Raw genomic sequence first — 57,671 nt, 5'->3', positions numbered from 1 at the left:
GGAAGTGCATTTAATCATGACCCCAGTGCCGCAGAATTAGCAATTTTATGAACTTGGTATAATACTGTTGAGGATAGCTTACCTGAAGAACTACAACCACTTGCTAAATAATGGCAACAGGAAGAAACAGGAAATAGAATTAAGGCTTTTTTAAGAGGTTGGGCAGAAGCGATAAATCGTCCTTTAATATTATTTATAGATGAAATTGATTCTTTACAAGACCAAACATTAATTTCAGTTTTACGACAATTAAGAGATGGTTTTCCTAAACGTCCCGAAAATTTTCCCTCATCTGTAGGATTAATTGGTTTACGAGATGTCAAAGATTATAAAGTAGCATCGGGAGGTAGTGAACGAATAAATAATTCCATTCCTTTTAATATTAAAGCTAGTTCTATTACCTTGAGAAATTTTTATATTGAAGAAGTGGGAGAATTATATCAACAACATACAGCAGCAACAGGACAAATTTTCACACCAGAAGCTATAGAAACAGCTTATGATTTAACCCAAGGACAACCTTGGTTAGTGAATGCTTTAGCTAAAGAAGTTGTCGAACAAATGGTGAAAGATAGAAATCTTGCTATTACCAAAGAACACATTTTAAAAGCAAAGGAAATATTAATTACTCGTCAAGATACTCATTTAGATAGTTTAGCTGAACGCTTACGAGAACCAAGAATAAAAGCAATTATTGAACCGATGTTAGCAGGTTTAGAATTAGGAAATATACCAAACGATGATATTCAATTTGTCATTGATTTGGGATTATGTAAAATGCACCCCTACGGAGGTTTAACTATTGCTAATCCCATTTATCGAGAAGTGTTACCGAGAGTATTAACAGTGACACCAATGGCTTCTTTACCCATGATTGCACCGACTTGGTTAACCCCGGAGGGAGAGTTAAATATAGATGCTTTATTAACAGCATTTCTCAAGTTTTGGCGACAACATGGAGAACCATTATTAGGTAGCACGGGATATCATGAAATCGCACCGCATATTGTATTAATGGCTTTTTTACATCGTGTTATTAATGGTGGGGGACTTTTAGAAAGAGAATATGCCATTGGTAGCGATCGCATGGATTTATGTCTGCGTTATAAAGATGTTATTTTAGGAATTGAATTAAAGGTGTGGAGGGATAAAAAACGCGATCCTCAAGCTGATGGAATTGAACAATTAGAATCCTATTTAGGGCGTTTAGGGTTAGATTTTGGTTGGTTATTTGTGTTTGATAGGCGGAAAAATGCCTTACCAATGGAGGAAAGGTTATCAACTGAGGTGGTGGTGACGGAAAATCAACGTCGAATTACTGTGATTCGGGCGTGAGTATTTTTAACAGGAGGATATCAAGGTTAAGAGATGGGAATTTAAACCAGAACTCGTGCCATTTCCCTAATTCGATTTGCCCAGGTTTGAGACAACGTGGAAATTTCCAGACGACTAGAATCACTTGCCCAAATTGATAACCAATGAATATGCCATTTGGATAATTGACGTTGTATTTGAGCTAATTCAAAGGCATTCTCTACATCTAAATCAATTGCTGTCAGTTCTAAAAACACTTTACTTTCTCTAATAATCTCAAGTACCGCTTCCCCATTAAATTCATCTAAACTGAGAGATGCCATTTGCAGAAAGTTCTGTGCTAATTTTTCCAGACGTACAGAAAGACGCTCACAACGAAAGGTAATTTGTTCTACAGTCCAGTTATTCATAAACCTCCTAATAATTTGTGGATGATTTGTTTGACTTGTTCACGAATTGTCGGATCTAAAATTTCCATTGATCTATTTTGACGTGGCCGGAGATTTACCATTGATTCATAGAAAATTTCTTGAGAAATAAGATTCCAACTCGCGCCCCAAATATCCTGCTGTTGACTTCCATTTTCAAGTAAAATAGTTTCGCAGTCGGAGTGCATTTCACCTCCACCTGCCAAAATTTGATGACGTATATCTACGGCTGTTTTAATATAGAAACGATTGGCTTGAAGCATCTCGTTGATTATAGTTTAGCGAGAAATGTTTTTACTAAACCAATGAGATAAGGTGCATTACATTTGATTAACGCACCCTACAGGATTGGCGATCGCACTTGTGGTATTCCTCTATTGTTAGATAATTCAGTCAATATTCGTTTATTTTTGATTATAATCCTAAAATATGGACATTTTCCATTTATTGACAAATCTTTTCCATCATTCCCTTTTCTAAATTTAATTATTTCAAACTGATCGGGATTGAATTTATGTAGAAATGTTATAGGTACACCCATAAATCCTTTGTAGTCTAATGGTATGTCTTGTGTTTTATTAACATTAATACCATCATAGTTGTCATAATGGGGGTATTCAATTTCGTTTCCAAAATATCTCTTTGTGAGAGTAATATATTCGTGTCGTTTAAAAGTGTCTAAATTAGTTAACCATAGACAATTGTTTGGAGAAACTATTCTATTTCCAGAGCTATCAATCCTAGTCTCTGTGCCATAGAGTTCATAGTATTCGGGGACAATAAAACCTGAAATACCTCTACCAAGGTTTATTCCTAACCACGCCTTGTTTTCCTTAATTAACTTAAATATTTCTTTATAGGTGATAGCATTAATATTGCCAATTATTAAGAATTTTTTATCGTATTTAACTAATTGAGCCACATACTCCCTAAATAATGAAAATGGAGGATTAGTAACAACAATATCGGATTGCTTTAATAGTTCGATACTTTCAGCACTACGAAAATCGCCATCACCTTTAAAATGAACGATGTCAGTTGAACTTGGTTTAATTCTTTCTCCCTCTAGACCTGTATATTCAAAGAAAAAACCATTTTCAACTTCTTCGGTATCAAACAAATCCCTTTCTTGTTTTCTATAACAAGCAGTTATTAATTTTTTAATACCCAATTCTGCGAAATTTGATGCGAAGTAATTAAAAAAATTGCTAATCCGAGCATCATCGCAATTACAAAAAACTACTTTATTTTTAAAATGACTTTTATAATGTTTTAACTCATTTTCTATATCTGAAAGTTGTGTATAAAACTCGTCATTTTTGTTTTGTTTTGCTTTTTTCAACAAAGAGTGCTGTACTTTTCTTGCCATTATCAACCCGTATTATTCGTTATTGGTAATTTGGTTAAATATTTCACTACCTAATGCCTTAAGAGAGGACTTAGACACTTCAACCATAATATCAAACATTTTTTGTTCATCCCATTTTTCTCCATTTCCTTGTGTATAAATTGAAGCTGCTTGAAGCATAATTGTTTTATCATGATGCTTAACAAATTTATTTTTACATAGATTAGTGTTAATTGGCATTCCATAATTTGCAGCGGTCAATCTATCTAATCTACTTAGCTTCCTATAATCAAGAGTTACCACCCTTCCATCAGGTCTTTTAATTGAAATAGTTTCAGTTAGAAAATTTGACCCTTCCAGAAATAAGATGTAGGGAAAATGGGATTCAGACAGCATAAAATTAGCAATTTCTGATATGTTTTTATGCGCTCTTTCTATTGCGTTACCAGCAGCCATCAAGTCTTGATTCTTCTTTTTACCAACTAGTTCTCCTTTTTGGATATTTTCAATGTCTTTCCCTTGATGTTTAGCTTCTGTTACAAGCACCACCCTCCAATTACCGTTATCGTCTTTTACTTGAATTATTCCACCATCAGGTTTAATATGTGAATTTGGCACAAAAAGTGTTTGCCCTAATTCTGAATCAAGTTTCTGTAACGCTTCGTTTATTTCTTTTTTACTTATGCTTGTTTTGTATCTAAAAGATAATTGAGGAAATTCCTTTTCAAGCTGTTTAATTACAAGGCGTGAAATTTGTCCAACTGCTATATCGTGGGACTTTGCTTCATTTCCAAATATACCAACTACACCTTGAGACTCTTTATGTTGATTCGTTAATCTTTTTGATTGATTTTTTTTAGACATATTGTTTCTTTACTATTACCTCATTTTTACTTAAAACTTTTGGTACTTTGTTCTTTTTATGTATAACTATGTATTATACAAAAATTTTCTGTATAATACTTTTGAATACAGGTATATAGTAAATATTAGAGGCGATTCTTGTCAAGTTATGCAGAATTTTTCTGTATAACATCCTATGGAACAACGTCCTAAAAAACTGCTCTGGTACAAGATGTGATCAGGCTTAAGCACTATTGGATTGTTAGACATTCTCCAACAATCTCAACCAACAATCTCAACTTTTCCACCTCCAACCTTAACCTTTCATTCTCCATCCTCAACGCCAAAATTTCATTCTTCTGCAATTCAATTAACGACTTTTGACTAATTACCTCACCAAAGGCTTTTTTCCTATCTATTTTCAATCCCAAACCATCTTTGATAAGTCTTTGTATGTTCATCAACAGTATGACCTAAATTATCTGCTGCTGCTTTAATTGGTATTCCCTGAAAATGCGCTCGAATTGCACAAGCATGGCGTAAATCATCAGGTTGAAATTCAATTCCCACTTTTCTAAACCATCTCGATATATCTCTTCGCATCCAATTAATATTTTCCAGTCAAACACCTTAATCCCAAAATCATCTACAATCAAAATGTCCACTACATAATAAAATCCTATGACTCGCTGGTTTAATAGCGAAGTGAACCGTAGGAATCGCTGTTTTTAGTGATGTGGAGATATGCGATCGCACTATTATTTTTACTGATCACTAAGCTGAAATATTATCAACCAAAACCTGATTCATAATTTGCTGCTTTAAACAATCCGCCGCCACTGAAGCAATACTTTCCCAATCTTTTTCTGTCAACATCACCCCAAGCAATTCGCGCAACACCTGATGATTGGAAATAAACTCCTCCCCAAAAAGTTCATCCTTTTGTAACACAGCTTGAATATGTTCTTTAACAGTAGATGTAGGTAGCCTGAATCTTTCCAATAACTTCTCTCTCGCGGTAGCAAATGCTATAGAAGTCGCAGTTCCCAAATTCCAATCTTTGAGTAACAAACGCACTTCTCGATTCAAAGAAATCCGCAAAGTTTTTAAACGATAAAACAATTCAGGATTCAACAACAGTTGTTCAAAACCAGAACCCCAATCTAAACCAGCACCAATATTACCACCTACTTCTTCCTCAGCTAAAATGCTTTTTCTCAACCATTCTTCATTTAGCAATAAATCCATCGGGTTTGCTAATTCTTGATTAGAGGTAAACGGAATATAATTAGATTCTTGCTGACTCATTACTTACCCTCACTGTTTTTGTTATGAGAACGCCATACACCATACTCAAAATAAACTAAATCATCGTAATCTTCATCTTGCCCTAAATCTAGCATTCTTTGATTATCATAGAATTTTTCTGTCCCTGGTAAAGAATGTAAACCTACCCTACCTTCATAACCTAATTCTAAACTACGGGTGCGGGCAAATAGCAGAAATACACTCCCAACACCCTTGTATCGTGGTGGACGTTGCACATCCTGACGATTCCAAGGTGCTGTAGCAATTCCATCAAGATATACTAAGCGTTTACCCTCTGTAATGCGTGAACCGTGCATCTGAGTTTCCATCAGCATCAATCCTTGGGTTTCACCTTCACACTCAATAGCATAACCTTCACGGTTGGAACTGCTGGCAATAAATCTCAGTTTAAACTCCCAATCCCAAAATTTATCAGCTTGTATATATAAATTTAGTTGGCTTTTCCACAGCAATAGATAATCGTCAACGTGCTTTTGTGCCAGTTCCACTAAATAAGCATTTACAAGGGTGCTATCTTCACCACGAATTAGTTGAACTTGCAGTTGCACTCATTACTCCTTGTTGGTGAAAATGACTGTGATAACAAACTAAAATACTATCATTTATTACTCGGATAATTAGAACCTCCCTTAATGTTTGGTTTAACGATTACCAAAACCATGAATTTACCTCCCGCAAATGTGAAAACCATACAACTACCCTTAATCATACCACAGCCGCAACCAGTAAATCTTTTTATAATGCCAGATCATAATTTTCCTAAATAAATGTGTAAACTTAAAGAGTTCACTAAATAATAAAATGATCATGACTCGCTGGTTTAATATTGCAGGTCCCTGTAACCCTAAAAAAAACTATACACTCTCAACCACCAGTCGTTTACCCGACTTATCAATGTTAATTGAACAAGAAAGTTATTTTGTCCTTCATGCACCACGACAAACAGGGAAAACCACCGCCATGTTATCCCTAGCACAGCAACTTACTGATACAGGAAATTATCTAGCAGTAATGGTATCAGTAGAAGTAGGAAGTGCATTTAATCATGATCCCAGTGCAGCAGAATTAGCGATTTTGGGAACTTGGTATGATACTATTTCCATACGTTTACCCAAAGAATTTCAACCACCTGTTAAACAATGGCAACAGGAAGAACCAGGAAGTAGAATTAAAACTTTTTTATCAGGTTGGGCAAAAGCTATAAATCGTCCTTTAATATTATTTATAGATGAAATTGATTCTTTACAAGACCAAACATTAATTTCAGTTTTACGACAATTAAGAGATGGTTTTCCTAACCGTCCCGAAAATTTTCCCTCATCTGTAGGATTAATTGGTTTACGAGATGTGCGAGATTATAAAGTTGCATCTGGTGGTAGTGATAGACTAAATACATCTAGTCCTTTTAATATTAAAGTTGCTTCTCTGACTATGAGAAATTTTAATATTGAAGAAGTGGGAGAATTATATCAACAACATACAGCAGCAACAGGACAAATTTTCACACCAGAAGCTATAGAAACAGCATTTGATTTAACCCAAGGACAACCTTGGTTAGTGAATGCTTTAGCTAAAGAAATTGTAGAAAAAATGGTTAAAGATAGAAGTATTGCTATTACAAAAGAAGATATTTTAAAAGCTAAGGAAATATTAATTACTCGTCAAGATACTCATTTAGATAGTTTAGCTGAAAAACTCAGGGAAAAACGAGTTAAAAACATTATTGAACCAATTTTAGCAGGGCAAACCTTACCCGATACTCTAGCAGATGATCGCCAATATTTAATAGATTTAGGATTATTGCGACGTGATCCAATGGGGGGATTGGTTATTTCTAATCCGATTTATCGTGAAGTTATTCCCCGTGTTTTAGTACAAGGAACTCAGGATAGTTTACCTCTGATTAGTCCTAGTTGGTTGACTCCCAAAGGTGAATTAAATCCTGATGCTTTATTAACTGCATTTCTCAAGTTTTGGCGACAACATGGAGAACCTTTATTAAGTAGTGCTGCTTATCATGAAATTGCACCACATATTGTATTAATGGCTTTTTTACATCGTGTGGTTAATGGTGGTGGAATGTTAGAAAGGGAATATGCAATTGGTAGTGATAGAATGGATTTATGTCTGCGTTATAAAGATGTAATTTTAGGTATTGAGTTAAAGGTATGGCGGGATAAAAAACGCGATCCGCAAGCTGATGGTATTGAACAATTAGAATCCTATTTAGGGCGTTTGGGGTTGGATTTTGGTTGGTTATTTGTGTTTGATAGGAGGAAAAATGCCCTACCAATGGAAGAGCGTTTATCAACTGAGGTGGTGGTGACAGAAAATCAACGTAGAATTACTGTGATTAGGGCGTGAGTATTATATTCAGGACTTACGCAACTGGCACATTGGTGGGGTGTGGTTCGACAAGCTCACCAACCACGTCAGACAGTATAAATCATGTAAATAACCAAATTGTTGATATCTGACGCACCCACTCAACAGATTTTTTAGTGTGATGCTGGATTAGAGTATGAAATGGAAAAGTTACAAAAATGAAAATCTTACTCTTGTGTACCTGGAGTGCCTCTGCGTGAAACTTTCATCATACCCCAACTCAGCAACACCGTTTTTTTTTAAATTAAGAAGTTATTTTAAATCCAACAAACCCAAATCTTTCAATTTAGGATTAAACTTAATTTCAGTATGGACACCTCTAGCTTTTAAAACTTGACAAATTTCCTCCTCTACTCGTCTAGCCACATTTTTTAAAACCTTACTTTTGGCTAAATCATCAATTGCTATCTCATAGTTGTTTCTTTCGGTTTCTGTCATTAATAGAGTGACATTAATAGGATCATGCCATTTTTCTTTATCCTGAGCATTACCTTGAGGAATTGTACCATTTTCCTCGATCCACATTTTGGTAATATCTTCTAAAATGCTACGATTAGGACGTTCAATAACGACAAATTTCAACCAGTAACACTTTTCAGGTAAACGAACTAAATGCTGTTTTAAGCTGAGATAAACATCACGAGAATAACCAATAAATTCTAGATGTTTATCTTGATTGAAAATAGCATAAACACCAATTTTCTTTTCTAATTCTCTGAGTAAATTTCCTGAACTATCAATATAGGGGAAATATTCTAAACTTGCTAAGGTTGGTGGATTTGTTGTTATAGTAGTCATCAAAGTTGGTGATTGGTAATTGGTAATTGGTAATTGGTAATTGGTAATTGGTGAAAACAAATTACCAATTACCCATTGTCCATTTTATTTACTCATCCTCTTCAAAATCATCATCACCTTCATCATCACCCTCATCATCCACATCATCATCAAAATCTTCATCAGCCAGATCAGCAATTTCATCAGCAATCAAATCATCATCATCAATTACTGCACGTTGATTTTGAATACCATAACCATCACCTATCTTGCCAAATCCTGATTCTGCTAAATCATTTTCTAAACTATATAACTTAGCAGTACGGTCATCCAAAACCATATCTAAAGGATCATCGGCCTCATCCAACACACCAGCGCCCATATCTAACGCATAATCTTCCATTGCTCCCGGTTCCTCAAAGGTATTGTAACCCGTACCAGCTGGTATTAACCGTCCAATAATCACATTCTCCTTCAAACCACGCAACCAGTCAGACTTACCTTCTATTGCTGCTTCTGTCAATACCCTAGTTGTTTCTTGGAAAGAAGCTGCTGAGATGAAACTGTCGGTATTTAATGATGCTTTGGTAATTCCTAATAACATTGGTGTATATTGCGCTCTTGCACCACCAGTAATGGACATTGCCTCATTTACCTGTTCCACTTGGCGTAATTCTACCAACTCCCCAGGTAACATTGTTGTATCGCCACCATCATCAATACGTACCTTATTCGTCATCTGACGCACAATTACTTCAATGTGTTTATCAGAAATATCAATCCCTTGAGACTGATAGACCATTTGTACCTCATTGACTAAGAAAGTTTGTACTTTCTGTAAAGCGTAACTAGCACAGGCGTAAACACCATCATCTCCTGTTTCATCATTAGGTACAGCACCTAAACTAAAGAATATCTCCAGTATCTCGTGGGGGTTACAAGGTCCATCTGTTAAAGGTTGGCCTACAGCTACCGTACTACCATCAGGTACAATTAAATTTTGTCCTGGACCTAATGGATAATCGCTCACCGCGCCATTACTTTCAATTACCTTCACAGAATAGGCTTCACGTAGTACTGATGTTACATCATCTCCATCACCATATACCACCTTCACTTCTCCGCCCCGTCTAGCTAATATACAGGCTTCTTTGGGTTTACGTGCTTCTAATAGTTCTTCAATTCGTGGTAAACCTTGAATAATATCTCCAGTTTTCGCCCGTTCAAATACCAATAGCACCAAGTTATCGCCTCGTTGTACCAAATCCCCATCTTCTACCTGCAATACTGCACCAGGGCTAACTCGATATGGACGGCCAACACGCAAGGTTACTGTATATTGGTGATTCGTAATTTGTGATTCGTAATTGGTAACTCCTAACTCCTGACTCTTAACCTCAATTACCTGTCCTGACTCTATGGCAACAACACCCTCAGCTATTTCGCCACCTTCGACTACCAAATCTCCCACCTTGACTCTAGGAACAACAGGAGATTCTACCCTTACCAAATCATCATCACGCAGAATCAAACAACGTCTAACCGTTTCTGCACCCTTTTGAATACCCTGCACTACCCCAGCTTCTTTACATAAAATCTGAGTTCTCGCTACCACCGCACCAGCACCAATTTGATCCCCATCCTGCACTTCTAAGTTAGTTTGGGTACTTCCTTGAGTCGCATCCGCAGCAATATCTCGACGCATCACCAAAGACTCTAAAATCACCAATTGCAATCTTTGAATCTCTGGACTCTCAGGATCATTAATTAACTCAATATCTGCTGCTAAAGGTGAAGCACCATGTTCTTCAGCATCTTGCCCAATCTCTAATATCAACTGCGTCCGTAATAACTCCACCCCTTCCACAGATTTAACCCGTTCTGAATCTTTATAGGGAATGCGTTGTACTGCCCGTAATTCAATAGAACGACTGGTATTTTGACTCACAGCAGTAGTAGAAGGTACATCAGGAATGGTCGGAACCGCAAACTCTACCACTGGCCGACTTAATAATGCCGGTCCTTCTGGTGTATCTACATATTGGATATACCGCAATTCTGTCACTGTTGTTCCCTGTAAATCTTCCCCAGGTTGGACAAAGGTATCATTCCTTTCCATCGCTGTCTCAGGATCATCCACCATCAACAATTCCCCAGGTTTAATCACAATCTCCCTAAGAATATCGTTCTTTTGGGTAATCTCTATCACTCCTCCAGATTGACAGAAAATATCTTTAACTACTTCTGTACCTGACTCCACGTATTGTCCATCTTCCACTAACAATAAAGATATATCTTTATTGACTTCATGGGTTTCCTCTGGTATCCACAGTAAGGTTCCTCCCTGTACCACTTCATAACCCAGTTTTGCCTTACCTTTTTTCTGTACCTCTACTCCAGCAAATTTCAAAAATCCCCCAGTGGTGGTGCGATAACGATCATCTATCAATTCCGCTACTACCTGACCATTTTGTACTTTAGATCCTGGAGTTGCGCGTAAATGAAACTCTTGGTTATTAGTAGTAGTAATTAAATAGCTATTGCGTCCTTGACTACCTTGTACTGTCACCGTAGCCTCTTCTAAAACTACTGAAGCAGTAATAATGTAAATTTCTCTAGTAGCCTTACCTGGAATTACTTCAGGACAACGCACTATACCACCATGCACAGAAGTCAGCTTAGTTTCTGCTAAAACTCCATTAGCAGCTACATGGTCCCCATTTCCTACTACTAATTCTGCACCCGGTGGTAAATTATACACATCCCCTGACAAAATCCAAATTAGACCGCCTCTGGAAGCTGTGGTAGTGGTATTGCCCTGTCTATCTGTTTTCTGTTCGGCTACTACTTCTGCAAATTTTACCTCACCTGCCAAATCAGAAGCTACATCTTTAACTGCTTTTTCTGTGTTTGCTTTGGCTGTTCTACCTCCTAATGCTACTTCGGCAATTAACTCTCCTGCTATCACTTTCTGTCCATCACCTACATACAGCGTAGAACCTTGGGTAACTTGAATCTCTTGACTCAAAAGTTTAGTTTCCCCGGCTACGGTTAAACTACCATTAGCTTCTACATAAAAAGCATCTTCACCATGACGAGTACGGAAGGGACGAATACGCAATTTGCGCGGTATATTCACGATACCAGCCACTTGCGATCGCACCTGCTGTGCTACCTCCCCGGTAAACACACCCCCAGTGTGGAAAGTCCGCATGGTTAACTGTGTCCCTGGTTCACCAATACTTTGAGCAGCGATAATTCCCACTGCTTCGCCTAAGTCTACCATCTTGGCGTGGGCTAAACTCCAACCATAGCAATGCTGACATACAGAACGCGCTGCTTCACAGGTTAAGGGAGAACGTACTATTACCTCCTTAACTCCTGCCTTTTGAATAGCGATCGCCAAATCATCATCTATGGGAGTATTACGCAAAGCAATAACTTCCTTAGTCTCAGGATGCAGCACATCTTCTGCCACTACCCGCCCCATCAAACGAGTAGCCAACTTAATCAAAGTTTTATTACCCTCGGTCATTGCCCGCATACTAATCCCTCTATTAGTACCGCAGTCAAACTCCCGAATAATCACATCTTGGGATACATCAACCAAACGACGGGTTAAATATCCTGAGTCTGCGGTGCGTAATGCCGTATCTACTAAGCCCTTTCTCGCACCATAACTAGAGATAATATATTCTGTTACCGTCAGACCCTCGCGGAAATTAGTTTTAATAGGTAGATCAATAATTTCCCCTTGAGGATCTGCCATCAAACCGCGCATACCCACCAACTGACGCACCTGGGAAATATTACCTCGTGCACCAGAAAAAGCCATCATGTATACAGAGTTAAGAGGATTAGTTTTTTTGAAATGCGCCACCACCTCATCTTTAAGCGATTCAGAAGTACTATTCCAGGTATCAATTACCTTTTGGAAGCGTTCAACCTCCGTAATTTCCCCACGTTGATATTTTTCTTCAGTGGCACGAATTTCCTCTTCTGCTGCTTCTAGCAGTTCTTTTTTAGATGGTGGAACCATCAAATCATCCACACTAATAGATACACCTGCCCTAGTAGCATAACGGAAACCCAGATCCTTGAGTTTATCTGCCATAATAGCAGTTCTAGCAGTTCCATAGTGGGTAAAAGACCAAGCAATTAAGTCTCTAAGTTTACCTTTGTTAACAACGAGATTACGAAAAACTGGTTTAGTCATATATATTGGTAATTGGTAATTGGTAATTAGTGAAATATAATTCTCCCTGCTGTCTACTTACGCTTCGATCGCTTCCTGAATAGCCTTGTTATAAATTGCTCTACCAGGAGTAGTGTAGATATACTGAGAAATTAAATTGCCATTAGCATCTTCTCGCACACGACGATACTTATAAATCAATGTCCGACTAATTAACTTCCCTTGAGCATCTTTATCTTCTATTACCTCTAGCGGTTCTGTATCTGGTTCATTATTCTCCACATCACCATCAAACCGCACATAGACATAACTATGTAAATCAACCTGATCCTGTTGATATGCCATAATTACATCATCCAAAGATGAAAAATACTTTCCCTTACCCTTTGTTGCATTGGGATTATCAGCAGTTAAATAATATGCTCCTAGCACCATATCTTGACTAGGTGTCACAATAGGTCTGCCAGTAGCAGGACTGAGAATATTATTACAAGCTAACATTAATAATCGTGCTTCTGCTTGACTTTCTAAAGATAAAGGAACGTGAACCGCCATTTGATCCCCGTCAAAATCTGCATTAAATGCTGGACATACTAAAGGATGTAATTGAATAGCTCTACCCTCCACTAAAATCGGTTCAAAAGCTTGAATACCCAATCTATGCAAAGTTGGAGCGCGGTTTAACATCACCGGATGTCCGTCTATTACTTCTTCCAAAACATCCCAAATAGACGCATCATTGCGAGAAATCAGCTTCTTAGCGGCTTTGATATTATTGACCATTCCCGAACGAATTAACTTATTAATCACAAAAGGTTGGAATAACTCAATAGCCATTTCTCTGGGTAATCCACATTGGTGAATTTGCAACTTTGGACCCACCACAATTACAGAACGTCCAGAATAGTCTACCCGCTTACCTAAGAGATTTTGTCGGAAGCGTCCCTGTTTACCCTCAATAATATCTGACAGAGACTTTAAAGGACGATTATTTGCCCCGACCACAGTACGTCCACGTCGACCATTATCAATTAAAGCATCCACCGCTTCTTGCAACATCCGTTTTTCATTACGGACAATAATTTCAGGAGCGAGAATTTCCTGCAACCTAGCTAAACGGTTATTGCGGTTAATTACCCGACGGTATAAATCATTCAAATCACTAGTAGCAAACCTACCGCCATCTAACTGTACCATTGGTCGCAAATCAGGTGGAATGACAGGAATCACTTCCATCACCATCCATTCTGGCTTAGAACCAGTGGCAATAAAATTATCTATCACCCGCAGACGTTTAATTAACTTTGCCCGTTTTTGTCCTTTAGCTCCGCCAATTTCTTCCCGGAGTTTTTCCGCTTCCTCTTCTAAGTTAATATCAGCCAAAAGTCGTAATAAAGCCTCCGCACCAATACCCACCTCCACACCAACTAGGTCTGAATCTTCACTATAAATCTGGTCTTCTAACTCTAGCCATTGATCTTCAGTCAATAACTGCTTGTAGGTAAGACTAGCAGCATTACCGGGAGCGAGGACGCAGTAGGCATTAAAATAAACAATTTGCTCCACATCTCGTAAAGGCATATCTAGGAGGATAGCGATATAACTAGGAATACCCTTGAGATACCATACATGGGCAACAGGAGCGGCCAATTTAATAAAACCCATTCTATGACGACGGACGCGGGACTCTGTAACTTCCACACCGCAGCGTTCACAGACAATACCTCTATGACGTACTCTTTTATATTTACCGCAGTGACATTCCCAGTCTTTAGCCGGTCCAAAAATGCGTTCACAGAATAAACCATCCATTTCCGGTTTGAGAGTGCGGTAATTGATAGTTTCTGGTTTAGTCACTTCGCCAACTACTTGGCCATTAGGTAAAGTACGTTCTCCCCATTGACGAATACGGGTAGGAGATGCTAAACCGATTTTTACGTAGTCAAACTGATTAGATTGGGGGGATCTCATAATAATTGGTGATTAGTGATTGGTGATTGGTGATTGGTAATTGGTATATCAATAACCAGTTACCAATTAAGTGTTTTACTCGTCCTCGTCGAGGGACTCACGAGAGAAAGACTCATAAGTAGGACGAGAGGGCGTACGCCTGGAAAGTTGATCAGCCATTAAATCAACTTCCACATCAAGAGAACTACCATCGCTTTGAGTTTCTACTTTATGCACGGCTATGTCTAAGCCTAATGATTGTAATTCTCGCATTAACACCTTGAAAGACTCCGGTGTACCAGGGCGAGGTATAGCTTTACCCTTAACAATGGCATTCAGTGCTTCATTTCTACCCTGCATATCATCAGACTTAACCGTGAGTAGTTCCTGCAACGTATAAGCTGCTCCGAAGGCTTCCAAAGCCCATACCTCCATTTCCCCAAACCTTTGACCACCTTGTTGTGCTTTACCGCCCAGAGGTTGCTGCGTCACTAGAGAATAGGGACCTGTGGAGCGGGCGTGAATTTTATCATCTACTAAATGCACTAGTTTCAACATATAGGCCACACCTACAGTTACAGGACGATCAAAAGGTTCTCCTGTACGCCCGTCATATACCATGACTTTACCAGGATCGTCGGGATTATATACCCAATCTTTACTTGTTTCATCCCTAGCTTCCTGCAACTTACCGTGGACAATGCGGCGAGACGATTCTTCTCCGTACATCTCATCAAAGGGTGTAATTTTAAACCGCACTCCTAAGTTATGACCTGCCCAACCTAATAAACATTCAAATACTTGTCCCACGTTCATACGACTGGGTACGCCCAAGGGGTTAAGCACGATATCCACTGGAGAGCCATCTGCTAAATAAGGCATATCTTCGGCGGGGAGGATACGGGAAATAATACCTTTGTTACCATGTCTTCCTGCCATTTTGTCGCCTACTTGGATTTTCCGCTTTTGGGCAACATATACCCGTACTACCATATTTGCACCAGGTGGTAATTCATCTCCCTGTTCTCTGGTAAATAAGCGTACATCCACAACCCGACCTTTTTCACCATTGGGAACACGTAGAGAGTTATCGCGCACATCGCGGGCTTTTTCACCGAATATCGCTCGCAGCAATTTCTCTTCTGGTGGTTGATCTGATTCTCCTTTGGGGGTAACTTTACCTACAAGAATATCACCTGCTTCTACCCACGCGCCAATACGGATAATACCTTGTTCATCTAAATGTCTGAGGGCATCTTCACCAACGTTGGGTATTTCTCTAGTAATTTCTTCTGGACCAAGTTTGGTTTGTCTAGCTTCGATTTCAAATTTTTCTACGTGGATGGATGTGTATATATCTTCTTGCACTAAGCGCTCGTTGATCAGGATAGCATCTTCATAGTTGTAGCCTTCCCAGGGCATATAGGCGACAATAATGTTTTGCCCTAAAGCTAATTCACCACCTTCTGTAGATGAACCATCGGCTAATACCTGTCCTGCTACCACTTTTTCACCAATTCTCACTAGGGGCTTTTGGTTTAAGCAGGTGTCTTGGTTAGAGCGTTGATATTTAGATAGGTAATATGTAATTTCTTCTGGTTTACTTCCTATTACCTCTTGTATGTCTTCTCCACTGTTACCTGTTCCTTGTAGTCTGTCACCTAGTTTATGACTCACTCTAACTCGGATCTCTGTAGCATCTACATATACTACATCACCATCGGTACGGGAAACAATAACCATTCCTGAGTCTCTAGCAGCTTGAGCTTCTAAACCTGTTCCTACTAAGGGTCTTTCAGGCTTGAGTAATGGTACTGCTTGCCGTTGCATATTTGATCCCATGAGGGCGCGGTTGGCATCATCATGTTCCAAGAAGGGAATCATGCTGGTAGCTACTGAGACAATTTGTACTGGGGATACAGCTACGTAGTCTACTTGTTCTGGGGAGGTGGTGGTCCAGTCTTGGCGATAGCGCACGGGTACGACTGGTCCTTTGATGTAGCCATTTTCATCTAGTGGTACGTCACCAGTGGCTGTTCTCAGATCGTCTTCTTCGTCGGCAGTCATGTAAACCGGAGGTACGTTAAAGAGAACTTTACCGTTTTCTACTGGTCTAAATGGTGTTTCTAGAAATCCATACTGGTTAACTCTGGCATGGGTAGCTAATGAACCAATTAACCCAGCATTTGGTCCTTCCGGTGTTTCAATGGGGCATATCCGTCCGTAATGACTAGGATGAATATCTCGCACGGCAAAACCCGCTCTCTCTCTGGTTAAACCACCAGGACCTAAAGCACTTAAACGGCGTTTATGGGTTAATTCGGCTAAGGGGTTGGTTTGATCCATGAACTGACTTAGCTGGCTTGAACCAAAAAACTCTTTGATGGCTGCTACTAAGGGTTTAGGGTTGACTAAGGATGCTGGTGTCAAAGATTCGGCATCAGATACTGTCATTCTTTCCCGAATGATTCTCTCTAAACGATTTAAGCCTACTCTGACTTGGTTTTGCAATAGTTCGCCTACGCTTCTCACTCGGCGATTTCCGAGGTGATCAATGTCATCAATACTACCTATGTCATATTCTAGGTTGATCAAATAATCAATGGCTGCAAGAATGTCTCCTGATGTCAGAACTCTTAAAGTATCAGGAGCGGACAGACGGAGCTTTTTATTGAGTTTATAACGCCCCACTTTGCCTAAGTCGTAACGCTTGGGATCGAAAAAGCGTGAGTCTAATAATTGTTGTCCACCTAATACGGTTGGTGGTTCACCCGGCCGTAATTTGCGGTATAATTCCATCAGTGCTTCTTCTTCAGAAAATTGCCCTTCTTTTTCGATGGTTTTCTGAAAGTACTCTGGATGTCTTAAGGCATCAAAAATTTCGTTGTCTGATAAACCTAGTGCTTTTAGTAGTACCTGGGCTGATAGTTTCCGGGTTTTATCTATTCTTACCCACACTAAGTCGTTACGATCTGTTTCAAATTTCAGCCAAGCCCCCCGATTAGGTATTAAGCTGGCGGAATAGGTACGTCTCCCGTTTTTGTCAATTTCTGATTTGTAATATACTCCTGGAGAACGCACGATTTGATTAACTATAACTCGTTCTGCTCCGTTAATAATAAACGTGCCTCTATCTGTCATTAAGGGCAGATCACCTATAAATACTTCGTTTTCTTTAATATCTCCTGTCTCTTTGTTCAATAGACGAGTAGGTACATACATCTGTACTGCATAGGTGCTATCTCTACGCTTTGCTTCTTCAACACTGTATTTAGGTTCTTTTAGTTTATAATTTTGTCCTAAAAAATGTAGTTCTAATTTGCCAGTGTAGTCTGTGATAGGACTAAATGAGTTAAGCTCTTCTATTAACCCTTCTTCTAAAAACCAGCGAAAGCTAGAACGCTGAATTTCAATTAAGTCGGGTAATAAAAAGGCGGATTCCATATATTTTTCGTTAGTCATGCCTGTACCTTTCTCAACCTGGTTAAACTTAATGTAATATGGGTGCGGAGTGCGAAGTAAACATTACCGATCTTGACTCCTTATGAAATATCTCACAGAACAATGAATTACAGTATGTAGAAGATATTTATTTCTTGATTTTTCGCTTGTTGTTAATTTTGGATTAGAAGTGACATCATCTAAAATCTAAGACTTAAACAAGATTCAAAATCGTTTAACACCTCACCTATACTGATAAAAAATTGCCAAAACTGGGTATTTTGCAGTTTGGCTTGGTGAAAATTTGCATTTTGATATGTTTATGGGTTTATTCACGGCTTAATTTCTTTTAATTCATTTAAGGAGTTTATATAGGTTTGATACAGATCCGTTACTGTTGTCAAAATCTGGAAAATGTTGTGAGAATAATTTTGAAAGTGTTGATTTAGCCAAGGTTGCCAAGGATGATGATCTATAGAGAGCATTTTTTTTGTAGAGTTTGAGGTAGGTTGGCAGACGGTTGGTATTCCAGTTTTTATGGAGGTTTTGATGTTTTGTTCCCTTATCATTATGGCGCAAGCTAAATGTTTTGCAGGGAACAATCTTAGCACATTTTTATTCTCCTGAGTTGTATTTCCCTAAACTGGTTATTTTACCACAATTTTTTGTTACTTTGTTAATTAATGAATAAATCTAAAATTTTAGATTTATTTTAGATTGATCATCAATCTGTAAGATTAAACAGTTGATAAGCATTTTGGGTAGTTTGTTGAGCGATGGTTTCTACACTTTCGCCTCTAATCTTGGCTATTTGTTGTGCAATGTAAAGCACGTTAGCTGGTTCGTTACGTTTTTCTCCTCTTTTCGGTACGGGTGATAAAAATGGGCAGTCTGTTTCTATGAGTAAGCGATCGCTCTTTACCATTGCTGCTGATGCTTGAATAGGTTTGGCACTTTTAAAGGTGACTGTACCACTAAAACTGATATAAAACCCCAAGTCCACAAACCACTGGGTTTCTTCTGGTGTTCCTCCCCAACAGTGCATCACCCCGCGCAGTTTTTCCCCATGTTTTTCCCGCCATTCTGTTAATATGTCTCTGACTGCTATAGCTGCATCACGACAATGAATGATCACGGGTAGGTTTAATTCACAAGCAATATCCAATTGCGCTGTAAATACTATTTGCTGTTGCTCATAGTTTTCTGCTTTGTAATAATCAAGCCCCATTTCACCTATAGCTACTACTTTAGGATCAGATTTAGCCAATTTTGTAATTTCTAATGCTGTATCTGGTTTCCATAAATGAGCATCCAAGGGATGCAGCCCCACAGCAAAACTAATTTCTGGAAACTGTTTAGCTATGGCTTGAATACTCACAAACTCTTGGGGATGAACACAGGAATGTACTAATTTAACCACTCCTACTTTTTGCCAACGCGATCGCACTGTGGCTAAGTCTTGTTGAAATGTGTCAAAATTTAGATGTACGTGGGTATCTATTAGCTGCATGATAGGAGTCAGGAGTTTGATGAGTCAGGAGTTCCAGGAGTCAGAATTAAAGTTAAAGAATGTAAACTTTTGACTTTTCTCTACTCCCTGGCAGACGATAAACTAGATATTGAGAGGTTTTAACTTACTAGCTAATCTTGCTTTTTTACGAGCACCATTGTTAGGATGGAGAACACCACGCTTAACAGCCTTATCAATTTTGCTGTAAGCCTCAGACATTTTCGCAGCCACATCATCCTTAAGTTCAGTGCTAGGGTTAGCCTTGTAAGCATCTACAGCACTCAGGTATTTTTTCATCAGCGTTTTCACGGCTGACTTATATGATTTGTTACGCAGCCTGTTGCGTTCAGCAATTTGGGCGCGTTTAAGAGCAGATTTGTTATTCGCCACAGTAATTCCAGAAAAGACTATTAATTATGTACACACACTACTAGATTTATTACTATAGCATTGTTCTTGTCAATGGTAAATTAAAAATTAAAAATTAAATTTGGCGATTGGTGATTGGTGATTGGTAAATTGGCTCAAATATAATTCTCCTGACTGCTGATAGCTGAGTGCTGACTCCCTTCTTGGATAATTGGATAAATTGATGTATCACAAAAATTCAGGTTAAGCTAGAAGAGAGAACTAGAGTCAGTTGTCTACCGCCAATCGGAAATACGCTTTCCTAAGTTCTCATACAGAAAACTACACATTTTGGCATTGTCTTTACTCCATGCTGCGAATTATTACTCAGCAATCAGATGTCAGGTCTGAAATCCAACGCATTTGCGAGCGTACTCAAGATGAACAGGTACTTCACAAAGAAGCAACAGTGCGAGAAGTGTTGCAAGCCGTGAAGCGCCAAGGTGATAAAGCTGTAATCCATTATACAGCAGAATTTGATCAACAGATATGGACACCGGAAGAATTGAGGGTAACAGGTTCGGAACTGGATGCGGCGTACCAACAGGTATCAAACGATTTACTCCAATCTATCCGCCTTGCTTGTGAAAAAATAGAGGCTTTTCATCGTCAAAGAGTGCCTAAAAGTTGGGTGCATTTTGCTGACGATGAGGTGGTGTTAGGGAAAAGGTATACTCCAGTGGACAGGGCTGGTTTATATATACCTGGTGGTAGGGCTTGTTATCCTAGCACTGTGCTAATGAATGCTATTCCAGCTAAGGTAGCAGGTGTACCACGCATTGTCATGGTAACTCCAGCCAGGGATGGTAAAATCAATCCTGCGGTGTTGGTGGCTGCCCAAGAGGCGGGAATAAACGAAATCTACCGTGTGGGAGGGGCGCAGGCGATCGCTGCTTTAGCCTATGGCACCGAAACTATTCCCAAGGTTAATGTAATTACAGGTCCTGGTAATATTTATGTCACTTTAGCAAAAAAACTAGTGTATGGGACAGTGGGTATTGATTCTTTGGCAGGTCCTAGTGAAGTGCTAGTAATTGCTGATGAATCAGCTAATCCTGTTTATGTGGCTACAGATTTGTTAGCTCAAGCTGAACATGATCCAATGGCTGCCGCTATTTTAATAACAACAGATGTAAGTTTAGCAAAGCAAGTACAAATTGCTGTAGATAAACAGTTGGCGGATCATCCTCGGAGAATTGATACCGAAAAAGCGATCGCTCACTATGGTTTAATTGTGGTGGTAGAATCTTTAGAAGCGGCAGCAGAACTGTCTAATCAATTTGCACCTGAACACTTAGAACTGGAAGTTAAAGATCCTTGGTCTTTAATAAACCATATTCGTCATGCGGGGGCAATATTTTTAGGTAGTTCCACTCCTGAAGCTGTGGGAGACTATTTAGCCGGTCCTAATCATACTTTACCCACTTCTGGTGCTGCTCGTTATGCTTCAGCTTTAGGTGTAGAAACTTTCTTAAAACATTCAAGCATTATTCAATATTCTCAAACTGCTTTAGAAAAAGTAGCTTATGCTATTGATGTTTTAGCAACTACAGAAGGCTTGCCTTCTCATGCTGATTCTGTTAAGCGTAGAGTTGAGAAGTATGATAATTAAATTGTAGACACATCGGAAGAAACTAAAATTTTAGGAAAATACGAAAATGTGAAAATTTGATATAATATATCTCCTAGTCTGTAAATGCAATTTCTCATGACTTGTGATCAATTACTAGTCATTGGTTTGATAATTGATAATTTACAGAGGAAAATCTCTTTGGAGACGAGAGCGGTGCTAAATACTATTTTGGTAGCCTTGGATGGCTCGGATATTGCAGAGCGAGTCATTCAGGCTTTAGATGATTTGGTGTTATCACCAAAGAGTAAAATTGTTCTTTGTCACGTAGTTTCTACAACCGCAAAAACAGAACAACCAGCAGATCGCCCTCTATCAGATTCCTCCACATTTTCTTATTTGCAGATTGAAAAACAACTAGTAGCATACCAGGCTAGTTTACCATATCAAAGTGAGTTAGAATTAGTTACGGGTGATCCCGCCCAAGAGATTATTCGTTTAGCAAATATTTATCAAGCTGATTTAATCTTAATGGGAAATAGAGGTTTAACAGGGATGAAACGCATTGTTGATGGTTCCGTAAGCAGTCAAGTGATGGAGGAAGCTCATTGTTCTGTTTTGGTGGTAAAACATAGTGGTTAGGAATTAGCGGTCAGCACATACCTGATTTTATCGTTGTGATAGTCAATTTTAAATTTCATTTCTGCCCATCATGCCCCTTAATGCCTATTTTCTAGTTTTGATTCCATAATTAGTAATTGGTAATATTATAAGTTTTTGTCAATGCTTGTTAACGCTTATGACTATTTGTTAATTAACATTAACAAATAGTCATAAAAATTGTAAAAATAATTATTCCGCTTGATAAAAAAATGCGTACAATTGCGGAGATAAATGAAAAGATCAGCCAAAACCGCGCTGTAGTATGGACAGCAGAAGAACTTAAAACACGAGTTTCAGAAATTGGTGTTGCTAAAGCTACTAAGCAAGTAGATATAATTACTACTGGTACATTTGAACCAATGGAATCTAGTGGTGCAATTATTAATTTAGGCCATACTGATCCCCCAATTAAAATTCGTCGTTGCTGGTTGGATGGTGTGCCTGCTTATGCTGGTTTTGGTGCGGTAGATTTATTCTTAGGTGCGAGTTGTCCGATAGAATCTGTAGATGGAGAGGAAGTAAAAGAACGCGGAGGTGGCCATGTAATTGAGGATCTAATTGCTGGTAAGTCTATTCAAGTAAAAGCTGTTGGACAAGTAACAGACTGTTATCCGAGAGCTACCTTTGAAACCTCTATTACCCGCGATACAATTAATCAGTTTTATTTATTTAATCCGCGTAATCTCTATCAAAACTTTATTGTAGGTGTGAATGGTGGCGATCGCCCACTTTATACTTATTTAGGAGTGTTACAACCCAGGTTAGGAAATGCAGTATATTCTAACCCTGGTGCTTTGTCACCACTTATGAATGATCCTGATTTACAATTAGTGGGTATTGGTACAAAAATTTTTCTAGGCGGTGGTATTGGTTATGTAAGTTGGGAAGGGACGCAACATTTTCCTTTACAAAAGAGATTAGACAATCATACACCTATTGGTCCATCAGCTACCTTAGCTTTAATTGGTGATGCTAAACAAATGGATCCTAAATGGGTTAGAGGATGTTATTTAAAGAATTATGGACCTTCTTTGATGTTAGGTGTGGGTGTACCATTACCTGTGTTAAATGAATCAGTGGTAGAATATTGTGCTGTAAAGGATCAAGACTTAGTAGCACCCATCGTAGATTTTTCTATTCCTCGTCGTGTACGGCCTACTTTTGGTTTAGTGACTTATGCTCAGTTGAAGTCTGGTAAAATCAGTATTGAAGGAAAATCTGTAAGAGTAGCATCTTTAGCAAGTTTATTTTTATCAAGACAGGTAGCGCAGGAGTTGAAAGAATGGATTATAACTCGTAAGTTTACTTTAACTGAACCAGTGGCTTCTATTCCAATGGAACGTTCGTTTTTACCCCAGGATAGGTGGACTGAGTTTTAAGGCGTTGCTGAATTGGGATATGATATTGATTTCGCGCATCAGCGAAGGAGTGATATGGTAGGGACAATTCATGAATTGTCTCTACAAGGATTTGGTAGTTATAATCAATTCCAATCTTGTTCTTCCTTTTTACCGCGACTGGTGTAAATACCGCCAATTTGGTGAATTTCGCGGGTTTTAGAGAAAAGTTCGGCTTCTGTTAAGTGCCATCGTTGTAATGCTTTATCTAGCCCTTGTTGAATCTCCCTAGCACCGGGAAAGCCTTGATAGCGGATTTTTAGTCTCGCTAATTCTGATAAATTGTGGTTTGTTGGCTCTTGAGTGAGTAAAATATCAATTAGAGAGCGATCGCGGTTTTCCAAAGGATGAGTTTGATCCTTATTATCTGCCATAAGTGATTTTTGATGGGTAATTAGTGATTGGTCATTGGTAAAGTATTCTTCTGACTCGGTGACTCTTGACGGCTACTACCCATAATCACATACGGCTCTCACTACTGTCATTGAATTTTAAACAAAGATACATTATCTTTAAGAAAATACAAGAAACTTAAGATAAGGGTGACTGTCTATCACGAGATAGAACCCAAAAGCCCAAAGTCACATACAAATTCCGACTTTTGACTTTTGAATGTTAACTTCTCTGACGGAAATTATACTCACCCACAGTCCAAGCAGCAAGGGAGCAAGGACCCGCTATGTTTGAACACTTCACGTCCGAAGCCATTAGGGTAATTATGTTAGCTCAGGAGGAAGCACGCCGCCTGGGACACAATTTTGTAGGTACAGAACAGATTCTCCTGGGTTTAATGGGAGAAGGAACGGGCATTGCTGCGAAAGTGCTGGCGGAGTTGGGTATTACGCTCAAAGATGCACGTCGAGAAGTCGAAAAAATCATTGGCCGCGGCTCTGGCTTTGTCCCCCCAGAAATTCCTTTTACACCCAAGGTAAAAAGTCTGTTTGAGCAGTCTTTTAGAGAAGCTCACAGTCTTGGACATAATTACATTAATACAGAACATTTGTTATTAGGTCTAACGGAAGCTGGTGAAGGAGTGGCCGCCAAAGTATTACAAAATTTAGGCGTAGACTTACACACCATCCGAGTATCTGTATTAAATCGTTTAGGAGAAGATACCCCCGTTTTCGCAGGTGGTGGTAATTCCCAACAACGTTATCAAAATCTATCTATAGAGGAATTTGGTCGAAATCTCACTAAATTAGCTAAAGAAGGTAAATTAGATCCGGTAGTTGGCCGTCATAAGGAAATTGAAAGGACAGTACAAATACTAGGTCGTCGTACTAAAAATAACCCTGTGCTAATCGGTGAACCAGGAGTAGGTAAAACAGCGATCGCTGAAGGTTTAGCACAGCGTATTATCAATCAAGATGTTCCAGAAGTATTACTCTATAAGCAAGTAATTAGTCTGGATATGGGTTTACTCATCGCTGGAACTCGTTTTAGAGGGGAATTTGAGGAACGCCTGAAAAAAATCATGGAGGAAATTCGCTCTGTAGGCAATATCATCCTGGTAATTGATGAAATTCATACCCTCATCGGTGCAGGTGGCACAGAAGGCGGTTTAGATGCCGCTAATATCCTCAAACCAGCCCTGGCTAGGGGCGAATTGCAGTGTATTGGTGCTACTACTTTAGATGAATACCGTAAACACATTGAACGGGATGCAGCCCTAGAAAGACGGTTTCAACCGATTTTAGTGGGTGAACCATCAGTGGAAGAAACTATTGATATTCTTCAAGGTTTACGGAGTGCCTATGAACAACATCATAGAGTAACTATATCTGATGCAGCTATAGTAGCGGCAGCACAATTATCTGATAGATATATTAGCGATCGCTTCTTACCCGATAAAGCAATAGACTTAATAGACGAAGCTGGTTCACGGGTACGTTTACATCACTCCCAAATCATCAAAAACAAAGAAATCAAATTTCAACTCAAAAACATTAGCAAAGATAAAGCCGAGGCTGTTCGCCTACAGGAATTTCGCAAGGCTAATAAACTGCGTCAAGAAGAACTAGAACTGCAAAGTAGACTAGATGAGGAAGAAAACCTGAAAACGCTGAATATTCCTATCGTTGATGAGGAGGATATCGCGCAAATAGTCGCTTCCTGGACAGGAGTACCCGTAAATAAACTTACGGAATCAGAATCAGAATTACTCCTGCATTTAGAAGATACTCTGCATAAACGTCTCATTGGCCAGGAACAAGCAGTAACAGCAGTTTCTCGTGCTATTCGTCGCGCTCGTGTGGGTTTAAAAAATCCTAACCGCCCCATTGCCAGCTTTATTTTCTCTGGTCCGACTGGAGTTGGTAAAACTGAATTAGCAAAAGCATTAGCAGCATACTTTTTCGGATCGGAAGATTCCATGATTCGTCTGGATATGTCAGAATACATGGAAAGTCACAACGTATCTAAATTAATTGGTTCACCTCCAGGTTATGTAGGCTATGACGAAGGTGGACAATTAACGGAAGCAGTAAGACGTAAACCATACACAGTGCTACTTTTTGATGAAATAGAAAAAGCGCATCCTGATGTATTTAATATGTTACTGCAAATTTTGGATGATGGACATCTTACCGACGCAAAAGGCCGGAAAGTAGACTTCAAAAACACCTTAATTATCCTCACTTCCAATATTGGTTCTAAGGTAATTGAAAAAGGCGGTATGAGTCTAGGCTTTGAATTTGATAATCAGTCTGAAGCTAGTTATCATCGCATTCGTAACTTAGTTAATGAGGAATTAAAGGCTTATTTCCGCCCTGAGTTCTTAAACCGTGTTGATGAGATTATCGTCTTCACTCAATTGAACAAAGAAGAAGTTAAGCAAATTGCTGAAATTATGTTACATGATGTGTCTAAACGCTTAACAGATAAAGGAATTAAACTGGAAATTACCGAAAGTTTCAAAGAGTTGGTAGTTAGACAAGGTTATGATCCTAGTTATGGTGCTAGACCATTAAGACGGGCAATTATGCGATTGTTAGAAGATTCTCTTGCTGAAGCAATATTATCTGCTCACATACTTGAAGGTGATACAGCCATTATTGATGTTGATGATGATGGACAAGTAAAAGTGAGAAAAGCGGAAAAGCGGGAATTGTTGTTAACTAATGTGGGTTAACTGTTAATTTTTAACAGTCCCTACGAGTATGAAAATACCAAATTTTCTAGATCCTCGATTTTTTGATCGGGGATTTTTTTTGTTAATTGAATGTTGCCTAAATTGTGTAAAATTAAGTTATGGCAGAAGTCAAAAGGGTGCGAAGTGAGAATAAATCACTAAATATATATTCTCTTGATTTTTGATCAATTGATCACAATTTTAATATAACTTTATCAAACTAATGAATCAAAAAAAACAGGAAAAAAGTAAAAGTGTCAAACCAAAATCTACCATTGTTGCTAATCTTGATGAATGGGTAGAAATTGGTAAAATTGTCTCCCCTCAAGGGTTAAATGGAGAATTAAGAGTATATCCAAATACTGATTTTCCCGAAAGATTTGAAGAACCTGGAAAACGCTGGTTATTACGTCCAGGATCACCAGAACCAGAACCAATTGAGTTATTATCAGGACGATATTTAGAGGGGAAAAATTTATATGTGATTAAAATAAAAGGAGTGAGCGATCGCACTACGGCAGAAAATATGAGAGAATGTAGATTATTTGTTCATATCAGCGATCGCCCCCAATTGGCAGAAGGCGAATTTCTGATGATAGACTTATTAGGATTACCAGTTTTCTTGCAATCTTCTGGTGAATTAGTGGGTAAAGTTGTAGATATACTACCATCAGGTCATGATTTATTAGAAGTTAAATTAGATCCTAATTTTATCACTAATCAAGAATCAAAAAATGTATTAATTCCCTTTGTGATGGAAATAGTTCCCATTGTAGATTTAGAAAATAAGCGTATAGAAATTAATCCTCCATTGGGACTATTTGAATTGTAAATATGGTTTATTATTCCAGAAGTAAAAGTTTTTTGATACTGTATTTACCTACAAGACAGTATATTTATGCAACTAATGAAAAATCAGAGAATAATATTTTAGGTTTAGGACTTCCGCAAGTGTCACGCTAAAAAATCTGTTGAGTGGGTGCGTCAGATAAGCTGTTGTGCTTTTAACTTGAATAATTAATACAAGCAAGATGCTTGTTCTACTGTAACTTTAGGTTTTTTAATTATACAGTGAGTGCTGCACATTAGCTTATCTCATTTTAATTGAGTAAGCCATTAAATTTATCTGTTAATCATGAAATCCCCACAATTTAACAGGAAATATAAAGATATTTAAAATAAATTTATCTATTTTCTAAAAATTTTGTTAGTTTATAAATAATTGGTTAAGTTACAAAGTTTTTCACTACCACACGCTACATCAACCAGGTAATTGATCGTCAGGCATTATTCACATTTCAGGGACTTTTATAATGGATATTACGACGCTGTTAATTGTTTGGTTAATTACGGCTGTTAGCTTATGGCTAATTAGTAAATTACCCATAGGAGTAGAAATTGATACTCCCGGTAATGCGATTATGTCCGCAGCAGTTCTTGGTATTATTACTGCATTAATTAAACCACTTCTGAAAGTTTCATTTGTGATACAAGATCCAGCTACTTTTGATTTTTTATCCGCTATATTTACTTTCATGATAGGAGTTGTTTGTTTTGCTATTGCTGCTTGGTTAGTTGATGGTTTTCGTCTCCGGTTTGGTATTTGGAGTGCTGTTTTAGGGGCTTTTGGACTCACTATTGTCAATAGCATTCTTTATAAGTTATTGGGTATTTAATTTGAGTTAAATATGGTATTCTTTTTTAGGGGATTAGGTAATTTTGGGGGAATGTACCTGTGTTTTTTTAATGATATTTTAATGATATTTTAATGATATTTTATGGATGTTGACAATTATCACAATGTCCACAGCGCCAATTAATAACATCATCCCCAAAACCAAAAGCATTTAGTAAAAACTGCCACCGACATTTTTTAGTATATAAATATTCTCTCATTTGTTTAGCACCTTGTAATTGTTGGTTTAACTGTTTTCCTGATGTGGATAAAATTGCATAATTAAAGGGATCTAACCATTGTAATTGTCCATTACTATGCAATAAAGAAAGGGTAATATTACTATCAGGAAATTCATGGGTTACTGCGCTAATTTCTCCCTGTTTTGGTAATTGCTTCATTAACTTTTGGGCTTTTTGTTGTTGTTTGATAATTTGTTCTTCAAAAAATTTCTGTCTTTGTTTGTCTTCATTATCTAAAAAACCGGTTGGTTCACTAATTAAAGTTAATGCTTTTGCTATTTTTCCATCTCTTCCTCCCCGGCCTATTTCCTGTACATATTCTGATAATAAATGTGGTGTCTGAAAATGAATTACCCAACGTACATCTGGTTTATTTATTCCCATACCAAAAGCGCAAGTACACACCACAAAAAGAATTTTTCCACTTAACCAATTTTCTTCTATTTTCCTTCTTTGTGCTGCACCTAAACCTCCATGATAACTAGCAGTAAGATAACCTAATTCTGATAACCATTTTACTAATTCTTCGCTATCTTTACGAGTTCTCACATAAATTAAACCTGTTTCGTTTTTATGACTTTTAATAAATTTTAATAGTTGTTGTTTTCTACCTCTAGGAGTCCACACAATACCCACTTGCAAATGTAAGTTTTGACGATAGGGATTAAGTTTATAAATATCAGGTTTTTCTAATTCTAAAACATCAGTAATAATTTTTTGACTCATAGCATCAGCCGTTGCTGTAAAAGCTGCTAAACTGATTTTTGTACCTGGTGGTTTGCATTTTAATAATGCTGGTCTTACAGTACCTAATCTGCGATAAGCTGGCCGAAAAGTATCACCCCATTGTACTAAACAATGTGCTTCATCAATAATTATACCATTAATTTCTAATTGGGGATCAATTAACTTTTCCCACACTGAAGGACTTAATAAGGTTTCGGGAGATAAATATAATAATCTTAATTGTTGTTTTTCTAATTTTTTTAATGTTAAATAACGTTGTTCTTTGGAAATTTCACTATGTAAAAGTGCCGCTTTCTGATTCAGTTTATATAATTCTTGAACTTGATTTTCCATTAATGCTACTAAGGGAGAAATTACTAAAGTCAACCCCTTGTTTAATAATGCAGGAAGTTGAAAACAAATAGATTTTCCTCCTCCTGTGGGCATAATAATTAATGCGTCTTTTTTTGATAGTAAAGAATTAACAATTTCTCCCTGGGGTGGACGAAAATCTTCATAACCCCAGATCGTTTTTAATGCACCACGAACTTCATTTATTGTTTGCATAAGCTATTGCTGGTTTACTTTAGATAAGGAATACAAGCACGATGCTTGCACTACTTTATATCATAAACTAATGTGCAGCACTCACTGTATAATTAAAAAACTTGAAGTTACAGTAGCACAAGCATCTTGCTTGTATTAATTATTCAAGTTAAAGGCACAACAGCTTAAACTAAAACTATGACCAATTACCTATTACCAGTCAGTTCTTGATTATGCCATTCTAAGGTATCACCAATATTATTACCATCATGATAAGCTGATAATAACACTTCACAGGTTTTACCATAGGATATATTACCGTTGCTATCTATAGCGATCGCTCCAAAATCTCTATGATTATTATTTGCCTCTATAAATGATTTTTCCATTGCTGTAGCTAATGTCATTCCATCTGTTACCCGCACTACTACTTTAGCGGCTAAACATTCATCAATAATATCTTCACCAATTCCTGTACAGCTTACAGCAGCAAACTTATTGGCATAGTTACCAGCAGGCATAGCTGAATCGCTGACTCGTCCAATTCTTTCAAAACCTTTACCTCCTGTGGAAGTACCTACCGCTAATTTGCCATAACCATCTAAAACAACTACACCTATTGTACCTCTTCCTGCACTACCAGCTTCTGCCATTTCCGGTTCAGCCACTACTCCAGCCATAGTTTTTTGAAAATTATCTTGACGTTCTGCTATCCATTCTTGCAAACGTAAATCAGTCAAAGGGTTATAAATCGGAAATTGTAACTCCCTAGCTAATTCCGCAGCACCATAATCTGATAAGACGCGATCGCTACTAGTTTGTAAAAATTGAGCCATTGTAATAGGGTTTTTTATCCGTGAAACATTAATAACACCACTAAATCTACCCATATTTCCATCCATAATAGCCGCACTCATGCGAATTTGCCCATCTGACTGCAAAACTGAACCCGTACCTGCATTAAATCGAGGTTCATCTTCCAACATCTGACAACCTTTGACTACTGCTTCTGTAGCATTTATTCCCATTAACAACTGAGAATATACGGAATCAACAATTTTTCTCAAAGCATTACGTACAGCAATTAACCCGCCCTTGCCTTGAAGAGAACTTCCTGCGCCACCATGAATAATTAATTTAGGTTTAATTTCTAATTTCATCTTGTTTTACACTTTTTAGAACTATTAACTTTGATCATGATGATGTTTAGTATCATCACGACGACGACGACAACGTTCTGAACAATATTTCACATCATCCCAACAATCTTGCCATTTTTTGCGCCAGGTAAAGGGACGTTGACAAACTGGACAAATTTTGGTGGGTAGATCAGATTTTTTCCGAAACTTTACCATATTAGCAACAATCAAAGATTACAAGGAGTTAAGTTTAAAGTTGGGATTAATTCTGTACTAGTTGGTTTTACAAAGTGCTGTAATATCAATAGGACTTACTTACCCAAGTGTCAGACTAAAAAATTTGTTATTTGCAAGATTTATACTGTCTGATGCGGTTGGTGAGCTTGTTGAACCACACCCTACGAATGTGCAGGTTGCGTAAGTCCTGATCAAATATTCAAATATTGTTCTGAGGATGTGGTTTTTGGTCAACTATTGGTATTATTGTTTGACATAGGTTGTAGTAATATGTTTAAAGATGCCTAACAAAGTTGTGTGAACAATTTTGTGATTGATATCTGTGTAATAGTCGTTGAAATGTTACCCTAAATTGGATATTTATCAAGCACTAGTTACTAATTTTTTATTTACTCTGGTAAAACCCGATCCTGAGTATTTACATGACCAAGTCATTTTTATTTTAGATAAGCTCTCTCAAAACCGCCATCAGCCCCCTAGTAAATGGTTAAACCAGTGTATCAGAAATAACCTCTGTTGGCAAGATCCCCGATTAAAACAAAACCTATTCGGGCTAAATTTTCCTAATCCAGTGGGTTTGTCGGCAGGTTTTGATAAAAATGGTATTGCTGCTTCTATCTGGTCTAATTTTGGCTTTGGATCGGCGGAAATTGGCACGGTTACTTACCATCCCCAACCCGGAAATGATCGTCCTCGTTTATTTCGTTTACCATTAGATCAAGCTGTACTTAATCGTATGGGTTTTAATAATTTAGGTGCAGCAGCAATGGCACAAAGATTAATACAAGAAAAAAAACGATTAAGCGAGGCAGTGGTAATACCTCTAGGAATTAACTTGGGTAAATCTAAAATAACACCCTTAACAGAAGCTGCCCAAGATTATCTTGAGAGTTTTCGCTTATTGCAAGATTTAGGTGATTACTTTGTGGTTAATGTATCATCTCCCAATACTCCTGGATTGCGATCGCTCCAAGATGCTGCTATGTTAGATCAAATTTTAACTCTACTACAGGCAGAAAATACATCCCAAAAACCATTATTTGTGAAAATAGCACCTGACTTGGAATGGGATGCTATCTCGGACATTATTAACTTGGCAAAAACTCATAAACTGGCGGGTTTAATTGCTACTAATACCACTATTAGCCGCAATGGATTGAAAACTACCATTATTGATAAAACTGGACAATCACCAGCATTAGAAGCGGGTGGCATTAGCGGTGCGCCTTTACGTCAACGATCTACAGAAGTAATTCGCTATATTTACCAACAAACTCAAGGGGAAATACCTATTATCGGTGTAGGTGGAATTTTTACGGCGGAGGATGCTTGGGAAAAAATCACAGCTGGTGCAAGTTTAGTGCAAATTTACACTGGCTGGATTTATTACGGTCCTTACATGATTAAGAATATCCTGAAAGGATTATTAATCAAGTTAGAAGAAAAGGGACTTAATGATATTAGTCAAGCGATCGGGATAGGTAATTAACAATTAAATTCTACAATCGGAATGCTATCATTTACAGCAGTTTCCGGTTTAATCAGGTACAAGTATACAAGATAAAACCATTGTAGTGCGGGCATCTTGCCCGCCTATTGTATACCTCACATAGATATAATGTGCTATATCACTCTTCTAAAGGGAAAAACTCCCTAGTTTTGCGGGAATAGGACCAAGCAATACCATCCGGATCTCGACTGCGACTCCATTGGGCAAAATCAGGATCATTGCGTCGTTTATAAACTGTACTAGAATAAACATTTAAACGCTTTGCTAACTCTGATTGAATCAAAGAACCAAAAACTAACTGTTCTTCTAATGGTTTTTTAACTTCTTCAATGTTATTTTGCTGTTCAGGAATTTGCTGCGAAGGTTCAATTTCCGTCTCTGCTAGTTCTTCTGGTTGAATTTCCTCCACTATAGGAAGGGGAGGTGGTGGGACTAAAAAAGAACGTGCAGCTTTATTTACTGCTTGATCAGGAAGCTGCTTAATTGGCTCACTACTGTCAAAAATATCGCCTAAAATACTGGCAGTGATGAAATAGTAAGCATGATCATCACCTTGAGATTTTTGGACATTAGCACCAAATTCCACAGCTTTAGTCTCTAAGTAGCGTGTTGCTACCTTACCAGAAAAATTACCTCTAAGAGCTAAGTCTATAGGGGTAATTTTCCCCTGATTTTCCCTAATCATTTCATAGAAAAGGGGGTTAACCTGTTGACACCACTTTTCCCATCTATGGTTTTGCCAAAGATTCACAGCTATTAGCAAACCTAAGATTACAAGTAATACTTTCCAGGTGTTGACTACAAAAACAATCACAAAGGATATGGGCAAAATGAGAACAAGAAAACTTTTGCCGTAACTTTCTATGGGTTTTTCACTCATGCTGATTTCTGCCAAGTGAAGTTTTACAAAACAAAATCATATTTCTATCTTGGCAAAAATTTGTACCTTTATTTGTATTTTTTGGCAAAGTTATGGCAGGTAGATGGCAAAACCTAATCAAATATGCCTTGAGCAAGCTGTGTGAATGATTTGCACTACGTAATTTTAAATTTACCTAAAGCAAACTAACCAAAGGGGTAACGCTAAAAATAACCCGATAAAAGTTAAAGCAATACTACTAGATAACAAATCCCGATCCAAATCATAAACTTCTGCCAAAATCAGTACAGAAAGACCCGTGGGTGTACCAGACATCAGAACTAACACTAAACGATGTTCACCTGTTATACCGAAATATGTTGCGATTAATCCTACTAGTAAAGGAACAATAAATACTTTAATTGTACTGGCAATGGTAGCGATCGCTAAACTTCCTAATGATCTCATCTTACCTAAACGAAAACCAACCAGTAACAAAGCTAAGGCAATTACTACCCAAACAGCTTGATCTAAAGCTGACTCCACTACGGCAGGTAATTCAATAAACTGGGTATTTAAACCAATGAAAAAACTCCATAAACTGGGAACTGTGACTATATCTCTTACCTGCATCCACCAATGATTTTCCGTTTCCTTCTGACCAAAATAACTAGCAATTAACACCGCAATTCCATAAGTACCAACCACATTAGTCGTCACACTAAATAATACTGACCAATCAGTATTTTCCGGGCTAGTTAACACTTCTGTTAATGCCAGTCCCACAAAGCCAGTATTACCTAAAATTGCCGCAAGAATAAAACTACCTAATGTAGCTTTAATTGCTGAAATATCTAAAGATTGCTCTTTTAAAAGGTTTTCAGGCGGTTTTAGTCTTTGAAAAACCCACCAAGTTACCATAGCTAAAATAAAACTTAGTAGTAAAATGGCGATCGCTATTGCTGGAACAAGTCCACCTTGGGACGAACTGGTATGACGTGCTAATACTAAAAGTTGTAAAGGAACTCCTACCCAGTAAAGTCCCTGGCCTATAAACCTGAGAAACATGGGTGAGATAAAGCCAGATAAGACAATTCCTAACCCTATCCAGATCAATAGAGGTGTGTAAGCATGAAATAGTGTATCAATCATAACAATAAAAATCAAAAAAACAAGAAAAACTAATTTCACCGTACTAATTTACACTAATTTACTTTGTAAAAATCTTAAATTGCCTGTAAAGGCCGGGAGAACAAGCAATGAATTACAACTTCTTTACTAATAAAAATAATACACTTTATATATAATTTCTCTATTATACAGCAGTTTCCGTTATTATGAGGTACAGATGTTAATAATAAAACCCTTGTAACACAGGTATCTTGCCTGTTCATAGTGTATCTCATGTAGATGAAATGTGCTGTATATGTGGTGCGTTACGCTACTAAAATTACTAATAAGAATAATACACCATATATAATTTATCTTATATGGTGCGTTACGCTATCGCTAACTCACCCTACGATTACTTCTTGACATTAACATTTGTATTAATTTTGTGTTTTGTGTGAATTTCTTGTTCGTTATTTGTTAATATTATAAGCCACTGTATCTACTATTTAAGGCTTAATATAATGACAGATACACAAAAATCCAATAAGCCCTTATTTTCTCAACATTATTTAACATTTCGCATTCAAGAAACTCCCGAATGGCAAATAGATGTTACTGCGAATTTTGAGACATTAAAAAATCTTTATTTATCCAAAAAAGCCATTTTACCTACTCTCAATGAATCCCAAACTGAAGATGTGTTTATTAAGCCCGTTTTAGAATTATTAGGCTTTAAAACTATTCCTCAAGTTGTAACTCGCGGTAAAGGTAGGGCGGAACGTCCTGATTATGCTTTGTTTGCTAATGAAAGTGAACGCGATGTAGCTTATACTTTACAAAATAATGAAACTGCATTTTATAGCAAGGTTTTAGTAATAGCAGAAGCTAAATATTGGGAAAGACAATTAAGTAAGGTTTCTGCTAATGATAAACGAGATATTTATAAAAATGAAAATCCATCTTTTCAAATTTCTAGTTATCTTACAGGTACAAATGTTGACTGGGGAATTTTAACCAATGGTAAAGAATGGCGTTTATATTATCGTCAAGCGTCTTCTACCGCAACGGAATTTTATCCTATAGATTTGGTAGAATTATTAGAAGGTGCAGATTTAGAGAAGTTTAAATATTTTTGGTTATTTTTTAGAAGTGCTGCTTTTATCAAAGATAATTACAACAAAAACTTTTTAGAAAGAGTCAGAGAAGGAAGTACAACCTATGCGACTCAAGTAGGAAATGAGTTAAAAACTTTGGTGTTTGAACAGATATTTCCTCAGTTAGCGGGAGGTTTTGTTGCTGATGGAATACGACGGGGAAAAACTGTAGAAACAAAACAGGTTTATGCTGCTACTTTATCATTTTTATATAAGTTGTTATTTATCCTCTATGCTGAAGCTAGGAATCTCTTACCAATTACTACAGCTTACCGTGATTATAGTTTAATTAAAATTACTCAAGAAATAGCGGAAAGTGTTGATAAACAAAAAACATTAAGTCAAACTTCCACAAAAATTTATAAGAGTTTATTAGGTTTATTTGAAATTGTAGATAGAGGAGATGCTGCTTTAGAAGTACCCCGTTATAATGGTGGTTTATTTCATTGTGATTTTCATAAAGTTGAGGATATTAAAGATTATCCTGATAATTACTTTTTGTATGAATATCAATTATCTGATGCTGTGTTATTTCCTGCTTTAGATAAGTTAGCAAGGTTTGAAAAATTGCCCATTGACTATAGTTTTTTGGGTGTGCGACAATTGGGTTCAATTTATGAAGGTTTATTAGAATATTGTTTAGTTATTGAAGATGGAAATAAGGGTAAAGTTCATTTAGAAAATGATAAAGGTGAACGTAAAGCTACAGGTTCTTATTATACTCCTGATTATATTGTTAAATACATTGTTAGTCATACTCTCAAACCGATTTTACAGGAAAGAAAACAACAATTTGCAGATTTAATGATGCAAATTCACCAATTACATGAAAAAATGGCAGATGGTAGGTTAGGAGTACAAAGTAATAAAGGTTTACAAAAAGATTTACAACGTTTAGAAAGAAAAGCACAAAATACTCTATTAGATATTAAAATTTGTGATCCTGCGATGGGAAGCGGACATTTTTTAGTGGAAGCTGTTGATTTTTTAACTGATGAATTAATCGCCATTTTAAATGAATATCCTGAATATAATCCGGTTTTGCAAATGTTGGAAGTTACCCGCAATAGTATTTTACAAAATTTACAACAGCAGGGTATTACTATTGATGTGAATAAGTTAGAAGATACTCAACTTTTACAACGGGTAGTTATGAAACGCTGTATTTATGGTGTGGATTTAAACCTGATGGCGGTAGAATTAGCTAAGGTGAGTTTATGGTTACATTCTTTCACTATTGGCGCTCCTTTGAGTTTTTTGGATCATCATTTACGCTGTGGAAATTCGCTAATTGGTACTACTGCGCGAGAAGCTGAAAGTAAGATGGTTAAGGAGGAAAGTGGAAGTTATAGTTTTCAATTAAATTTATTAACTGGTCCTTTTGTGGGTTTATTACGTGCTGCGGAAATTATGCGCGGTGTGAGTACGTTAAGTGATGCGAATTTTGCGGAGGTGGAAACTAGCGAAAGGTTGTTTAAGGAGTTTGATAAAGCTGCTAAACCTTATAAAAGGTTGTTAGATGTTTATGTTTCGCAATTTTTTGGTGTTAAACAAGCTAAGAATTGGTTAGAAAGGTTTGGTACTAATGCAATTTCTGTTAATGTTGAAGGTATGAATGCTGCTGATTTTGCAGTTTATGAAAGTGCGAGAATGTTGTTTGAGGAAAAGCGGTTTTTTCATTGGGATTTGGAATTTCCAGAGGTGTTTATTGATTTAGAAAATGCAAGTTGGAAGGATAATTCTGGGTTTGATGCTGTTATTGGAAATCCTCCTTATGTCAATGTTTTAAATATTGATGTTCAAGAAAGAGATTATCTTTTAAAAACTTATAATTCTGCTCAAGGAAGAGTTGATATTTATATACTATTTTTTGATAAAGCTCTTGATATATTAAAAATTGAGGGAATATGTGGTGTAATTACTCCCAATAAATATTTTGTGTATGGTTATGGTAACTTTCTGAGAAAAAAGCTACTACAAAAAACAACTATCTTAAATCTTGTAGATTTAGCAAAAGCTGAGAGTATTTTTCCAGAAGCAGCAACATATACAGTTATATCTATCTTTAAAAATCAGGTTATAACAGATAATCACTTAATAGATACAAGTGTCTTTATTTTAGATGAACCATTATATATTTTAGATATGAAACAAGGAGAGTTAAATGGTGTTTGTGCTGGTAAATTAATTCCTCAAAATAGATTTTTGAAAACTCCAGTAAATATTTTTTCCTTATTTCTTGATGACATTAGATGGAAAATATATGAGAAAACTTATTTAAATTCAATGTTTATTCGAGATAAATGTGATATAGAACAATGTATTCGCATAGGTAGTAAAAAACTTAGAGATGAACTTATACTTACTACTAGTCAATATTCTAAGATTTTAGAATCACAAGTATCAATAAAAACACGAACTAAACCAATCATTGATGCGGAAGAAGTGGAAAAATACTGGATTAATTGGGAAGGTAGATATTTAATTTATGATCAAAAAAAATTATATAATCCAAAATCTGAGGAACTTTTTGAACAGAAAAAAATTGTGGTTAAGGATATCGGGAAATTTCTAACTGTAGGACTTGATATTTCTCATGAAAATTCATATTATTATGCTCTGAATACAGTGTATATTATTGTCCCTAAATCCAATGAAGAAGTAAATGTTAGTTTTTTAGCTGCTATTCTTAATTCTCCTTTAAGTGATTTTCTTTATAAACTTCTATTTGGTGCTTTGACTATTCGTGGTGGTTATCTTAGATTTAGAGAATATATTCAATATCTTCCTATTCGTGAAATATCCTTTACAACTCTCCCAGAAAAACGCCAAGAATATTTAGAAAATACAATCAACCTTTACCAACAATATCAAATCAATGGTAATCTTAATATTCTCCTGTCTCAAGTGGAAAACCACCTCAACCAACAACCATCCCAAGCAGATGTAATTCATGACTTACTCGCATATTTAGCAGAACAAATGATCTCTCTAAATCAACAAAAACAAACAGAAACCAAAGGATTTTTAACATGGTTAGCAAGATTTATCGGTACTGAAATTGATAACCTTACCAATAAATCAAAAATTCAAAATTATTTAGGTGATTATTATAAACAAACCCAGTCAGATAACCATTTAACTTTGGATGAATTAATTGATATTCTCAAGAAAAATAAGAAAAAAGTGAAAATTGATATTACTTCCAGACAAGCACAGGAAACACTATCAAAAGAATATCAATCTAGTTTAAATATTCTCTTACCAATCAAAAAACAACTGAAACAATGTGATTGGTTAATTGATGAAATTGTTTATAAATTATATGGTTTAACAGAGGAAGAAAAAGCTATAATTGCAGGTGAATAGAGTGATTTCTTGTGTAGGGGTAATTCATGAATTACCCCTACAATTAATCCTACTTTGGTTCAATAAACCGTGTAGCAAAGTTTTGTGATCTAGTTGGTGATAATACTCTCGCTTTGAGAATTGCTGCCATTAAGAATGCATAAGATAATACACCTACTACTACTAACAAAAAGGCATTGATTGAGCCTGTGGCATTCCATAATGCGTGGAGTGCAGACGCGCTAAAATATCCTACAGCTAAAATCTGCCATCTGAGAACAGGTTTCAGCACCGCTAAACCAATAAAATAACCTAAATAACCACTGTAAGCCATGTGTCCAGCTACAGAACCTAAAATACGGGGTATTAATAGTTGTAAACCGACTAATTCCCCAGAATTTTGGGAAATGAGGGGGACATATTGACCTAAAGTTTCTAATAATGTAAAACCTACGGCAGAGGCTGTTCCTAAGAGAATACCGTCTAAAGGTTCACTAATACCAATTTTTTCTTTCCAGGGCGATCGCAAAGATTTACCAATGTAATATGCTCCTAATACTGGTAATGCTTTGAGTAATTCTTCCATTAAACCAGCACCAAAAAACATTCTAATTAATAATTCTGTGAAGGTAATATCATTGCGTGATGCCGATAAACTTCCAGGTAAAATTTCGCGGAATACTTTAATAAATAATTCTAATAAAGGGCTAATTAAAATTAACATTGTGGTTATTGCTGTGCCAATAAGTACCCACCAAGGTTTAGGTTTTCCACATAATTGATATACAAAATAATAGGCTGCAAAAGCAATATAACAACCCACAATGACTTGGTTTGCTTGGGGATGTCCCACTGTAGCAAACATTAAAACCACAAAAACTACTGTTAATATACCAGGAATTAAATAGGCTTTGCGAGTTAAATCTTTGCCAGTGGAAATAATGGGAAATAGTTGGGTAAAACTTACAGTATCATGATTACCAGATGAATGATTTTGACCACTAATTGATGATAAGACTGTAGCTCTACTATGAACTGCTACTGTTTGGGGAGTAACTTCATATTCAAAGATGAATTGTGGTCCATCAACTCCTAAAGAAATGCGATCGCCTAAATGTAATTCTTGATGTCCTGTTAATTTTTCTCCATTTAAAAAAGTCCCATTAGCACTTTTCAAATCACAAATTATCCAGCTATAATTATCATCTGGAGATGAAGATAATGGACGTACTGCCGCATGACGACGAGATACCATGCGATAAGTCATTGCATCTAACACTATTTGGCAACTAGGATCGCGGCCAATAACCATTTCTTGATCAGGAAGCAATGAGTAGCGAGTTGCAGCCCCCGATACTTCTACTTGATTAGACACTAGCCTTAAAAAAGCGTTTTGTCTTATGTTTTTGCCTGTCATTTAGTTACTAATTATGCTTAAACTAAGTTATGTATGATACAGGATGCAGCAGGTTTTTAGTTCCTAAATACACTATAGCAATCCTATCTCATTTATAGTGAGAGTGAGGAACATAGACAAGGAAGAAGAGAAATGAGATATTTGTGTGATGGCTATGTTGTGGAAAAAAGGTATGATCACAGAGCGATCGTCAATTAATTGATAACTAATTGATAACTAATTGATAACCAGATCCTTGACTTGTTAAACAATTAAGTATCTGACCATTTATAGGTAATAGAAAAACTAAAGTTATTACCGAGAATTGCTAGTTTTAATGATTAAATAACTAATAGACAAAGCTAAAATTGCCACTCCTAAACCAATAATTTCTATACCTTCAGTAACTTTCAGGTCGAGAATAATGATTTTTCTAGCAATAGCAATTAAAGAAGTGACAATAACTAATTCTACTTGTAAGACGTGCTTTTTTAAGTAGCCTGTAATATTTTCTAAAATTTCTAAAGCAATTAAAACATTCAGAAACAAACCAAATGTTTTAAATAATGCTTGGTTAAAACCTCCTCCTGATGGAGAAAAAATTTCTTGGAATATAAATATGCTTAAATCACCTAAAGCAGCAAAGATAACACAGATCATCAACAAGGAAAGTAGTTTAGAAACTACTACTTCCACTGTTTCAATTAGGTGCATAAAACTCTGATCACTAGTAAGATGTTGTAGAAACTTGATGATTTTTTTCATCTGACTTTTGATATCTAAAATAGTTTTGAGTAAGGAAAAATTAATTTTCATTAATTTTCTCTTCAGAAGTCTACCATTAAGAGGATAAGACCTCATCATTTTTCTTAGTAGTTTTTAACAAAATTGGTAATAAATGCACGTCAACATTTTTTAAAATAAATTTAAACGTAAAAAGATATATTTATGTAAAATTTAATATAAATAGGTTTTGTCCAAGACAGAAGCGATAATTTAACTTCTGAACAAGTAGCTATTTTTGATGAAGTTGTGAAAAGGAAGTGCAAAAAATGAGTTATTTATTAGATACAAACATTGTTTCTTTTGCTGTGAGAAATAACCTGATGTTTAAGATTAACTGTAATTCTTTCTAGTAAATTTGACATATAAGCTAATTTCATAAACTCTTATTTTCAGTATAAATCAAGTTTATAAAACCTGCAACTGAATAAATGATGGTAGAAAAAATATCTACCATCCAATAATATCAATTATCCCAAATATTAAACCTCCATCCGATAATGTTCCTGTTGTCTTTCTACAAAAGATTGCACACGAGAACGATAATCTCGTAACGTTTCATCAACCCATTCTCTGTCACTACTATTAATATATAAATGCACTAAAGGTTCACTGGCATCTGGCAAAACTAACAACCAATTATCATGATAAGGTTGACGAATTTTCACCCCATCAATTAATTCTAAATTTTGCGCTGGATGGGTTTCTACTAAATAACGCATTAATGCCCCTTTGGCAGTCCAAGGACAACGTAAAGTATAGGTTTTATGGAATACACGGGGTAATTCCGATCGCACGGTTGCCAGCGATCGCTCTTGAATTGTTAACATTTCAATTAACTTGGCAATACAAAACATCGAGTCAAAACCCGGATGTAGTTGCGGGAAAATAAAACCGGTTTCGCCACTACCACCTAACACCACATTATTATTTTTTTGACAAGCCTCCATCAAAGCTGTTGGATTTGCTTTAGTACGAATCACATAGCCATCATGACGATGAGCCACCAATTCCACCGCACTGGAAGCATGAACAGGGACAACAACGGAACAGCGAGGATTAGAAGTTAAGATCATATCCACCATTAAAGCGGTTAATAGTTCCCCACGAATGGGAAAACCGGACTCATCTACTAAGATTAGCTGTTCGCCATTGCCAGATACCTGCACACCAAAATTAGCCTTAACAGCTTCCACTACATGACCTAATTGTGTTAATAAAACTTCTCGATCAGCCGTAGAAATTACAGACTTGTTTAAACTAGCATTTAAGACCACTGCATCCGCCCCAAATTTATCCAGCATTTGCGGCAAAACTGCGCCAGAAACGGCATAAACGTAGTCAATTACCACTTTTGCCCTACTGTTTCGCAAAGTGTCCACATTCAGCATTCTTTCAAAAGCAGTGGTATAACAGTCCATCAACTGACTAGAATAAGCAACATCGCCAATTTCGTGATTTTGCGCTCTTCGCATATCTTCCTTAAAATAAGCGCCTTCGATTTTCTTTTCCACACCCTTAGAGATATTAATTCCCTTACTATCCATAAACTCAATTAAAATATAATCCCGGCGTTCTGGATGGACGCGGACATGAATACCCCCAGCTACTCCCATAGCAGGTATGACAGTTCTAGCGATGGGAATGGCGGTAGTATCCAAGTTTTGAACATCCACACCCACAGACATTAAACCTGCTATTAAAGAACGAGTTACCATACGGGATACATTGCGTTGATCACGAGATACCGTTACCATTGAACGTGGTTTTAAGGTTGAACCGTAAGCCGCACCCAATTTCACAGCAAATTCTGGAGTAATATCAATATTGGCTAAACCTTGCACTCCACGCTGGCCGAATAGATTCCTTTGGGCAGTATTTCCCCAAATCAAATTAATATTTAAGACAGCACCAGATTCGATTTTTTTGCTTGGCCATACCCGCACACTGGGGCTAATTTGGGCTTCCTCTCCTACAGTAGATAAAGATCCTACCACAGCCCCTTCTAAAACGTGCGATCGCCGATCAATTCTTGTTCCTCGGGAAATTACACAGGCAGATAAATGAGCTTCATCACCTAAAATAGCTCCATTCCAAACAATTGGTCTTTTCAAATTTGCATCATTTCCAACTGTGACATTATCACCAATGATTGTACCTCCTTCAATTTGTACTCGTGCAGCAATACGGCAGTTATCACCGATAATAGCAGGAGTATCTATCATTGCTGAAGGTTCAATGTAGGTATTTTGTCCTACCCATAACCCAGGTGATACTTCTGGATAGGCAAATTCTAGTTTTACTTTTCTATTTAAAGCATCATATTGGGCTTGACGATAAGCGTCTAAATGTCCTACATCACACCAGTAACCTTTTGCAACATAACCATAAAGGGGTTCTTCCTTAGCAAGTAATAAAGGAAATAAGTCTTTAGAAAAATCAGATTCAGTATTTTCTGGTAAGTATGCTAAAACTTCCGGTTCAAGAATATATGTACCTGTATTAACCGTATCGGAGAAAATTTCACTAGTGGAGGGTTTTTCTAAAAAGCGATTAATTCTACCTTCATTGTCGGTAATAACCACTCCAAACTCCATAGGATCGGGAACACAGGTTAAGATTATAGTAGCTTTAGACTGTTTTTGTTTATGAAAAGCGATCGCTGCGGATAAGTCAAAATCTGTGATACTATCACCACTAATGACTAAAAAAGTATCATCTAACAATTCAGCAATATTTTTTACACAACCTGCCGTACCTAAAGGTTGATCCTCCTCGATAGAATAGGTCATTTGTACACCAAAATCACTACCATCCTGGAAATAATCTCGCAACACATCAGGTAAATAATGTAAAGTAGCAATTACTTCCGTAATACGATGTCTTTTGAGAAGATTAATGATATGTTCCGCTATTGGCCGATTTAATATAGGGACCATTGGTTTAGGTAAATCGCAAGTCAATGGACGTAATCTCGTTCCTGATCCACCAGCCATTAATACTGCACGCATAATTCCTCCTATAGACCGTCTTGACTGCATCAAAACTGACTAGAAATATTGTATTCTTTTTCTAGTGTCTTATGGATTTTTATCTTTAAGGAACTTCCACAAGGGGTATCTCTGAAGGAAAATAGGTAATTGGTGATTAGTAATAGCTTATAAGTGGAGTAAATCATAATTATGTTGAAACTACTAATTTTTGGAGCATTAGTTATTTATGTTGGTGGTGCTTGGAAATTTTGGACGGGCTTTAACCGTACAAATTTTAATCAAACATTAATTAATCGTGTTGGATTATCGTTACTATGGCCTGTCTTATTTGGCGTTAATGCTTCCTACCGTCGCAATTTTAAAAAAGCGCTAAAAGGTTCACAATAGATGTTATCAAATCCCTGATTTATTGAATAAGTCAGGGATCTTATTGTTCATAATAAACTTAATTTGTTATAGCATTTATTATAGCGGTATGCACTTGAATGAGATACAGAATTTACCTAAAAAACTATATACCAAAGGACTTTCAACTCTGTTCTCTGTTCCCTACTATAGTTGATAAACAAGAATTATTAGACATTTGTGCTAAGCTAATGTGCAGCACTCACTGTATAATTAAAAAACCTGAAGTTACAGTAGCACAAGCATCTTGCTTGTATTAATTATTCAAGTTAAAAGCACAACAGCTGACAATTAATTTTCATTTCAGATGAAGGAAATAATTATGAGTTCATCACCTTTGATATTACATTTTCCATCGTCAATGCTGATGACAGATAAACAATTTTTTCAATTCTGTCAAGAAAACCGTGATTTACGGATTGAGAGAAATAAATTTGGAGATATATCAATTATGACACCAGCAGGTTCAGAAACATCAAATCTTAATTTTAACATAGCTGGACAATTATATGTGTGGTCACAAAAAGATAACACAGGTATTTGTTTTGATTCTAGTGGAGGATTTAAACTTTCTACGGGTGCAGAACGTTCTCCTGATGCTGCTTGGATAAAATTAGAAAGATGGAATAATCTTACACCAGAACAACAGCAAAAATTTGCACCTATTTGTCCTGATTTTGTGCTTGAATTAAGAGTACCTTGTGATAATTTACAACCTTTAAAAGATAAAATGCTCGAATATATGCAAGAACCAGGAATACAATTAGGGTTATTAATTGATCGCAAAAATCGTCGAGTTTATATTTACCGTCCTGAACAAATAGAGGAATGTTTAGAAAATCCTGATACTGTGAATTGTGATCCTATTTTACCGGGTTTTGTTTTAAATATGGCTAAAATTTGGTAAACCAAATAATAAAATAACTAAAAAAATAGCAAGAGAAAATTATACTTTCAAACCCTATTTAAATCATCAAGCGTCAGGAGAAGTAAAAATGGGATATGTCATTGCCACCGCAAATATGAAAGGAGGAGTCGGTAAAACCACCCTCACAGTTAATATAGCTACTTGTTTAGCCAAAAATTACGGAAAAAAGGTACTTGTCTTAGATTTAGATAGTCAAATTAGTGCCACACTCAGTTTAATGTCACCTGTAGACTTTGCTAAACGTCGTAAACAAAAGAAAACTTTTAGATATTTAATAGATGAAATCATTACTCCTGATGCTAATTCTCCAGCAAACATTGATGAGATCATTCAACCACAAATGTGTAATCTTCCTGGGTTAGATTTAATCCCAGGAGATATTGATTTATATGATGAATTTGTAGTATCAGAAATGCTGCATAATCAATCAATAGCATTAGGTGAACAGGATTTTGAAATTATTTGGAATCGTTTTGAGAGAGTGTTAATTAGAGACATTTTAAAGCCAATTCGTGATCAATATGATTTTATTCTGTTAGATTGCGCCCCAGGTTATAATTTAATGACTCGTAGTGCATTGGCCACTAGTGATTTTTACCTTTTACCGGCTAAACCAGAACCGTTATCTGTGGTAGGTATTCAACTTTTAGAAAGACGCATTGCCAAATTAAAAGATAGTCATGAACATGAAGCAAAAATCAATATTAAGATGTTAGGAATTGTCTTTAGTATGTCCAATGCAAATTTACTTAATGGTAGATACTATAAACAAGTTATGCACCGAGTTGTGGAAGATTTTGGAGTTGAGAAAATATGTAAAGCACAAATTCCTGTAGATGTGAATGTTGCTAAAGCTGTGGATAGTTTTATGCCAGTAGCTTTATTAAGTCCTAATACTGCTGGTTCTAAGGCTTTTATGCAATTAACTCAGGAAATATTAGAGAAGTTGTAGAGAAGTTGTAAATTTATAGTAGTGCAAGGATCTTGCTTGCATTTCTTGTCTAAATTAAAAAGACAAAAATTTGTCCCACAACAACTTACAGCACATTCCATCTACATCAGGTACACTGTAAACACAGCAAGATGCCTGTGTTACATGGGTTTTATTATTAACACCTGTACCTCATAATAACGGAAACTGCTGTATTTTGTTTTATGGTTGATAAATTACAATAAATTTTAAGAAAAAGGAGGTATCTAAAAAGATTCTATATTCCCACACAATCAAATAAATGTAACCTCAAACGTTGTGACAATTCCTCACAAACCTTCACCCCTCTAATACTATTCCCCCTCACATCTAACAACGGTGAAAATACTCCTATACCCATCTTCCCCGGTACTACCGCAATAATTCCCCCAGATACCCCACTTTTAGCCGGAATACCTATCTTATACGCCCATTCTCCGGCAAAATTATACATTCCACAGGTGTACATCACACTTAATATATCTTTTATATAACGATTATCTATAGCCCTCTCTTGGGTAATTGGATTTATTCCCTTATTGGCTAAAGTAGCGGCCATTACTGATAAGTCTCTACAAGTTACCATTGCTGAACATTGCTGAAAATATAAATCTAGTGACTCTTCAATATTTTGCTCTATCATCCCAAAATTTAACATTAAATGCGCTGTAGCTCGGTTTCTATGTCCCGTACTCCGTTCTGATGTAAATACAGATATATCTACAAATACATCCCGTCCAATATATTTTTTATACATTTCCAATACACGATTTAACCTTTCCGTTGCTCCTTTACCTTTAATTAAACTAGTAGTAGCTATAGCTCCAGCATTTACCATAGGATTATAAGGTCTTTTAGACTGTTCATCCAAAATAATCGCGTTAAATGCGTCTCCTGTGGGTTCAACTCCTACCCTGGTTAAAACATAATCTCGTCCATGATCTTCTAAAGCTAATCCATAGACAAACACTTTAGAAATTGACTGGATAGTAAACAGTTGTTGAAAATCTCCTACTTCGTAAGTTTGTCCATCTACCGTTGTAATACAAATACTAAAGAAATCAGGGTTAACCTTGGCTAATTCAGGAATGTAGTTTGCTACTACACCATCCTTTAAGGTTTGATACTGGGAATGCAATTCTGCAAGAATTTCTGGGATTGTTGATGTTGCTATGAGATAATTTTCCGGTTTATTCATAAAGCTAACTAGTATTTATATCATGAGGACTTACGCAAGTTCACACTAAAAAATCTGTTGAGTGGGTGCGTCAAATATCAGCAATTTGGTTATTTACATGATTTATACTGTCTGACGTGGTTGGTGAGCTTGTCGAACCATACCCTATCAATGTGCCAGTTGCGTAAGTCCTGATAATAACAGGTTTTACGCCATGTAAAGATTTGGTAGATCGGGTCAGATATCACCCATCTGTTTATTTGCAGAATTTATGCTGTCTGATGTAGCCTACAAATCATATCTATATAATAACTTACTAGGATGACTACGTAAAAACTAGTAAAAACAGTAATTAAAATTACTTTTATTGCCTGTGTACACGCGCTTACAACTATTTTTTATTTTCTCACTGATTGATTACTTACAGCTAAGAAAAAATACTTATGGGAAAAATCATATTAATTTTATGCTTAAATGCACTAGATAAAATTGTGTTTCATGCTACATAGGATTTTCATTACATAAATATTTATACACATAATTTTTGTATTATTTAATCTACATATAGATTGATATTTTCTACTATAACGTTATTCTATAGGGTTTTTAGTAGAAATAAAATATAATATTTCTTACTTTATCCATTTAATATATATGTATTAATTTAGACATATAATTTTTTGGAAATTTAAGAGAAAAATCTGAGTAACAGCTTATGCCAAGAGCGAGGTTTAAGGCAACAAAGCGATCGCTCCATGATCAATTTGCAAAAAAATCAGGAAACTTTTTTAAAAAAGTTACATCACTCAAATCTGCAATTATCAAAGATCTCATAAATTTTATTAAGCCAAAAATGGGATCTAGTCCTAAAAAACTACGGTAAAACCCTGATCCCCGCCGAGAAAATTCATGGTAGACTACTCCAGTTATGAACACAAAACCAAAGGTGAAGACAGGACGGAGTTGATTTTTCAGGGCGCATCACAATCAGTGGTGACAAAACCTAGAAATCACAAAGTATAACGTTCTACATTAACTTGACATCGGAAGCATGAATCAAAGACATTTGTGGACTATTGTGGCTGTATCTCTAGGCGTTGCCAGTTTGCCTTCAGTGGCAAAAGCGCAAACCGTTGTAGAAAATTCTTCAGTCACCCCAGAAACACCTGTAAACAATGATAATGATGTGGTCAAATTTGGTGAATATCAGTCCCCACCAACAATAACCACACCGGATAGTGGGATTACAAAAATTCACTCTCACATTGTCAATGGTAGACAGGCAGCAACTTTATTTGTGAGAGATATTCCTGTATTGACATTTTTAGGCTCTGCAAATGTAGATAATGGGGAAACTAAACAGGGAACTATCAAAAATAGCGAAACCTGGGATAAATTGACAGATCATACAACTCCATTAGCCGCTGAAAAATCGTCAAAAGTTGCCACTCAAGGAAATATGTGGAATCTTGATCAGTCAGCTAAAGCTGATGATGAAGATCCAATGTACAAAGCAGGAATAGTAGCAGCTAAAATCAACCGCATTGTGGATGATGAAATGGATGCTAACCAAATTACAGTGATGTGGCAAGGCAAAAAAAGACCAGAACCCAACGACAGTTATACAATCAAAATCAAAGATCAAGAATTGGTGAAAATTAGCGAGAATGTTCGTCTTGCTGATGCTACAAAAGATTTAGCTACAGATGCGTTACAAGCCACCAATCGCTTCAGGAGACTTATAGGTAACGCATCTCCTTTAACGGAAATTCCCAACTTACCAAAACGTATCTCATTCGTTATGCCCAACATCACTCCAAAAATTGATGCTCTTGGAGTGAAGGCCAGTTTTAAAGGTATGGCTTCTTGGTATGGTTATGATGGTTCTGGTAGTCGCACAGCTAGTGGTGAACGTTATCGTCCCGAAGGACTTACCGCAGCCCATCGTACTTTACCTTTAGGAACAAAAGTCCGGGTTACTAATACCCGTACTGGGCAGTCTGTTGTGGTAAGAATTAACGATCGCGGTCCTTATATTCGGGGACGTATTATTGATCTATCAGCTGGTGCAGCGCGGGTATTAGGCATGATTAGAAGTGGTGTTGCCCCTGTAAAAGTTGAAGTTTTAGGGACAAAAAATTAACAATTAATAAAGCCCATTGTCTCAATTGTGATTTGCTGTTATGGCAGTAGCCGCAATTGTTAGGATATTTTTCTCTTAGCTGTTCCTTGTCCTCACAGATCACTTTTTGATTGCTTTTTCAGCAAGCCCTATTTGCTAAAATTCCCCTGATTTATTGATCCTTTTTTCTAGTTTCTCAAGATAAACTAACGGGTAAGAGGATTAATAACAGGGGTTTTTTGTGCGTCTGCTTACCACAGTTGCGGCTTTACGCTGCTATTTACAACAATGTCGTCACCAACCACTAGCTACAATTACAGAGGATTTATTGTTAAATCAAGTTAGCTGGGAACAAACGGCCATTGGTTTAGTACCAACAATGGGGAATTTACATCTAGGTCATCTTAGCCTAATTCACCGGGCGCGACAGGAAAATTCCACTGTCATTGTGAGTATTTTTGTCAATCCTTTACAATTTGGACCTAATGAAGATTATCAACGTTATCCCCGCACTTTAGAACAAGATCAAGAATTGTGTGTTATGGCTGGTGTTGATGCGATTTTTGCACCAACTCCCGGAATTTTGGGAATAAATGCGAATAATATAGGAGAAAGTCAAGTAACACAAGTGATCCCTCCATCTGATATGATAAAAGGCTTGTGTGGAAATTCTCGGCTCGGACATTTTCAAGGTGTGGCCACGATTGTCACCAAACTTCTAAATTTGGTACAACCTGACAGAGCCTACTTTGGACAAAAAGATGGTCAGCAATTAGCCATAATTAAAAAGCTAGTAACTGACTTAAATCTGCCAGTAGAGATTGTTGCTTGTCCCACTATGCGAGAACCATCAGGTTTAGCCATGAGTTCTCGTAATCAATATTTAACTGCAACGGAAAAAGAACAGGCAACTGTGTTGTCTTCTGGCTTACGGCAAGCTGAGGCTGCGTTTCGCGCTGGAGTTCGTGACAGTAGGGAACTTATAGCATTAGTACGCCAAGAAATGGCCAAAGTTAGCACTATCTTTGTGGAATATATTGAATTAGTTGAACCAAATACTTTGATGTTATTAAATAAAATTCAGGAGGAAGGAATGCTGGCGATCGCTGCTCGTCTTGGTTCTACACGCTTAATTGACAATGTTATCCTACGTCATCGTCAGCCGATTATTGCTATTGATGGACCTGCGGGGGCAGGAAAATCTACTGTAGCTCGTCAAGTTGCTCAGGAATTAGGTCTAGTATATCTGGACACAGGAGCAATGTACAGGGCTATTACTTGGTTAGTATTAGAATCAGGAATTAATATAGATGATCATTGTGCGATCGCTGAATTAGCACAGCAATGTAAGATTGAAATTACTCCTAGTCCTAATGTGCAAACTCCGGTAAAAGTATGGATTAATGATATAGATGTTACCCAAGGAATTAGAACTATGGCTGTAACATCTCAAGTATCAGCGATCGCTGCTCAAAGCGCAGTACGTCAAGCCTTAGTGGAACAACAAAAAAACTGGGGTAAAAAGGGAGGTTTAGTAGCAGAAGGTAGAGATATTGGTACTCATGTTTTCCCTGATGCGGAAATTAAAATCTTTTTAACTGCATCGGTAGGAGAAAGAGCGCGTCGTCGTCAACAAGACTTTAAACAACAAGGCCAACCGGAAGTTAGTTTAGAAATTCTGGAAAGAGACATAGCGGAAAGAGATTATAAGGATAGTACCCGGAAAATTTCACCTTTGCAAAAAGCGGTGGATGCTATAGAAATGCCTACTGATGGTTTAACTATATCAGAAGTTATTGCCCAGATAGTCAATTATTACCATCAACAGTTGTCGCATTGGTAATTAGATCAGTAGTCAGGAGAAACATTTACACCCTGCACTCCGCACTAATAACATCCGTGATTTCTTTAAGGAGTTACGGATTTTCTAGTCTTGGTTTTGCTCTCCTTGCGGGGATTAAGTAATTAAGCTAATGTGCAGCACCCACTGTATAATTAAAAAACCTGAAGTTACAGTAGCACAAGCATCTTGCTTGTATTAATTATTCAAGTTAAAGGCACAACAGCTTACAAACAAAATTAAACCTGGAAAATCGTTCTTAGCTATCAATGTTTCAGTGTCCTTACGGGGATTAGGTAAATAGAAACACTTTGTTATCCAAGATAATGAAGTATATAGTTGGGTTTCAGTCCCCTTACGGGGATTAGGTAAATAGAAACAATCCCTTTGGGGTAATTGATCTCTGGTCTTCCCGGTTTCAGTCCCCTTACGGGGATTAGGTAAATAGAAACCAAAGAGTAGATGACAAACATTTTTGGGAACTGCTTGTTTCAGTCCCCTTACGGGGATTAGGTAAATAGAAACCATTAAATAATGATGAAAAACTTCAGATTGCAGCTGGGTTTCAGTCCCCTTACGGGGATTAGGTAAATAGAAACTTGGAAGACTATGAGCAGAAAAAGTAAGGTTAAAATGTTTCAGTCCCCTTACGGGGATTAGGTAAATAGAAACAAACAAAGATGGTAAGTTGTCCTTCTACGGATGGGCAGTTTCAGTCCCCTTACGGGGATTAGGTAAATAGAAACCTCTCTAGGTTTGGGAGAGGAAACCGGCGAAGTGCTGGGATGTTTCAGTCCCCTTACGGGGATTAGGTAAATAGAAACCTAACTTTCCATAGTTAGACACTCCGTATATTCCATGTTTCAGTCCCCTTACGGGGATTAGGTAAATAGAAACCTGAAGCTGCTGAAGCCCTGCAGGAAGCAAAAGAGATGTTTCAGTCCCCTTACGGGGATTAGGTAAATAGAAACAAGTCCCTTGGTTTAAGTCCTAGGCCCATCTGATGTTTCAGTCCCCTTACGGGGATTAGGTAAATAGAAACGATTAGAATCATAAAGAAGTTTGCTGAGTGGCAGAGTTTCAGTCCCCTTACGGGGATTAGGTAAATAGAAACCAAACTGTAAGAGAATCTATGACTGCTAAAACAGGGTGTTTCAGTCCCCTTACGGGGATTAGGTAAATAGAAACTTTTAAAGATGTTAAAGATTCAGAAACTTTATCCTAAGTTTCAGTCCCCTTACGGGGATTAGGTAAATAGAAACAAAGGGAGATTTAATTCCCTTAACTCCCTTATAGACTGTTTCAGTCCCCTTACGGGGATTAGGTAAATAGAAACCAATTCTGCTGTAATATGGCTGTAACCGTTGTTTTGTTTCAGTCCCCTTACGGGGATTAGGTAAATAGAAACCAGAACTACAGAAAGAAGTAGAATCATATAAATCGTGTTTCAGTCCCCTTACGGGGATTAGGTAAATAGAAACTTTCCAGAATAAATTCTTTCTTAGCTTATTTTGATAATTCTTAGTTTCAGTCCCCTTACGGGGATTAGGTAAATAGAAACAAGACTATAGAATACGAAGCCGCTAAATATGGCGTGTTTCAGTCCCCTTACGGGGATTAGGTAAATAGAAACTGGACTTGGTGCTACCAACACCATCCAGTGAGGGGATTTTTTATGTGTTTCAGTCCCCTTACGGGGATTAGGTAAATAGAAACTTCTCTCCGAGAATTGCAACCCCTCGAACAAGTTTGTTTCAGTCCCCTTACGGGGATTAGGTAAATAGAAACAAAGAAGTTACGGGATTATATTTATGCTTTTTATTAGTTTCAGTCCCCTTACGGGGATTAGGTAAATAGAAACAAGTATGACATACGCTCCTCCTTCTCGAAAGTATGTTTCAGTCCCCTTACGGGGATTAGGTAAATAGAAACTCTCATTCCCCATGCTTCACTCATACTTGTCATAGGTTTCAGTCCCCTTACGGGGATTAGGTAAATAGAAACATTTATGTTAGAAAGGGCTGTAAGGGATTTTACTCGTTTCAGTCCCCTTACGGGGATTAGGTAAATAGAAACGGACGGCGACTCATACACTTATTTAAACCCTTTAGAGCGTTTCAGTCCCCTTACGGGGATTAGGTAAATAGAAACCCCGCCCTCTGAAACACAGTCTACGAAGGGACTGTAGGGGGGAATTTGGCGGACCTCAAAAAAAACCTCATTTCAGGCTTAGGGTTAAGCGCCAACTGAAACTAATAAAACGCTAGAATTATTCAATTATCAAGGTTCTGGCGATTTGGCGGACCCCCCAGGGTTTTTGACCTCGCTCCAGGTCCGCCAAAAAATTAAGCTGATGTATTGATTATATAGTAGTAGCTTACTTTTGTCTAGGTACATTTGAACTATAAATCATAATTTTTTGGAAACTACCAAAATATAGTACATAAATTCTAATAGAATCCTCATCAGGCTCAATCAACCTCTCCATTTTACTTTGTAAATTAGCAAATTGTTGACTAGAAATATTTAAACCTAATGCAAATTATTTGAGTAAATTATAAACCATTATCAATCAAGCACAATTTAACTAGTCTTGTCAAGAATTTACGAATATTTACAATACTATATATTAATTTAACAAAACCTGCTGTATAAACCCTGGGTTTACCCCTAAAAACTGCTGTTTCTTAAAACTTTTGCAAAAATTCATTTTGATAGTAAAATAACAATGTTAAGTTTTGTGTGCTACAAGTAGCAAATAAGACTAGAAAATATCAAAAATTACTCAAGCGGCTATCATAGCTGATTACAAAAAACAGAGAGGATTGACAAAATGGCATTTACGCAACCACCCTTACCTTTTGATTCTAATGCTTTAGAAGCCTATGGCATGAAAGCCGAAACCTTTGAGTATCACTATGGTAAACATCATGCAGCTTATGTAACTAATCTCAATAATCTGACAAAAGATACAGAACTTGCTGATAAATCTTTAGAAGAAGTGATTCAAGCTGCTTTTAAAGATCCTGCAAAAGTAGGCATTTTTAACAATGCTGCACAAGTTTGGAATCATACCTTTTTCTGGAACTGTTTAAAACCCGCAGGTGGTGGAACTCCCACAGGGGAATTAGCAGTGAGAATAGCTAAAGACTTTGGTAGTTTCGAGCAATTTAAAGAAGCATTTTCTAACGCTGCTGCAACTCAATTTGGTAGTGGCTGGGCTTGGTTAGTAGAAGAAAATGGTACTCTTAAGGTTACAAAAACTCCCAACGCTGAAAATCCCTTAGTACATGGACAAAAACCTTTGTTAACTATTGATGTTTGGGAACACGCTTATTACATAGACTTCAAAAATGCTCGTCCTGCATTCATCAAAAACTTCCTAGATAATTTGGTGAACTGGGAATTTGTGGCTGCAAATTTAGGTGCTTAAATGCTAAAAAAACCCGACTCTTTCAATAACAGGACTTACGCAACTGGCACATTCCTAGGGTTTGGTTCCACAAGCTCACCAACCACGTCGGACAGTATCCATCTTGCAAATAAACAGATTTTTGATATCTGACGCACCCGGCAACAGATTTTTTAGTGTCACACTTGCGTAAGTCTTAAATAAGTCGGGTTTCTTTTCAGAGATTAATTTCTATTTTTTCTATTTTTCAACTTTGAGATATTTCCTAGTTGAAAATTCAGCATTGCTGAATCAAGGTATGAAAATAAAAATCTAATCATCTGAAATACTGGTCATTTATATAGTTTAGCGATGCCTACTGCGGGCGCAGCGATCGCCAACAAATATAAATATGATTTATATTTTAAAATGTCTACTAGTTACAGTAATTGTATTTATAATACAAGTGCAAGAGGGACATGGAAGCATCAAAAAATAATGTTTCTCTGTTTAATAAATTAAATCGCTACTTAATGCACTCTATTGTCTTTTATATCACAGATTCCAAGGATTTCCATAAATCAAACCTATCAGTGATTGATATCTCTTGAAATCCTTAAAAGATATAATGTAAAAGAATGTGATTGCAGGAAAGATCAACGGTAAGGTAGATCAGATTCAACAATTTGCTCACCATAAACAGATTGTTTGATTACTGACACATCTTATCATCTACCTAACACCTGACATACCTATTCCCAAATCAAGCTATTTTTACTCAAAAATAGCGAAAATGTTAATTCCACATTAGCGGTAGAAATACATTGTGTTTGTTCTTCATGGTTACGAGTATTTTCTAGGCTTTCTTATTCTCTGTAGCCTAGTTCCAGCTTTAGCTCTTTCAGCCTCTAAAATTCTACAGAGCAGTAGTAGAAGTTTAGAAAAACGCACTACTTATGAATGCGGATTAGAACCCATCGGCGGAGCATGGATTCAATTTAACATCCGTTACTATATGTTTGCTTTAGTGTTTGTAGTATTTGATGTGGAAACCGTATTCCTGTATCCTTGGGCAGTTGCTTTTAATCGCTTAGGATTATTGGCATTTATTGAAGCCTTAATTTTTATTGCGATTCTGATTATCGCGTTAGTCTACGCATGGCGTAAAGGAGCTTTAGAATGGTCCTAAATTCTGGAACAACAGAAAAAATTATCAACCCCGTCGCACGCCCTACAGTTACTCAAGAACTGTCAGAAAATGTCATTTTAACCACTGTTGATGACCTCTATAACTGGGCACGTCTGTCTAGTTTGTGGCCTTTACTCTTTGGGACAGCTTGTTGTTTCATCGAATTTGCCGCTTTAATCGGTTCTCGTTTCGATTTTGACCGTTTTGGACTAATTCCCCGTTCTAGCCCACGCCAAGCCGATTTACTCATCACTGCTGGAACAATTACTATGAAGATGGCTCCCCAATTAGTGCGTCTTTATGAACAAATGCCAGAACCTAAGTATGTAATTGCTATGGGTGCTTGTACAATTACTGGTGGGATGTTTAGCGTGGACTCTCCCACCGCAGTGCGAGGAGTGGATAAACTTATTCCTGTGGATGTTTATTTGCCTGGATGTCCTCCCCGTCCTGAAGCAATCATAGACGCTATTATTAAGTTACGCAAAAAAATCGCTAATGATTCTATGCAAGAACGGGGGCAAATCAAGCAAGTACACCGTTATTACAGTACCACTCACAATATGAAACCAGTTCCAGAGATATTAACTGGTAAATATTTACAATCCGATACCCGCTTCAATCCACCTAAAGAACTAACAGAAGCAATTGGTATGCCAGTACCACCTGCACTATTAACAGCGAAGAAACAGAAAGAGGAACGTTAAAATGTCCCAAGAAGAATCTAAACCAGTTCCGGTAAAGGAAGAAGCTGTAGTAAAAGCAGGTAAGGTTTCTCAATGGTTAGCTGAAAATGGCTTTAGTCATGAGTTCTTGGAACTTGACGCTAATGGTGTGGAAATAATCAAAGTAGCTAAGGATTTTCTGCTACCTACTTCTACAGCGTTGTATGCTTATGGGTTTAACTGTCTACAGTGTCAAGGTGGGATTGATCTAGGACCTGGAGAGGAACTAGTCAGCTTTTATCATTTAATCAAAATAGGTGATAATGCAGATCGTCCTGAAGAGGTAAGAGTTAAAGTTTTCTTACCTAGAGAAAATCCCGTATTACCTTCAGTGTACTGGATTTGGAAAACCGCAGATTGGCAAGAACGAGAAGCTTATGATATGTATGGCATAGTTTATGAAGGTCATCCTAACTTAAAGCGGATTTTAATGCCTGAAGATTGGGTAGGTTGGCCATTACGTAAAGATTATATTTCCCCTGATTTTTACGAATTGCAAGATGCGTATTAGGTAT

Annotated in this window: 41 protein-coding genes, 2 pseudogenes and 1 CRISPR repeat array (1 of these 44 only partly in view); of the genes and pseudogenes, 19 read left to right on the top strand and 24 right to left on the bottom strand. The window is 37.0% G+C overall.

Annotation, left to right across the window (positions count from 1 at the left end):
* Positions 1–1,335, top strand: a pseudogene (locus tag H6F32_RS08345) (ATP-binding protein) (its annotated part extends 12 nt beyond the left edge of the window); the annotation flags it as partial.
* A gap of 41 nt (positions 1,336–1,376) precedes the next feature.
* Here H6F32_RS08345 and H6F32_RS08340 read toward each other — a convergent pair.
* The 7 genes and pseudogenes from H6F32_RS08340 to H6F32_RS08310 all read right to left on the bottom strand — a co-directional run bounded on the left by H6F32_RS08340 (position 1,377) and on the right by H6F32_RS08310 (position 5,810).
* Positions 1,377–1,724 carry a hypothetical protein gene (locus H6F32_RS08340; RefSeq protein ID WP_190368864.1) on the bottom strand — a complete coding sequence of 116 codons (348 nt, stop codon included), beginning with the start codon at positions 1,722–1,724 and terminating at the stop codon, positions 1,377–1,379.
* Positions 1,721–2,005: a DUF5674 family protein gene (locus H6F32_RS08335; protein ID WP_190368863.1), complete on the bottom strand. Its 285-nt coding sequence runs from the start codon at positions 2,003–2,005 to the stop codon at positions 1,721–1,723. Before H6F32_RS08335 ends, H6F32_RS08340 begins: the two co-directional genes overlap by 4 nt.
* 77 nt (positions 2,006–2,082) lie before the next feature.
* Complete coding sequence (locus H6F32_RS08330; RefSeq protein ID WP_190368862.1) at positions 2,083–3,111, bottom strand: adenine-specific methyltransferase EcoRI family protein; 1,029 nt, start codon at positions 3,109–3,111, stop codon at positions 2,083–2,085.
* A 12-nt stretch (positions 3,112–3,123) separates the two neighbouring features.
* Positions 3,124–3,954: an EcoRI family type II restriction endonuclease gene (locus H6F32_RS08325; protein WP_028088675.1), complete on the bottom strand. Its 831-nt coding sequence runs from the start codon at positions 3,952–3,954 to the stop codon at positions 3,124–3,126.
* Between the two features lie 230 nt (positions 3,955–4,184).
* Positions 4,185–4,554 (bottom strand): annotated as a pseudogene (locus H6F32_RS08320) (tyrosine-type recombinase/integrase); the annotation flags it as partial.
* A 153-nt stretch (positions 4,555–4,707) separates the two neighbouring features.
* Positions 4,708–5,241, bottom strand: a complete 534-nt coding sequence (locus H6F32_RS08315; protein WP_190368861.1) for a hypothetical protein — start codon at positions 5,239–5,241, stop codon at positions 4,708–4,710.
* On the bottom strand, positions 5,241–5,810 hold the full coding sequence (locus H6F32_RS08310) for a GNAT family N-acetyltransferase (RefSeq protein WP_190368860.1): 570 nt from the start codon (positions 5,808–5,810) through the stop codon (positions 5,241–5,243). Before H6F32_RS08310 ends, H6F32_RS08315 begins: the two co-directional genes overlap by 1 nt.
* Before the next feature lie 259 nt (positions 5,811–6,069).
* Here H6F32_RS08310 and H6F32_RS08305 point away from each other — a divergent pair, with 259 nt between their 5' ends.
* Positions 6,070–7,626, top strand: a complete 1,557-nt coding sequence (locus H6F32_RS08305; RefSeq protein WP_190368877.1) for an AAA family ATPase — start codon at positions 6,070–6,072, stop codon at positions 7,624–7,626.
* A 273-nt stretch (positions 7,627–7,899) separates the two neighbouring features.
* Here H6F32_RS08305 and H6F32_RS08300 read toward each other — a convergent pair whose 3' ends face one another.
* From H6F32_RS08300 to rpsT, 6 genes are all read right to left on the bottom strand, one after another.
* Positions 7,900–8,445: a GIY-YIG nuclease family protein gene (locus H6F32_RS08300; RefSeq protein WP_190368859.1), complete on the bottom strand. Its 546-nt coding sequence runs from the start codon at positions 8,443–8,445 to the stop codon at positions 7,900–7,902.
* Between the two features lie 88 nt (positions 8,446–8,533).
* Positions 8,534–12,640, bottom strand: a complete 4,107-nt coding sequence (locus H6F32_RS08295; RefSeq protein ID WP_190368858.1) for a DNA-directed RNA polymerase subunit beta'' — start codon at positions 12,638–12,640, stop codon at positions 8,534–8,536.
* 57 nt (positions 12,641–12,697) lie between these two features.
* Entirely contained in the window at positions 12,698–14,590 is a 1,893-nt protein-coding gene (locus H6F32_RS08290; protein WP_190368857.1) for a DNA-directed RNA polymerase subunit gamma, read from the bottom strand.
* 75 nt (positions 14,591–14,665) lie between these two features.
* Positions 14,666–18,031, bottom strand: coding sequence for a DNA-directed RNA polymerase subunit beta (gene rpoB / locus H6F32_RS08285; RefSeq protein ID WP_190368856.1), 3,366 nt, complete (start codon positions 18,029–18,031; stop codon positions 14,666–14,668).
* Positions 18,032–18,734: 703 nt separating this feature from the next.
* Positions 18,735–19,520 carry a TatD family hydrolase gene (locus tag H6F32_RS08280; RefSeq protein ID WP_190368855.1) on the bottom strand — a complete coding sequence of 262 codons (786 nt, stop codon included), beginning with the start codon at positions 19,518–19,520 and terminating at the stop codon, positions 18,735–18,737.
* 102 nt (positions 19,521–19,622) lie between these two features.
* A complete protein-coding gene (gene rpsT / locus H6F32_RS08275; protein ID WP_190368854.1) occupies positions 19,623–19,910 on the bottom strand; it encodes a 30S ribosomal protein S20 in 288 nt (95 codons plus the stop codon).
* 328 nt (positions 19,911–20,238) lie between these two features.
* Here rpsT and hisD point away from each other — a divergent pair, with 328 nt between their 5' ends.
* The 3 genes from hisD (at position 20,239) to H6F32_RS08260 (ending at position 23,540) form a co-directional block, all read left to right on the top strand.
* Positions 20,239–21,540, top strand: coding sequence for a histidinol dehydrogenase (gene hisD, locus H6F32_RS08270; RefSeq protein WP_190368876.1), 1,302 nt, complete (start codon positions 20,239–20,241; stop codon positions 21,538–21,540).
* Between the two features lie 174 nt (positions 21,541–21,714).
* Complete coding sequence (locus H6F32_RS08265; RefSeq protein WP_190368875.1) at positions 21,715–22,140, top strand: universal stress protein; 426 nt, start codon at positions 21,715–21,717, stop codon at positions 22,138–22,140.
* 230 nt (positions 22,141–22,370) lie between these two features.
* A complete protein-coding gene (locus H6F32_RS08260; protein WP_190368853.1) occupies positions 22,371–23,540 on the top strand; it encodes a homocysteine biosynthesis protein in 1,170 nt (389 codons plus the stop codon).
* 104 nt (positions 23,541–23,644) lie between these two features.
* Here the strand turns inward: H6F32_RS08260 and H6F32_RS08255 are convergent, their stop codons facing one another.
* Positions 23,645–23,932, bottom strand: a complete 288-nt coding sequence (locus tag H6F32_RS08255) for a DUF3288 family protein (protein ID WP_190368852.1) — start codon at positions 23,930–23,932, stop codon at positions 23,645–23,647.
* Between the two features lie 305 nt (positions 23,933–24,237).
* On the opposite strand from H6F32_RS08255, the gene H6F32_RS08250 reads away from it, so the two are divergent.
* The 3 genes from H6F32_RS08250 to H6F32_RS08240 all read left to right on the top strand — a co-directional run bounded on the left by H6F32_RS08250 (position 24,238) and on the right by H6F32_RS08240 (position 28,364).
* A complete protein-coding gene (locus tag H6F32_RS08250; protein WP_190368851.1) occupies positions 24,238–26,688 on the top strand; it encodes an ATP-dependent Clp protease ATP-binding subunit in 2,451 nt (816 codons plus the stop codon).
* 223 nt (positions 26,689–26,911) lie between these two features.
* Complete coding sequence (rimM, locus tag H6F32_RS08245) at positions 26,912–27,520, top strand: ribosome maturation factor RimM (RefSeq protein ID WP_190368850.1); 609 nt, start codon at positions 26,912–26,914, stop codon at positions 27,518–27,520.
* Positions 27,521–28,001: 481 nt separating this feature from the next.
* Entirely contained in the window at positions 28,002–28,364 is a 363-nt protein-coding gene (locus H6F32_RS08240) for a phage holin family protein (RefSeq protein WP_190368849.1), read from the top strand.
* Between the two features lie 100 nt (positions 28,365–28,464).
* On the opposite strand, the gene H6F32_RS08235 is transcribed toward H6F32_RS08240, so the two are convergent.
* The 3 genes from H6F32_RS08235 to H6F32_RS08225 all read right to left on the bottom strand — a co-directional run bounded on the left by H6F32_RS08235 (position 28,465) and on the right by H6F32_RS08225 (position 31,232).
* Positions 28,465–29,898 carry an ATP-dependent DNA helicase RecQ gene (locus H6F32_RS08235; RefSeq protein WP_190368848.1) on the bottom strand — a complete coding sequence of 478 codons (1,434 nt, stop codon included), beginning with the start codon at positions 29,896–29,898 and terminating at the stop codon, positions 28,465–28,467.
* Positions 29,899–30,083: 185 nt separating this feature from the next.
* Positions 30,084–31,037: an isoaspartyl peptidase/L-asparaginase gene (locus H6F32_RS08230; protein ID WP_190368847.1), complete on the bottom strand. Its 954-nt coding sequence runs from the start codon at positions 31,035–31,037 to the stop codon at positions 30,084–30,086.
* 24 nt (positions 31,038–31,061) lie between these two features.
* Positions 31,062–31,232 carry a DUF2256 domain-containing protein gene (locus H6F32_RS08225; RefSeq protein WP_190368846.1) on the bottom strand — a complete coding sequence of 57 codons (171 nt, stop codon included), beginning with the start codon at positions 31,230–31,232 and terminating at the stop codon, positions 31,062–31,064.
* A gap of 373 nt (positions 31,233–31,605) precedes the next feature.
* Between H6F32_RS08225 and H6F32_RS08220 the strand changes: the two genes are divergently transcribed.
* Positions 31,606–32,742, top strand: coding sequence for a quinone-dependent dihydroorotate dehydrogenase (locus tag H6F32_RS08220; RefSeq protein ID WP_190368845.1), 1,137 nt, complete (start codon positions 31,606–31,608; stop codon positions 32,740–32,742).
* 139 nt (positions 32,743–32,881) lie between these two features.
* Here the strand turns inward: H6F32_RS08220 and H6F32_RS08215 are convergent, their stop codons facing one another.
* Both H6F32_RS08215 and H6F32_RS08210 read right to left on the bottom strand, forming a co-directional pair.
* Positions 32,882–33,643, bottom strand: a complete 762-nt coding sequence (locus tag H6F32_RS08215) for a hypothetical protein (RefSeq protein WP_190368844.1) — start codon at positions 33,641–33,643, stop codon at positions 32,882–32,884.
* 171 nt (positions 33,644–33,814) lie between these two features.
* Positions 33,815–34,774 (bottom strand): AEC family transporter, encoded by a 960-nt coding sequence (locus tag H6F32_RS08210; RefSeq protein WP_190368843.1) that lies wholly within the window; start codon positions 34,772–34,774, stop codon positions 33,815–33,817.
* A gap of 482 nt (positions 34,775–35,256) precedes the next feature.
* Between H6F32_RS08210 and H6F32_RS08205 the strand changes: the two genes are divergently transcribed.
* Positions 35,257–39,258: an Eco57I restriction-modification methylase domain-containing protein gene (locus tag H6F32_RS08205; RefSeq protein WP_190368842.1), complete on the top strand. Its 4,002-nt coding sequence runs from the start codon at positions 35,257–35,259 to the stop codon at positions 39,256–39,258.
* A 49-nt stretch (positions 39,259–39,307) separates the two neighbouring features.
* Here the strand turns inward: H6F32_RS08205 and H6F32_RS08200 are convergent, their stop codons facing one another.
* The 3 genes from H6F32_RS08200 to H6F32_RS08190 all read right to left on the bottom strand — a co-directional run bounded on the left by H6F32_RS08200 (position 39,308) and on the right by H6F32_RS08190 (position 44,427).
* A complete protein-coding gene (locus H6F32_RS08200) occupies positions 39,308–40,654 on the bottom strand; it encodes a PrsW family glutamic-type intramembrane protease (protein ID WP_190368841.1) in 1,347 nt (448 codons plus the stop codon).
* A 294-nt stretch (positions 40,655–40,948) separates the two neighbouring features.
* Complete coding sequence (locus tag H6F32_RS08195) at positions 40,949–41,398, bottom strand: phosphate-starvation-inducible PsiE family protein (protein ID WP_190368874.1); 450 nt, start codon at positions 41,396–41,398, stop codon at positions 40,949–40,951.
* 500 nt (positions 41,399–41,898) lie between these two features.
* A complete protein-coding gene (locus H6F32_RS08190; RefSeq protein ID WP_190368840.1) occupies positions 41,899–44,427 on the bottom strand; it encodes a mannose-1-phosphate guanyltransferase in 2,529 nt (842 codons plus the stop codon).
* A gap of 171 nt (positions 44,428–44,598) precedes the next feature.
* Between H6F32_RS08190 and H6F32_RS08185 the strand changes: the two genes are divergently transcribed.
* The 3 genes from H6F32_RS08185 (at position 44,599) to H6F32_RS08175 (ending at position 46,694) form a co-directional block, all read left to right on the top strand.
* Positions 44,599–44,796, top strand: coding sequence for a hypothetical protein (locus tag H6F32_RS08185; RefSeq protein WP_190368839.1), 198 nt, complete (start codon positions 44,599–44,601; stop codon positions 44,794–44,796).
* Between the two features lie 340 nt (positions 44,797–45,136).
* On the top strand, positions 45,137–45,721 hold the full coding sequence (locus H6F32_RS08180) for a Uma2 family endonuclease (RefSeq protein ID WP_190368838.1): 585 nt from the start codon (positions 45,137–45,139) through the stop codon (positions 45,719–45,721).
* An 88-nt stretch (positions 45,722–45,809) separates the two neighbouring features.
* Positions 45,810–46,694 carry a ParA family protein gene (locus H6F32_RS08175; protein WP_190368837.1) on the top strand — a complete coding sequence of 295 codons (885 nt, stop codon included), beginning with the start codon at positions 45,810–45,812 and terminating at the stop codon, positions 46,692–46,694.
* A gap of 256 nt (positions 46,695–46,950) precedes the next feature.
* Here the strand turns inward: H6F32_RS08175 and glsA are convergent, their stop codons facing one another.
* Positions 46,951–47,910 carry a glutaminase A gene (gene glsA, locus H6F32_RS08170; RefSeq protein WP_190368836.1) on the bottom strand — a complete coding sequence of 320 codons (960 nt, stop codon included), beginning with the start codon at positions 47,908–47,910 and terminating at the stop codon, positions 46,951–46,953.
* Positions 47,911–48,940: 1,030 nt separating this feature from the next.
* Here glsA and H6F32_RS08165 point away from each other — a divergent pair.
* Both H6F32_RS08165 and H6F32_RS08160 read left to right on the top strand, forming a co-directional pair.
* Positions 48,941–50,032, top strand: a complete 1,092-nt coding sequence (locus tag H6F32_RS08165; RefSeq protein ID WP_190368835.1) for a septal ring lytic transglycosylase RlpA family protein — start codon at positions 48,941–48,943, stop codon at positions 50,030–50,032.
* A 220-nt stretch (positions 50,033–50,252) separates the two neighbouring features.
* The gene (locus H6F32_RS08160; RefSeq protein ID WP_190368834.1) at positions 50,253–51,854 is read left to right on the top strand and encodes a bifunctional pantoate--beta-alanine ligase/(d)CMP kinase; all 1,602 of its coding nucleotides are present in this window, start codon (positions 50,253–50,255) and stop codon (positions 51,852–51,854) included.
* A gap of 268 nt (positions 51,855–52,122) precedes the next feature.
* A CRISPR array of direct repeats spans positions 52,123–54,002; the repeat unit is 37 nt; unit sequence GTTTCAGTCCCCTTACGGGGATTAGGTAAATAGAAAC.
* A gap of 226 nt (positions 54,003–54,228) precedes the next feature.
* Here the strand turns inward: H6F32_RS08160 and H6F32_RS21175 are convergent.
* On the bottom strand, positions 54,229–54,375 hold the full coding sequence (locus H6F32_RS21175; protein WP_395939586.1) for a CRISPR-associated endonuclease Cas2: 147 nt from the start codon (positions 54,373–54,375) through the stop codon (positions 54,229–54,231).
* A gap of 309 nt (positions 54,376–54,684) precedes the next feature.
* Between H6F32_RS21175 and H6F32_RS08150 the strand changes: the two genes are divergently transcribed.
* The 4 genes from H6F32_RS08150 to H6F32_RS08135 all read left to right on the top strand — a co-directional run bounded on the left by H6F32_RS08150 (position 54,685) and on the right by H6F32_RS08135 (position 57,667).
* A complete protein-coding gene (locus H6F32_RS08150; protein WP_190368832.1) occupies positions 54,685–55,284 on the top strand; it encodes a superoxide dismutase in 600 nt (199 codons plus the stop codon).
* A gap of 784 nt (positions 55,285–56,068) precedes the next feature.
* A complete protein-coding gene (gene ndhC / locus H6F32_RS08145) occupies positions 56,069–56,431 on the top strand; it encodes an NADH-quinone oxidoreductase subunit A (RefSeq protein WP_190368831.1) in 363 nt (120 codons plus the stop codon).
* A complete protein-coding gene (gene ndhK / locus H6F32_RS08140) occupies positions 56,422–57,138 on the top strand; it encodes a photosynthetic/respiratory NAD(P)H-quinone oxidoreductase subunit K (RefSeq protein ID WP_190368830.1) in 717 nt (238 codons plus the stop codon). The genes ndhC and ndhK overlap by 10 nt, the downstream gene beginning before the upstream one ends.
* A 1-nt stretch (position 57,139) precedes the next feature.
* A complete protein-coding gene (locus H6F32_RS08135; protein WP_190368829.1) occupies positions 57,140–57,667 on the top strand; it encodes an NAD(P)H-quinone oxidoreductase subunit J in 528 nt (175 codons plus the stop codon).
* Positions 57,668–57,671: the final 4 nt, after the last annotated feature.

Origin of the sequence: Anabaena sp. FACHB-1237 (assembly GCF_014696225.1) — a bacterium.
GTDB lineage: Bacteria > Cyanobacteriota > Cyanobacteriia > Cyanobacteriales > Nostocaceae > FACHB-1237.
Note: the sequence above shows the minus strand (reverse complement) of the source record. Positions and strands in the feature narration are given on the sequence as shown.

Excerpts from the sequence above, each read along its gene's own strand:
- H6F32_RS08340 (WP_190368864.1), bottom strand. The coding sequence starts at position 1,724 with ATGAATAACTGGACTGTAGAACAAATTACCTTTCGTTGTGAGCGTCTT.
- H6F32_RS08335 (WP_190368863.1), bottom strand. The coding sequence starts at position 2,005 with ATGCTTCAAGCCAATCGTTTCTATATTAAAACAGCCGTAGATATACGT.
- H6F32_RS08330 (WP_190368862.1), bottom strand. The coding sequence starts at position 3,111 with ATGGCAAGAAAAGTACAGCACTCTTTGTTGAAAAAAGCAAAACAAAAC.
- H6F32_RS08325 (WP_028088675.1), bottom strand. The coding sequence starts at position 3,954 with ATGTCTAAAAAAAATCAATCAAAAAGATTAACGAATCAACATAAAGAG.
- H6F32_RS08315 (WP_190368861.1), bottom strand. The coding sequence starts at position 5,241 with ATGAGTCAGCAAGAATCTAATTATATTCCGTTTACCTCTAATCAAGAA.
- H6F32_RS08305 (WP_190368877.1), top strand. The coding sequence starts at position 6,070 with ATGACTCGCTGGTTTAATATTGCAGGTCCCTGTAACCCTAAAAAAAAC.
- H6F32_RS08300 (WP_190368859.1), bottom strand. The coding sequence starts at position 8,445 with ATGACTACTATAACAACAAATCCACCAACCTTAGCAAGTTTAGAATAT.
- H6F32_RS08295 (WP_190368858.1), bottom strand. The coding sequence starts at position 12,640 with ATGACTAAACCAGTTTTTCGTAATCTCGTTGTTAACAAAGGTAAACTT.
- H6F32_RS08290 (WP_190368857.1), bottom strand. The coding sequence starts at position 14,590 with ATGAGATCCCCCCAATCTAATCAGTTTGACTACGTAAAAATCGGTTTA.
- rpoB (WP_190368856.1), bottom strand. The coding sequence starts at position 18,031 with ATGACTAACGAAAAATATATGGAATCCGCCTTTTTATTACCCGACTTA.
- H6F32_RS08280 (WP_190368855.1), bottom strand. The coding sequence starts at position 19,520 with ATGCAGCTAATAGATACCCACGTACATCTAAATTTTGACACATTTCAA.
- hisD (WP_190368876.1), top strand. The coding sequence starts at position 20,239 with ATGCTGCGAATTATTACTCAGCAATCAGATGTCAGGTCTGAAATCCAA.
- H6F32_RS08260 (WP_190368853.1), top strand. The coding sequence starts at position 22,371 with ATGCGTACAATTGCGGAGATAAATGAAAAGATCAGCCAAAACCGCGCT.
- H6F32_RS08255 (WP_190368852.1), bottom strand. The coding sequence starts at position 23,932 with ATGGCAGATAATAAGGATCAAACTCATCCTTTGGAAAACCGCGATCGC.
- H6F32_RS08250 (WP_190368851.1), top strand. The coding sequence starts at position 24,238 with ATGTTTGAACACTTCACGTCCGAAGCCATTAGGGTAATTATGTTAGCT.
- rimM (WP_190368850.1), top strand. The coding sequence starts at position 26,912 with ATGAATCAAAAAAAACAGGAAAAAAGTAAAAGTGTCAAACCAAAATCT.
- H6F32_RS08240 (WP_190368849.1), top strand. The coding sequence starts at position 28,002 with ATGGATATTACGACGCTGTTAATTGTTTGGTTAATTACGGCTGTTAGC.
- H6F32_RS08235 (WP_190368848.1), bottom strand. The coding sequence starts at position 29,898 with ATGCAAACAATAAATGAAGTTCGTGGTGCATTAAAAACGATCTGGGGT.
- H6F32_RS08230 (WP_190368847.1), bottom strand. The coding sequence starts at position 31,037 with ATGAAATTAGAAATTAAACCTAAATTAATTATTCATGGTGGCGCAGGA.
- H6F32_RS08225 (WP_190368846.1), bottom strand. The coding sequence starts at position 31,232 with ATGGTAAAGTTTCGGAAAAAATCTGATCTACCCACCAAAATTTGTCCA.
- H6F32_RS08215 (WP_190368844.1), bottom strand. The coding sequence starts at position 33,643 with ATGAGTGAAAAACCCATAGAAAGTTACGGCAAAAGTTTTCTTGTTCTC.
- H6F32_RS08210 (WP_190368843.1), bottom strand. The coding sequence starts at position 34,774 with ATGATTGATACACTATTTCATGCTTACACACCTCTATTGATCTGGATA.
- H6F32_RS08205 (WP_190368842.1), top strand. The coding sequence starts at position 35,257 with ATGACAGATACACAAAAATCCAATAAGCCCTTATTTTCTCAACATTAT.
- H6F32_RS08200 (WP_190368841.1), bottom strand. The coding sequence starts at position 40,654 with ATGACAGGCAAAAACATAAGACAAAACGCTTTTTTAAGGCTAGTGTCT.
- H6F32_RS08195 (WP_190368874.1), bottom strand. The coding sequence starts at position 41,398 with ATGAAAAAAATCATCAAGTTTCTACAACATCTTACTAGTGATCAGAGT.
- H6F32_RS08190 (WP_190368840.1), bottom strand. The coding sequence starts at position 44,427 with ATGCGTGCAGTATTAATGGCTGGTGGATCAGGAACGAGATTACGTCCA.
- H6F32_RS08185 (WP_190368839.1), top strand. The coding sequence starts at position 44,599 with ATGTTGAAACTACTAATTTTTGGAGCATTAGTTATTTATGTTGGTGGT.
- H6F32_RS08180 (WP_190368838.1), top strand. The coding sequence starts at position 45,137 with ATGAGTTCATCACCTTTGATATTACATTTTCCATCGTCAATGCTGATG.
- H6F32_RS08175 (WP_190368837.1), top strand. The coding sequence starts at position 45,810 with ATGGGATATGTCATTGCCACCGCAAATATGAAAGGAGGAGTCGGTAAA.
- glsA (WP_190368836.1), bottom strand. The coding sequence starts at position 47,910 with ATGAATAAACCGGAAAATTATCTCATAGCAACATCAACAATCCCAGAA.
- H6F32_RS08165 (WP_190368835.1), top strand. The coding sequence starts at position 48,941 with ATGAATCAAAGACATTTGTGGACTATTGTGGCTGTATCTCTAGGCGTT.
- H6F32_RS08150 (WP_190368832.1), top strand. The coding sequence starts at position 54,685 with ATGGCATTTACGCAACCACCCTTACCTTTTGATTCTAATGCTTTAGAA.
- ndhK (WP_190368830.1), top strand. The coding sequence starts at position 56,422 with ATGGTCCTAAATTCTGGAACAACAGAAAAAATTATCAACCCCGTCGCA.
- H6F32_RS08135 (WP_190368829.1), top strand. The coding sequence starts at position 57,140 with ATGTCCCAAGAAGAATCTAAACCAGTTCCGGTAAAGGAAGAAGCTGTA.